The organism is Enterovibrio calviensis DSM 14347 (genome assembly GCF_000621165.1).
GTDB classification, from domain to species: domain Bacteria; phylum Pseudomonadota; class Gammaproteobacteria; order Enterobacterales; family Vibrionaceae; genus Enterovibrio; species Enterovibrio calviensis.
Genome location: NZ_KK211218.1, coordinates 57,672 through 115,342 on the forward strand (window position 1 = coordinate 57,672; position 57,671 = coordinate 115,342).

Below are 57,671 nucleotides of genomic sequence, written 5' to 3' on the forward strand. Positions count from 1 at the left end.
TCATTTAATCAAGTTGAGGTAATACAGGTGGAAGTACGCCATAACTGGACTGTCGAGGAAGTACAGGCCCTTTTTGAAAAACCTTTTATGGATCTGATGTTTGAAGCGCAACAGGTACACAGACAGTATCAAGCGCTCAATCATGTTCAGGTCAGCACCTTGCTGTCGATTAAAACCGGCGCTTGCCCAGAAGATTGTAAGTATTGCCCTCAGAGTGCTCACTATCGTACCGATGTGGAAAAAGAGCGCCTGCTAGAAGTTGAGCGTGTGCTCGACGCGGCAGAAAAGGCCAAACACTCCGGCGCGACACGATTTTGCATGGGCGCGGCTTGGAAAAACCCTAAAGCCAGAGACATGCCGTATTTGAAAGAAATGATTCAAGGCGTGAAGGGTATGGGCCTTGAAACCTGTATGACACTCGGCATGCTCACGCCTGATCAAGCGGATGAGTTGGCGGTTGCGGGTCTTGACTACTACAACCATAACCTTGATACCTCGCCAGAATACTATGGCAATGTCATTACCACGCGCACCTACCAAGACCGTTTAGATACCCTTTCCCATGTTCGCGATGCGGGCATGAAAGTGTGTTCAGGCGGGATCATTGGGTTGGGCGAAAATGCGCGTGACCGTGCAGGCCTGCTGGTCGAATTGGCAAACTTGCCGCATCACCCAGAAAGCGTACCGATTAACATGCTAGTGAAGGTGAAAGGCACACCACTAGAAGAAGTGGAAGATGTTGACCCGTTCGATTTCGTCCGCATTATTGCCGTTGCGCGCATCATCATGCCGGAATCAGCCGTTCGCCTGTCTGCTGGGCGCGAGAATATGAATGAGCAAATGCAAACGTTGTGCTTTATGGCGGGCGCTAACTCAATCTTCTATGGCTGTAAGCTGCTGACAACACCAAACCCCGATGAAGATGCAGATATGCAGTTGTTCAAGAAACTGGGTATAAACCGAGAGCAAGCCGTTCAAAAGCCAGACGAGATTCAAGAAGAGGCGTTATTGACCCAAGTGGCGGAGCGTGTGGCTTCTCGTCCAAGCAAAGACGACCTTTTCTACGAAGCTAACGTCTAAGAGCGCTTAATCCATTATGCGTCAAGACGACCATCTTCAGCGACGTATCGAGCAAAAGCTCGATACACGTCGCCAGCAACAATTGCTCCGAAGCGTCAGCGCTTTTCATCATCAAGATGGAAAGCTCTTTGACACTGATAACCAACCGTACTTGAATTTTTCTGGCAATGATTATTTAGGTTTGGCGCACGATGCTTCATTGATCACGGCGTGGCAAGAGGGGCTGGATACATTTGGAGCAGGGAGTACGGCATCACCGCTAGTGACGGGCTTTTCGAGTGCTCATCAGACCCTAGAGCGTGCTTTGTGCGACTGGTTGGGTTTTGAGCGTGCCTTGTTGTTCAATAGTGGTTTTTCTGCCAATCAAGCAGTGATTTTTTCATTGCTAGAGAAGCACGACACTCTGTTGCAAGACAAACTGAATCACGCTTCGTTGATGGAAGCGGGGATGCTGTGTGACGCAAAAATGCAGCGCTTTCCTCACAACAACGTCCACAAACTCGAATCTATGCTCCACGCGACTGCGCAAACATCCGCACGCTTTGTGGTGACTGAAGGTGTGTTTAGCATGGATGGCGATTTGTCCCCGCTCGCGGATATCCGGTCTGTGTGTGATCAGCATGACGCATGGCTCATGGTGGATGATGCCCATGGTATTGGCGTGTTAGGAGAGCAGGGCCAAGGCAGTGCTCATGCAGCGAATATTCAACCTGACATTCTTATCGTCACCTTTGGTAAAGCGTTTGGGATGATGGGGGCAGCGGTAATGTGCAGTGAACATGTACATGATTACTTGACGCAATTTGCCCGTCACTATGTCTATTCAACGGCAATGCCGCCCGCTCAAGCACATGCTTTATCTCATACGCTCTCTATGATTCGTACGCAATCTTGGCGACGTGAAAAGCTATCTGCCTTATCGGCGGTTTTTCACGAAGAATTGCAAGGGTGCGATGAGGTAATTGAAACCATCACCCCAATCAAACCTGTGGTTCTTGGGAGCGTTGAGAAAATGCAGGTGATCGCTTCTAAGTTAAAAGCCAATGGATTTCTAACAGGGGCGATTCGCCCACCCACAGTGCCCGTGAATACGGCACGTCTTCGCATTACCTTATCGGTAAATCAATCTGAAACGCAGGTGAAAGACCTCGCCGTTTTGCTCCGACGTTGTATTGAGGAGGGCAAATGAGCCAAGCAGTATCATTTCATCTCGAGGCCTCTTTATTAGAGAGTGAAGAGAAGTCAGCGATCAAGGACGCGTTCAGCCGCGCCGCGACCACTTATGATAAAAGTGCCGCATTCCAGCGCCGCGTTGGACATGAACTCATGGGGCAGATATCAGAGTGGGAAAATAAAACCGTACTCGACTTGGGTTGTGGAACCGGCTACTTCAGCGAAAAAATGGCACTCAACGGTGCTCATGTCATCGCATTAGATCTCTCCGAGAAAATGTTAGAGCAAGCCAGGTTAAGGTGTGGCAGCGCGTTGCAGTATCTCTCTGGTGACGCTGAATCACTCCCATTGGCTGATAATAGTGTCGACGTGGTGTTCTCATCGTTGGCTTTGCAGTGGTGCAATGATCTTTCTGTTCCATTACGTGAAATGAGACGGGTAGTGAAGCCTGGTGGGACTATATTGTTTTCGACTTTGCTTGATGGCTCATTATACGAGCTCAAGCAAGCATGGCATGAAGTTGATGCACGTCAACACGTGAATACTTTTCTTACGCCAAAGCAGGTAAACATTGCGCTCGCGCAAGCTGGCATCGTAAATCACCACATAGAATGCCACACGTTAACAGAAACATATCCATCTGCACTGGCACTAATGAAAGATCTCAAAGGTATTGGCGCAACCCATTTATCAGAAGGTAGAGAGGCGGGATTAGTTGGCAAGCGAACTTTTTTGGCGCTAGAAAATGCGTACAGACATTTTCAGTCACATGAAGGGCTCGTGCCCGCAACCTATCAAGTTTGCTATGGAGCGATAAAGAATGACTAAAAGCTATTTCGTGACAGGCACAGACACAGAAGTTGGAAAGACTGTGGCTTCAATGGCCATCATGCAAGCTGTCGCGAAAGCCGGCTATAGTGTGGTGGGTTACAAACCCGTTGCAGCGGGCAGCAAAGACACTGAAGACGGGCCGATGAATTCTGATGCCATTCGCCTTCGTGAATGCACCACCGTTGATGTGGACTATGAAGAAGTTAACCCATGCCTACTGCACGCTGCCTGTTCACCGCACATTGCTGCTGAACTTGAAAATGCCAGTGTGGACTTTTCGCAGTTGAGTCAGGGGCTGAAAAATATCCAAACCAAAGCGGATTTTACGTTAGTGGAAGGAGCGGGTGGTTGGCGTGTACCTGTGAGTTATGACAGCACGTTAGCTGACTGGGTAGGGCAAGAGAAGCTGCCTGTGATTTTGGTGGTCGGCATAAAACTTGGGTGTTTGAATCACGCCTATTTGACCGCTGAAGCTGTTCGCCATGACGGATTAGAAATTGTGGGATGGGTAGCTAACAGGGTGAACCCAGGCACTGAGCACTACAGTGATATTGTTAAAACACTAGAGCATCACTTAGGGGTTCCTAAGCTCGGCGAAATACCGTACATGCCTGCGATTAAGTCGAGAGACTTAAGTGGCTATATCGACATTAGCCCACTAGGGTTGAAATAATCGCAAGAATGAAAAAAGCCAGCAGCTGCTGGCTTTTTAACGTTTTTATCAACAAATACCAAGACATCACACCCAAATGGCGGATGTCATCCTACGGCTTATTTGTCTTCTGACAGCAGTCCCATTAAAGACTCCTGCACATCTGAAATCTGTTTGATCTTTTGATTCTCGTCGTCGGCAAGTCCGAGCTCTGCACAAGCCTCGTCAAAGCTCATCCCTAAGTGACAGCAAAGGATATCGATTGCGACGCGATAATTTTCTTTGTCAGCCATTGTTTTTCTCTCCTTAGAAACGCACTCCTTGATGGAGCACCTAAGCGCATCAAATGAGGCGCTCACCTTTTACACACACATTATTCGTGATTGGTTATTAATTCAACTCGACCAAAGTCTAATTCGTCTTGAAAACTAGACCGCTCATCATCCAAATTAAAAATAGCATACGCGGACCGTTACAATAATTTACGTTTGAATTTGCTACACAGGCTTGTTTTTCGACAGTTTGACCCTACTATCACACCAATAGCGCTTCAATCATTCGGAGACAAAGTCAGTAATGAAACGCATATCTTTATTTTTGTTAACCAACCTAGCGGTTCTATTCGTGTTCAGCATCGTGCTGAACATTGTTTACGCCGTGACTGGCATGCAACCAGGAAGTCTTTCGGGCTTGCTCGTGATGGCTGCATTGTTCGGTTTTGGTGGGTCGCTGGTTTCGCTATTCATGTCGAAATCAATGGCACTGCGCTCTGTGGGCGGTCAGGTCATCGAACATCCACGTAACGAGACAGAGCATTGGTTGATGAATACAGTGAGTCGCCAAGCACAGACTGTCGGTATTGGCATGCCGACAGTGGCGATTTATCACTCCAATGACATCAACGCATTTGCGACAGGCGCAAAACGTGATGATTCTTTGGTTGCTGTATCTAGTGGCTTGTTGGAAAACATGACGCGCGACGAAGCAGAAGCGGTTCTCGCTCATGAAATCAGTCATATCGCGAATGGTGACATGATCACCATGACGCTGATGCAAGGCGTGGTAAATACCTTCGTTATCTTTATCTCTCGTTTGATTGCAGGTGCGATCAGCGGTGTGAATAACAGTGATGAAGAGGGCGAAGGTGGTGGTAGCTTTATCACTTACTTCATCGTGTCTTCAGTGCTCGAAATTGTTTTTGGCATGTTGGCAAGCGTTCTGACCATGTGGTTTAGCCGCCATCGCGAATTCAAAGCAGACGCAGGATCTGCGCATCTTGTCGGTAAAGAGAAGATGATCGCTGCACTCGAAAGGTTAAAAGTGAGCCATGAAAGTCGATTGGAAGGCTCCATGATGGCGTTTGGTATCAACGGTAAAAAGTCACTGAGCGAATTTTTCATGACTCACCCGCCGCTTGATAAGCGTATCGATGCACTTCGCCGCGGTGAGCACCTCTAATTGCATTGTCTCAATGTTTAAAAAACGCCTCCATATATTGGGGGCGTTTTTATTTTTGCCCCGTCAAAATCCTTCTTGGACTAGTGTTACTGATAACGTAGCAGAAACGTTTTATGTCCAAACAACAAGAAGGCCTCTGAAATCTGGCAGATTCTGATTGTTTGGATATTCAACACATCAACACATCAACACTTCAAGAGGTGAGCATGAACCCAGTCGGGTGGTTTGAAATTACGGTCAGTGATTTGGATCGGGCAACGGCATTTTATGAGAAAACGCTTGGGATAACACTGACTCGGCATGAAATGGACGGTATACAAATGGCATGGTTTCCTGTTGAACAGGGCAACAACTATGGTGCAACAGGAACACTCATCTTGAGTGATAACTATATCGCGGGAACATCATCTACTATGGTCTATTTTAACGTTGACAGTATCGATGAGGTGTTAGCGAGAGTGGATGCTAGTGCAATCCTACAGCCAAAAACGAATATTGGTGACGCAGGGAAGTACGCGCATATCGAAGATAGTGAAGGGAACCGAGTGGGTATTCACTGTCACTAACTATGTCGTGTCGACAACGGATTTTAGTGAGACGTAAAGAGAAAGCGCTGTCTTTTGTCGATCTCCTTATCAAATGATCCCAAATATTGAACAGTTTCTTTTTAATTCAGGTTAGCATTATCAGATAACATTCAGTGTATGGATTTGCACGTTTGTGCTTTTGCATATGGTGCACCGTTAAATAGCCAAGGAGGGGCATGTTAAAAGTTATTAAGTTTCTTTTTACCGCTGCGATTTTGCTCGCCTTGCTCGCGACCGCATTGGTTTATGGCGCACTAGCTCTCAGCCTTCCTGCATTAACCGGCGTCTCGGCGGTTGATAGACTCTCTGACACCACCTATTTACAACGCGATGATTTGGGTACTGCAATCATCGTCGCCCAGAATCGAACGGATGCGTCGTATGCGCTAGGTTATGCGCATGGACAAGATCGCTTTTTCCAAATGGATTTGCTCAGACGAAATGCGGCAGGGGAGCTATCTGAACTCTTTGGTAATGCTGCTCTTCCGCGCGACGAACTGACACGTTTTCATCTGTTCAGAAAACGCAGTCGAGACATCGTTAATCATTTGCCAGCTTTGCACCAACAGCAGCTCGCCGCCTATGCGAAAGGTGTCAATGATGCTGTATCTCACTCTACGATCCCCACGTTTGAATACTTGGTGACCCGAACCGAACGTCAACCTTGGTTACCTGAAGATTCCGTGCTGGTGATATTTAGCATGTATCTTGATCTACAAGGGCGAAGCTTGAATCGAGACCTCACCTTTGGTGCGATTGAAGATGAATTTGGCGCAGAGATGGTGGCTTTCCTGTCACAACCCAGTAAGTATCAAGCGGCCTTAGACGGTAGTCGCTTTCCGTTAGAAAAAGTGACGATTCCCTCGCTATCAGTTGATACGGTTAATGCAGCGCTCTCGCACAATATTGATGACTCCCCACTCGTTGGCAGCAACAACTGGGCGGTTGGGGGTTCCCTGACTCGAAATGGACTCGCGATGTTGTCTGATGACATGCACCTTGGCATTAATGTTCCCGTCATTTGGTATCGTGCTCAACTCAACTTTCAACAAGATGGTCAAGCTCGCCAGATCACCGGCGTCACTCTACCTGGAGCGCCCGCTGTGGTGGTCGGAGCGAATGGTCATATCGCGTGGGGATTCACTAACGGTTACATGGATACCGCTGATTGGTATGAGTTGGGAACCAAAGATGAAACAACCTTTGTCTCAGAAGATATTCCGATCAAGGAAGGTGACCACAAGTACCTTCTTGAAATGAGTGAAATTGGACCTGTGGCAACCATGGGAGGCAAAAAATATGCGCTTTCATGGGTTGCCTATCAACGCTATGCCGTTAATTTGAATCTGCTGAACTTAGAAACCTCACAAACGGTTGATGCTGCCTTATCTGCAAGTAAAGAAACGGGCATACCTGTTCAAAATATGGTGGTTGCAGATAAAGAAGGCAATGTTGGATGGCAAGCAACAGGCGCCATCCCCGACAGACGTAAGCCAGCGCAAAAACCATTGTCTTCGTCTCAATATGATCAGGCGTGGCAAAACCAAGCCCAAGATATCCCGTTTGTCGTGAACCCCAAGCGCTCTATGGTTTGGACAGCCAATAGCCGTGTTGTAAGCACAAAACAAGATGAGCGATTTGGTAACGGAGGATATGCATTGGGTGCTCGCAGCACGCAAATCAAGCAGCGCCTGTTTGAAAAGGATGTCTTTGATCCTGAGGATTTCTATCGTCTTCAATTGGATAACGAAGCCTATTTTTTAGATCGCTGGCATGCGGTGCTATTGGCAGTGTTAGAAACTGACCGCGATCGTTTTGCCGAAGACATTCAGGCAATTGAAAATTGGCAACGTTGTGCATGTGCAGACTCAGTAGGGTATACCCTCGTTAGGAAATATCGCGATGCCCTAATAGATGTGTTGTTTGCCCCTATAGAGACACAACTGATAAAGAATCGCCTCAGCTTAGGGGTGCTAGAAAGGCAATTGGAACCGGCGCTTTGGCAGTTGGTCTCAGAGAAACCTGAAAGCTGGCTCCCCAATGGATACAGTGCGTGGGACGAGTTCTTTGCTGATACCTACGAGAAAACGCGCGACGGTCTCATGCTGAAAACAACGGGTCACGTTGATGGGTCTCTTCAGGCGCTTCGATGGGGGGATGTTAATCAGCTAAAGGTTCAACATCCATTTAGCCGCCAAATTCCAATGTTGAGCACATTATTGGATATGCCTAACGTGGCAGGATTTGGTGATAGGTACATGCCTGCTGTTCAAGGCCATGCTTTTGGTGCGTCACAGCGGTTGATTGTTCAACCGGGAGACGAAATTAATGGCATTTTGACGTTGCCAGGGGGGCAGAGTGGCCATCCGTTGTCGCCGTTTTATCGCAAGGGGTTTGATGAATATGTAGAACAAGCATCGACGCCATTATTGCCTGATCAACCGATTTACCAAATTGTATTCACACGTCCAGAACCCACTGAAGCCCCATTAGTTATCAAGCCATGATGGCTGTGAATCTTCACTCCGCCTCTCACTCATCTTCAGGTCGCTTGGGTATATATAAAGCCCCTAGGCGATGAAGCGAAAACAAACCAAGTCGAGTAGAATGAGATATACCCAAGTTACCTGAAGATGCTCGATTTCAGAGGTCATCTGAGTGTTCAATTCGAGGCGAATTATTGTCGGAATAGTTATTCTATTTCACGGAAATTTAACGATGAAGTGGACGCTCTGAGGGCCTCCCTTCGGGCGAGTTTACTGACGCCATGCTCGGTGTTGTTCCTTGTTGATGGAGCTCAGCTTTTTGTTGGAGCTCACTACATCGGCAAAGGGACGCCTTGATCATCACGTCAGTCAAGCTCGCTGAATCCTGCATCTTCAGGTTGTTTGGGTATAAATAGCTCGCAACTGTCTGATTATTTAACACTAAGTATGATTATTATTTAATTGGCTAATCATTGTGATGCGTTATTTCCTGGCGAGGCTGTTTTGTTAATGAAACAAAATAAAGCTAGGATCATATTTGGCTGTAAATAATCAATATACGGAAACTATCAATATTGAGACTACCTCTAATTTTTAGAGCGGTGACCAATAATTCAGTCATTTCAATATCTAAGAGTCTAAAGTATGAATATTCTTGTTTGCGATTCGGGTGATTCAAAATTGAAACTTAGTAAAAATACTAAGTCTCATGAGTGCCCAAGCAAACTTCGGGTATTTGATATGAAATTTGATTCTTTTAACCATGCTTCTCGTTGGCTAGATCTTTCGACATTTGGTCCAAAGCCATCACAAGCTGAAGCGCTTAACAATACATTCGCTAAGGCCTGGTTTGATGAGCAAATTGCTTTTCCTGCCAGCTCGCATATGTCCCAATGCGAGAAGCAGTTCAATGCGCAAGGCTTTGGGAAAAAGCCGTCCCGCTCTACACGTATTCGAGCTTGGTTGGATATCGCACTGTATGCGGATGATCAACTCAGACAACGCGTTGGCTATGCGTTAAGCCAGATCTTTGTCGCATCGGATCAAGACGCCACCTTGATCAACCAATCAACCGCGATGGCAAATTATAATGATTTATTGTGCCAGCACGCGTTTGGCAATTATCGCGATTTGCTTACCGCCGTCTCTTTGTCACCCGTCATGGGGCAATACCTGACCATGGTTGGGAATAAAAAGGGCGACCCTGCGACAGGTCGACGACCTGATGAAAACTACGCACGTGAAATCTTACAACTATTTTCCGTAGGGCTTTACCAACGCGAACTTGATGGTAGCTATGTTTTAGATAGCAGTGGTTCACCGACACCGTGTTACGACGAGAAAGATATTCAGGAGTTAGCTCGCGTGATGACGGGCTGGAACTTCTCTGATTCTGAATTTATATCACCGATGATCAGTCATGAAAACGACCATGATCGCGGTGAGAAACACATCCTTGGCCATGCTTTCGCAAAGAATGTGTCGGCAGTACAGGAAATGGACAAGGTGATGGATATACTGCTTCATCACCCATCTACAGCGCCAAATATTTGCAAGAATATCATCCAGAGATTAACCACTTCCAACCCCTCATCTGATTATGTTCGCCGAGTTGCAGACGTTTTTGTCGACAATGGTGCGGGTGAAACCGGCGATTTAAAATCGGTGATTTGGGCAGTGCTAACAGATGATGAAGTCTACACAGCACCCTCACATTCAATGAGTAAAGTCAGAGAGCCTTGGTTGTCACTGGTTGCGGTATATCGTGCTCTCGATGCGCAACCTGGCGGTGGCAGCGAGGTGGTAGAAACAGATTTGGTGTATTTGAAAACCTGCAACCAATATCCACTTGGGTCACCTTCAGTCTTTAATTTCTATTTGCCAGACTATGCGCCAAAGGGTGTGGTTTCTAATAACAACCTGGTCGCTCCTGAACTGCAAATCATTGATTGGGCACATATTATAAATGTCCATAATTTCATATACGGAATACTAAGATTAAGCCTTCAGGATATTAAAAAATCTTCAAATAAGCAGTTATATATCAATGTTGAGTTATTTAAGGACCTTATTTCTAAAAAAGACATTGATGGCTTCGTAGAAGAAACGTCACTTCGATTTTTTAATGGAAATATGCCAGAACCACTCAAGCACGTTATCCGAGAGCAATATGACGGGATGAACCTTAATCCAGGTAAATGGGTACAACGCCTGTTATTCCTTGCATTGTCTTCGCCATATTTTCATGTACAGGAGAATCGCGCATGAACCTGACTCGACGCCACTTTATCAAAACGGTTGGTGCTGCTAGCGCCGTTGCTTCTGCTCCATTCAGTTTCAGTACTTATGCTGAAGATGCCGAAGACTACAAAGCCCTAGTTTGCGTATTCTTAAACGGAGGCAATGATTTTTTCCACCAAGTTTTGCCCTTAGATAGTGCCAACTACAACAAATACGCTTCTTCGCGCAAAGGGATTGCCGTGCCTCAACAAGCGGTATTGCCAACACATATTGTTGATAGCCATGGCGTTAGATACGGTGTTCACAAAGGGCTGAAACCACTGGTTCCGTTGCTTGAAAAAGGGAAAGCAACGTTTGCCCTCAATGTTGGGCCGTTACTAGAACCTACGAGCAAAGATGACATTCTGAGTGGGCAGGCTTCACTGCCGCCATATCTGTTTGCACACAATAAACAGCAAGAGGTGTGGCAACACAGTTGGTTCGGGGATCATTACGGTGAGCATGGTTGGCTAGGTATGTCGATGGATGTGATTGCAGAAGAAATGTCCAGCATGCCAAACTGTTTTTACTCAGGGCCAAACACCTTGCTAAACGGCTTCAGCAACGACACGATGTTTCTGAATAGAAATGGTTTTGAAGAACTGAATGCGCTGACGAGTGCCGTTGTTCGACCAAGTTATGAATCCATGGCCACGCAACATTATGATTCTCCATTGGTTGCTGGTTATGCAGAAATGGTTAAGCAAGCCATGAATGCGCAAGAGCAAATGGCACCGGTTGTTGATTCGATTCCACAAGACACACGCATTCCAGCTTCTGGCCTTGGTTCGCAATTACGTGCTGTTAAGCAAATGGTCGAAGCGGCACAAATGCTTGGGCACAACCGCCAAGTGTTCTATGTCTCTATTGGTGGCTTCGATACACACGATAATCAAGTGAATCGACAAGATGAGTTGATGAAGGAGTTTTCGGAAGCCATCGCAGGTTTCTACGAAGCGCTAGACGCAGAAAAACTTACGGACAACGTAATGACATTTACTATGTCAGAGTTCGGTCGAAGCATGCACGATAATGCGAGACAAGGTACCGACCATGGTTGGGGTGGAGGGCAGTTTATATTTGGTGGTAACACGAAAGCTGGGCATTGTTTCGGTCACTACCCAGATTTCACCCGCAATGGTCAAGACGATAATGGGCACGGTCGCCTGATACCAGCCATTGCGCATGAACAATATGCGGCTTATATGGTGCAATGGTTAGGGTTAAGAAACGGTGCGCTGAGTACCGTATTCCCATCATTATCAACGCTTGGTGGACCAATGAGAGCGGACGGATTGTCTTAGCATCTTTTGTTGCCAATCGCCCCAAAAACCAGAGCCTCCGTGCTCTGGTTTTTTGTGCCTTTTGATCAAACTCATCAACCTGAAAACGGCATGTAATGGTCATTGGATGAATTTCCAAGGCGTAAAAAGTTAAGTTGATTGGGTAAAATTAACCAAGATGGCGGCAATGGCTAGAAGTTAGAAAAGAATTGCCCTAGTATTTTGTCCTCTTCACCAAGTTGTAAGGATAATGGCATGAGTCAAAGCTGGGATGACATGGCGTCAGGATGGGATAGTAACGAAGCGGTTATCGCCTATTCCGATAAAGCCATCCACTCCTTAGGTGATGTTTTAAAGACAGAAGGTCTTACGATTCTGGATTTTGGCTGTGGTACGGGGTTGATGACTGAAAAGTTGTCGACAGATGCAGCATCTATTATCGCTATCGATCCCGCAGCGAAAATGATCAGCGTACTTGATGAGAAAGACTTGTCGAACGTCAAGACTGTGGTTGGCGTGGTTGATGAAGCCTTCGTGCGTGAGTGTCGTCAGGCGGGAAAACGATTTGATTTGATTGTCGCATCTTCTTCGTTGGCATTTGTGCCTGACTATCACGAAACCATCGCTCTATTGGCGATGTTGCTAGCAGACAAAGGGCTGTTAGTGCAGTGGGATTGGGAAAAGAGTGAAGATGAGGGCGCTGGCTTCACCACCGATGATGTTCAACAAGCTTACAATGAAGCAGGTTTGAACCTGATTTCTACGTCCAACCCTTTCAGTATGGGTGACATGCGGGTGCTGATGGCGATTGGTCAGCGTAACGACTAAACAAAAAACCGCCTCGAAAGGCGGTTTTTTATTGGCTTCGCGCTTTGATACCACGCGGAAGCAAAGTACTAGGCTGCTTGCGCGTTATCTTCAAACGGCACGCGGTTGCCATTCCAGCTTAGTGCAAGACCTAAACCCACACTCGCCGCCGCTCCCATCATTACCGCAGATACGGTCAGCAAACCACTTACTGCTAACGCCGACACAATACCGCTCGCCACAAAACAAATCATCGTTTGCAGGAAGTTCAGCAAACCTGCTGCCGTTGCGCTGCAATGTTTGAACTCTTCAAGAGCCTTGTTCACAACGATAGGGTAAATCGCACCATTTGCTGCGGCTAAGAAGCAGAATGGGATCAACACAGGCCAAATGTTTGTTACATCCGTCTGCCAAGACACCACAAAAATCACTGCAACACTGGCGATGAATAGCGCAACGAACCAAGGCAAAAGCGTAGAGCCATCAAACTTATTCAATAGAGCACGGCAGCTGTAGCCACCCACGATAAACGCGATAGTCTGTGGTACATAGCTCATACCAATGTCAGCGCCGCTGTAACCCATTTCTGTCATAACAAACGGTGAACCCGTTAACCATGCAAAGAACGCCGCTGAACAGCCTGCAAATACCAGCATGTTACCGATAAACTTGCGTGAGCTGACAATGTGCTTGTAGTCGCTGACGAGTTTTGTCGTGATCTTCTCGTCGCTGTTGATCACTGGCGCACTTTCTTTTTGGCGTAGAGTCGCAATCACCAATAACGCACCCAAACCAACCAGTGCGATAAAGATACTGCGCCAGCCAAATTGTGCTTCTAGGCCTGCACCCAACAAAGGCGCGAGCGCTGGTGATAGCGCGACCAATGGCATGATGGTTGCGAATACACGCTGTGACGTTTTACTGTCATAGCGGTCGATCACTACGGCCTGCCAAATCACAGATGCACTGCACGCGCCCAGAGCTTGGACAAAACGCGCAGCAAGGAATACTTCAATACTGTCAGCCATAAAGCAGGCAATGGTTGCTGCACTGAACAACGCCATACCGCCGACCAACACCTTGATGCGACCAACGCGATCAGACAATGGACCGTAAACGATTTGCCCCAATGCCATACCTAGCAGGAACACGGTTAGGGAAAGGCCGATCATAGATTGTGATGTACCCATCTCAAGACGGATGTTTTCAAAAGCGGGTAGGTACATATCGGTCGCTAAAAAGCCGAGCATGCTCAACGCAGCGAACCAAATCATAGTTGTCATTGGAACAGAATTTTTCATTTCATTTGTCCGTAGATGTTTCTTGGATTTACTTAGTTTCAAAGTGTAGCGGTAGCGAAAAGCGCTGTGAAACGCTAATATTTCTCTAATGCTTTCAAAAAATTTGATTCAATAAGCTGGGGCGAGTTTTCAGCAAGAGCACTAGTTAGTCGGAGAAGCGGAGTTTATGTTTTCTTATCAAGATCTTCAGGTGGTAGATGCGGTGGCACGTCGCGGCAGTTTTTCCGCTGCGGCTGAAGAATTGCACAAAGTCCCCAGTGCAGTGAGCTATACCATTCGCCAAATGGAAGACAAGCTTGCTGTGAATTTATTTGAGCGATTGCACCGCGCCGTGCGCTTAACGCCCGCTGGCGAGTTCTTTGTGATTGAAGCGCGTGATTTGATGAAGCGTATGCAAGAGGTAAGGGAACAGACTCAGCGTGTCGCCAATGGCTGGACGCGCAGTGTGTCGTTGGCGCTCGATAACGTAGTCCGTGAAGACCGCGTCGATTCGCTGGTACGTGATTTCTACGATGCGTTTCCAGACGTCGAATTGCTCCTCACCATGGAAGTGTTCAATGGCGTGTGGGATGCCTTGGCTTATGACAGGGCAGACATTGCCATTGGCGCCACGGCAGCCGTGCCTGTTAGCGGTAACCTAAGCTACCGTGATATGGGGATTTTATCGTGGCGTTTTGTGGTGTCTAAACATCACCCTCTGGCGGATGCGCAAGAACCTCTCAGGAACGATCAGCTTCTCTCATACCCCGCAATTTGTTTGGAAGATACCTCTCGTATTCTCCCCAAGCGAGCGACATGGCTGTTGGACAACCAGCGCCGTCTCACTGTGCCCAATTGGCACAGCGCAGCACAGTGTTTTCGAAGTGGCTTAGGTATTGGTGCCATGCCTTCGCACATGGCACAGCCGTATTTGGAGTCAGGCGAGTTGGTGGAGAAAATATTGGTTGAACCGCCAGCGAAAAGCCCATGCTGTATTGCGTGGCGAACAGACAAGGAAAACCCAGCAGTAAATTGGATTTTGGATTACTTGGGCGACGCTGAAAAAGCGCATCGAGAGTGGTTGGAATAGCAGTTCTTGCCGTGGTGACTTACTGACAAGCACAGCTCTGCTTATCAATCATTGCAGAAATCTTGATGTTTCTTTGCGTGTTATCTATTCAATCGAAAGCTAGCATCAAGTGGTTGGCGCTTTATTTCGCCTGCGACGAAAAGGAATATGATTCATGCTGGACATTAGACCCAACTGCGAATGCTGTGACAAAGATCTGCCACCATCATCAACAGACGCCATGATTTGCACTTATGAGTGCACCTTTTGTGTGACCTGCGTGGAAGACGTGTTATCGAACGTGTGTCCGAATTGCGGCGGAGGGTTTATGTCGCGTCCAATTCGACCCAGCACAGCAAGACGCGAAGGCTTGAGCATTCAAGACCAACCCGCGTCGACAAAAAGGGTTTATACGCCCTATAGCAAAGCAGAACTAATGGCATTTACTGCGCAGTTTAAACACATTCAACCAGAAGATAGGTAACGACGATTCTTTCCGCTTATGCCAAAAAACATAGTGCCGAGATGAGGCTCCATCTCGACGCTTCGTCTTTGGTACTCGAAAAATATTGGCTCTATGACAACACGTAATGTAACCCCTTATATTGGCGACGTAGGGTTTCGGTAGAATCCGCTATCTCCTTGTGTTCGCGTCTGTCCAAAAGGCAGTCGGCAATCAAACTAGCCACCGCTGGCATGTCTTGCGCGGTGAATCCGGCTCTTACGATTTCGGGAGTGCCAAATCGAAGCCCATTCATGTCACCTGATACAGGGTCAATGGGAAGGCCAATGCCGCAGGTCAGAATGTTTGCCTTTCTGAGCTTCTTCGCCATGGCTTGTCCTCCGCCAAATGGCGCGGCGATAATGGCAAACTGATGGGAGAGAGTTGGTAGTTTGCCGTTTGGCGTGTCCACTTGAAATACAGGGAGCCCTTGGTTTTGACAGGCCACCGCTAAGGCTTGGTTAGTGCTGATCATCGCTTCAGAATAGGCCTTGCCATGCGCCTTCCAATCGAGCAGAGACACGGAGAGCGCGGCGGATTTTGCTGCATCAAAGTTAGCGGTCAAACCGGGAAAAGCGATAGCGTCGATTTTCTCCATCAGCGTCGCATCATTGGAAACGATTAAACCACCTGGCGGTCCGCCAAGGCTTTTGTAGGTGCTCATGGTCATCACATGTGCGCCTTCATTGAGTGGGTTTGGCCAACTTTTACCCGCAATGATCCCGCATTGGTGCGCAGCATCAAAGAGTACGAAAGCACCGACTTCATCGGCAATCGCACGAATGTCTGCAATGGGGTGGGGTAGCAAATTCAAGCTGCCACCAATAGTGATGAGCTTAGGTTTCAGTGCGTGAGCTTGTTTTCGTAACGCGTTCAAATCGACCGTGTAGTGTGTCGCGTCTGAGGCCATTTCGACAACGTTTAAGCCGTATAAACCCGCTGCGCCCGCATTGTGATGCGTAACATGCCCACCAATCGATGCGGGCGGCACCAACACGGTATCACCCGCTTTGCAGGTCGCCATGAAGGCATACAAGTTAGCCATCGCACCCGATGCGACGCGAATTTCTGCATATTTTGCGTCAAACACCTCGCAGGCTAATTGAGCAGCAACTAGCTCAATTTGTTCGATGGCTTCAAGCCCCATTTCATATTTGTCTCCGGGATGACCTAGAGAAGGGCGCGATCCCATACCAGACGCTAATAGTGCTTCTGCTTTCGGGTTCATGATGTTGGTGGCGGGATTGAGGTTGATGCATTGCTTCTCATGAATGGTGCGGTTTTCCTCCGCCAGCGTATAGATAGAAGTGATCATCGCCTGATGCTCGCTCATGTCGAATTGGCTAAGAGATTGCTCTGCGAACTGATTTAGGGTGTCGTTGACCCAAGGCTTGGTATGAAATGGCATCTGGCTCGCTCCTTGTCCTTCACTATTTTGATGCTTCTATCAAAACGCGACAGCAGGGTTATCTCAAATGCATTATTTTTTGTGTAAGACATAATTTAATTTGGGCTAGATATTCATGCGGTCACAGCGCTTTCCTCACCTTCCGCCACTTGACGCGTTGATCGCATTTGAATCAGCCGCCGAACATGAAAGCTTCGCCAGAGCAGGTGAAGAGCTTTTTTTAACTGCGTCTGCGATTGCTTATCAAATCAAAAAACTCGAGCGCACCTTAGGTGTGCCTCTGTTTGCTCGCCACGGAAAAGGTGTGTCGTTGACGGCAAAAGGGCAAGATTTTTTACTGCTTGTCCGTGAGTCATTCACTGCAATGGAAAACCATGTTGATAGGATCAGGCATGGTCGATTAGCGCCCGTGAAACTGAAAACACAGCATGCTTTTGCTCAGCTTTGGTTACAAAAACGTCTGGGAGATTATCAACACAATTTCCCTGATCATGATTTGGAAATTACGGCGGTTTCGACCATTTCGGGAAGCCCCAAAGATACCGATATTGCGATTGGCTATTTTCACCACGATCCTGGCGAGCACTGGCAATGCCTATGGAAAGAAACCTTGATTCCGGTTGCGTCTAAGGGCTATGAATCAAAGACACCTGTTCTTTATCAGGATATGAATTGGCACGATGACTGGCGCTTCTGGCAGGACCCAAAACACATCAATAATGGGGCTGCAAAAATGCGCCGTTCTAGCTTGTATGCGTTGATTTTACAGTCTGTGCTCGATGGGCATGGCGTGATGGTTGGGCGTGTATCTTTGATTCAAGAGCATTTAGAGAGCGGTGCATTAACGCCATGGCCAACAGCACATATTCAAGCCGTTGAGAGTGGCGGTTACTACCTCTATCAATCACCTTCTTGCGGCGAGCATGTGGTCGCGCAGCATTTTTGTCAGTGGTTGGTTACGGTGTGTTCAGACAAAATGAATGGCCAACAATAAAGCCTCCCGCAAAGCCACCCAGCAAGGATGGCTTTTATCGATGAAACGTTACCTTGCTTCTCTAACGTATTAATTATCTGTTAAAAGTGAGCAGTTGCGTCCCGCGCTTCTTTTTCCATGGGGGCATTATCGTAGCCGTAAACATACATCTGCATGAGGTACTGTCGTGTTTGCTCGGTTAGGCCTAACTCTTCGGCTTGCTTTACATGAACCAGCTCATGGGGAAGAAGGTCACGCTGTGTTTTGTATTGGTTTTTTATCCATACACCATAGCCATAGGTGTAACCTGCCATATTGGGGTTGGTGTACCCCACGCTTTTCGCGACTTTGAGCAGTTCGGGGTCTGTTGGCGCAGGCAATTTATCGACGTAATAGACTCTTACCTTCTCGGGCTGCTGAACACCCATCTCTTTGGCAACCATAATCTGCGCATCTGTTAGTGGAATGCCATTTAGTAGCGCTTCTTTCTGCGCTTCGTGTACAAACTCACTGGCGGAAGGCATGAGCTGCTCAACGCCGTCAATCAGTTGTTGTGGTGGGTTTGCATAGATTTCATCTCGGTTGACACATCCGGCCAATGCCAGCAAGCCAATTGAAAGACAAAACATTTTCCTAAACATATCGATACTCCAATTTCCTTCGCAATACAGTTTTTGTATTTGGTGAAATTAACATCAAACAGAACAAGAACTTGGTTGCGTTAGGTTTTCTTAGAGGCAAGACTCAGCACAAAGAAATCACGATGTAACGATCTAAACGGTGTGGGTAACTTAATGAATGGTGAATGGTGAATGGTGAGCGGCTGTGTGGGTGTGCTGCAGCTAGGCATTGGGTTAATCACCATGGCAAACATTACGAGAAGATAGGTACTGCAAGCGGGGTTCGCTAGTTTGTCACATTCTGTGATGCTCGGTTACTTGGATGGCAGGAGTCAATTCACTTAGCATGTTGTGTGTGGATGAGAACGCCTTTTCCACTAAGACGAAAAGTGCCATTAAACAAGCTGGGAAAGGGCTACGAATGATGGTCATGGTTGAGTTGTTCTGGCGTTTTTATACGAACAGCCACTGATTCGACATGGTTAAATCGTCAAACAGTGGCTGATGTTTTAGAGGTTAGAATTTATTTTGTCGCAGACAAATCTCTGTAAGCGGCTGGTACATTCAATGAAGGATGCACCCAATCACGTAGCGCGTAGCCTCGAAATTCTGGCATTTGCACTTTCGCGACGGTTTCTTCTAGAGTAAGTCCTTCATCAATGGCTGCCTGTACTTGGGTCTTTATGGTGTCGAGATAATCAATGTGCCATTGAATATCATCTGGTGTCATCGGCGAGCCATGACCGGGTACCACCGTGGCATCGTCTGGCAAAAAGGCGCGAACTTTCTGTAATGAGGCCAGCGTTTCTAACAAATGCCCATCTAACAGCCAAGGCAGTGACGGTTTAACGGTAATGATTGGGTTACCTGACCACATGGTTTTTGATTCTGGTTCCCAGACAAACAAGTCTCCACCTGTTTGTGCGAAACCAAAGTCGATAATCTCAACACGCTTACCGCCAAGATCTAGCGTGATGTCACCACCTGTACCTACCAGAATATCCGCGTCAGTCGGCTTGATTTCTTCGATGCCACGGCCTTTGCCGAAGTTGTGCATCATAAATTCAGTATCATGCGCGAAGTGGTTATCGATGTAGTCTTTCGCCACTTCATGCTGGATGATTTTGGTTTCCTTTGGTAAATACATGTTTCCGTAGGAGTGGTCACCATGGAAACTGGTATTCACGGCGTAAATGATAGGCTTGTTGGCTTCTGTCGCGACCATTCCTTGAACTTGTTTGTTCAATCGCTCGTTGAGCATGGTGTCGATGATCAACACGCCTTTCTCACCCACAATGAATCCGCCACTTGTGGCAACCGGTAGCCCTTTAGCTTCCAGTTCTTTTGCATCAGACGGGTAGTAAGCGTAAACGCCGTTATCAAGTTTTTCGGCGATAAGTTGTACTTTATTGGCATCCCATACCGGCTCATTGGCAGTGGCTGCAAAACTTAAGAGCGAGGTTGTCGCGACAATCGAAGCCGCAATTATTGTTCTTTTCATGATGTGATCCTATCTCGTTTATTGCTTCCGTGAAATTCGCATTCACTCTACGAATGCTGGGGTGGATAATAAACTGCATCTGGAGTAATTTAGTGTTCTCTGATTGAGAACAATCTAAATAACAATCGCGAATTCGGTAGGATAAATGGATAAGTTTGCAAACATGGAAACGTTTGTACGTGTGGTGGATGTGGGCAGCATTAGCGGTGCTGCCGATCGCATGAACTTGGCGAAATCAGCGGTGAGTCGCCGCTTGAAAGAGCTTGAAAATCACCTCAATGCGCAACTTTTTCATCGCTCGACTCGCAGTATGAAACCAACAGAAACCGGGCTTGCGTTCTATGAGCACTGCTTGCGTATTTTGGAAGATATTCGCGAAGCGGAAGCGGCGACATCACATGCTCACTGTGTGTTGCAGGGGCCTTTGAAAGTCGCCATGCCTTCCACGTTTGGCGTGCTTCATATGGGGGCGGCGGTGAATGACTTTCTCAAACTTCACCCTAACGTAGAATTTGAACTCGACTTCAATGATCGACAGGTCGCCCTGATTGATGATGGCTATGATCTCGCTATTCGCATTGCTGAGTTGCCGGATTCCGCGTTGCTTGCGCGAAAGCTGACAACCATTAAACATGTCTTGTGTGCCAGCCCGGATTATTTAGCCGAGCACGGTACGCCAACGAAAGTGTCGGACTTATCCGCTCATCAATGTCTTATCTATAGTTTGAGCAAAGATGTGAGCCATTGGCATATTGAAACGCCTGATGGATCATCTCAAAAAGTGAAAATCAACCCGGTGCTCAAATCCAGTAGTGGCGAGTATTTAATATCTGCTGCTGAAAATGGGCTTGGAATCGCTCATCTCCCTACCTTTGTCGCGCAAGAGAAAATCAACAATGGCTCGGTAGTTGAAGTGTTGCCCGGTTGTAGCTTTCGAGCGATCAATGCCTATGCGGTATATCCTCAAACACGCCACCTATCTCGACGAGTGAGAACCTTTATTGATTTCCTCGTAGAGCGCTTTGAAGGCACACCCTATTGGGATAACGCTTAGTTGCAGTTGCAGTTGCAGTTGCAGTTGCAGTTGCAGGTATAGCTATTGACGCCGTTGGGTGAGTATTGGCAATCATCGATTGGTCACGGCATATAGGATAAATCCGGTTCAATATAAATATGCACGGTGTCGCTGTATCTGCCGCCCGCTTTTCGTTCTGTATTGCCAATGATAATTTGAATGGGAAGGGGCGTCCCATCGGTGGAATAGTCACTTTTCCATTCACTGTTTGAATCATCCAGCGCGATTCGCTCGTTAGCGATGCGCATGGTGTAGTCGAGATCCCACTTGGCGTTTTGAGATTGGTGCCTGAGCTTACCGTTAAATTGCGATTCGGCGGAGAGGGAATACGGGGCGGTACTCTCTACCCAAAGGCGCGGCGCGGAATTGATGATTTTGTTCGTTTTCAAAGAACCCAAGTCAAGATTGTAGTGACGTTGTGTTAGGCCATAGAACTGTATTCTGGCACTGGGGGGCACATTAGCGGTGATTGGCAGAGTGACTTGGTCAAGCTCCATAATGCTGTTTACCGGATAAAGCGTCGCTTTCAAGATACCGCCATACTCACCGGCTTCTAACCATTGCGCATCAGGGTAACGTAGCTCAAATTCTGCGTCTGCCATGCTAGCGTCTAACTTCATTCGCCATTTCCCTGCTAGCAAATTGCCTGTTTCAGCAAAGTATTCGAAGCGCATCTCTGCGTTTTTTCGGCTTTTAAGTGATTCTGCTCCATCATCCACTTCGATAACGACCTCAACAATACACCCGTGAGGAATATCGGACTGTAACTGGTATTTTTTTATCAACGGATAGCTGGTGGAAGAAAACACATCATAGGTGTTAGCGCTGAGCATGGGCTTCAAGTTCTGCACAGAGGCATTACAGGTTTCAGCGAGTGTATTGGCGCTGAATAGCGATATGACAACTGCAGATAAACACTTAATCCACATAGAGTTCTCCTAGGCGAACAAATGTCTCATCACTGCTTGGGATAGTGATTGACAACGTTTGTTCCGGATTGGTTTTTAGCACGACGTGATAGTCTCCGGGGCGTAAACCAGAAATCGCGAAGCGTCCTTGTCGATTGGTGAAGAATTCAACTGGGGCGACATCTTCATCATTAAGCCATTGAGCGACACCCACCACCAACGCGATGGGCTCTGAGCGGCTTTGTGTTAGCAAGGTGCCGATGGCCGTGATCACGGCATCTGAACCGATTTCCAATGCGTAACCTTGGCCGTAGCCGGGATAGAGGGCAAAGCCGCCCTCACCGAGATCATAGCCAGGTGGAAGGTTATCGACTTCATAACTGATTTGTTGATCGTTATATGCTGCGAGATCGGACACCAACACATTGTATGGGCTGTCGAAAAATACCCTCGCAAATTGATCATTTGTAGAGGGGTCGATGGCGATGTTGTTCTCACTAAGATTCGCGTGCTTGCTGACCACCGCAAACGCTTCACCGACTTTTCGTCCGACTGCGAACTCTGAACCGGAAAAAGCGAGAGCGCTGGAGACTTCGACACGCGTATTGTGTGTTCTCTCATCACTATTGAAATTAGCCACTCGGGTGACGTGATCAGCGCTCACCTGATAGCGATTGGCGGCGTAGTCGATCGCTGCGTTAAGATTGGCATCTTGTTCATCTGCTGTTTCTACTGAGGCGAAGGCCGAAATTCCCCCCGTGTTACCAACACCATTTTGATATGACAGATCGAGCGCTGCTTGATGGTTTGCCGATTGGACGCGGCTGATTAATCGTGTTGTGGTCCCTAGCGGCCAACTGAGCGTTAACGCGCCGGAGAGCTCGGTATCAAGCGTCTCGAAGTGTTGATAATCCGCACGGACGCTCCACGTGGCTTTCGTATCAAACAGACGGCCAGATAAACTCGGGCTCGCGGACCAGTAATTACTGGTTTCTTCCGTACCTTGGCTGTAGCTGGCAGAGAACGAGGCTTTATACCCAGAAATGGTCGGAAAAGAGGCAAACAATGACCAAAATTCTTCAACGCTATTGAGAGGGGCTTGCTGGTTATCCAGATCATCGACAGCGGAAAAGTTGGGACTGATCTGGTCATACAATAAGCTGAACTGTGCGAGCCATGGGTTAGTGTCAGAAATGTTGGCGTCAAAGGCGACACGAAACGCATTCCCCGTCCCCAGAGTAGGGTGCTCGCTTTGGCTCGCTTGAACTTCTGTGACACCCAGCGATGAGGCGAACAGAATGTTCCCACCGTACTGATAAAGCGCCTCTTGCTTTTGGCCATTGATACCAAGCGTTAGCCAAGGAAACACGCCGACTTGTGCGTCACCCATAACAAGGCGTTGATCGGTTTCATAGCGAAACGTATCAATGTCAAAGACACGAGGCGCACCCAGCAAAAGGGTGTATTCATATTCTCCGCTGGCGAGCAATTCGTTACCCGTAGCAACTGAAAAATTGATCTCCTCTTGTTGGCCATTGGCATCAGTAATGATCAGAGAAATGTTATTTAGGCCCTGCGCGATGGGGATGTCATTGAGGCTGTAAGTCCCCGCGTTTAAGGTAAAGCGTTGAACGATAGCACCATCAATCATAACGTCCACGCTCGACGTGCGCGTTAACGTGAAGGATTGTGCGGCTTTTGGTCTGACGTTTTTTGTCGGAATGAGCGAAAAATCTCGCGTTATCCCCACACCAACCACATCGACCCCATCTTGAAAAAGCGTGCCGTTGTTGAACATATCGCCCAACACTAAGCGTGATCCCATATCGGGGAGATCAAGATTAAGGCGAGTGCCTTCGCGCAGATAGTTAGGTGCTAACCCATCTATGTCGCTGTACGAAGACTCGTATTCTAACGACAGTCTTTCATAATTTAAGCCAGCGTCGAAACGGTGGTTGAAATGACTGAGGTTGGTTGAGTTCTCGTCAACCGATTGCACCAGCGTGTTCGACAGTGTCACGTTGAGAAAGCCACTGAAGGGCTCTGGCTTTAAGTAGTCGGTAAAAGTGGCACGTTGTGCAATGGAGATTTGCTGAGTGACCATTTTATCTGGGGGAATGGTAAGCACGCATTCTAGGCTCGAAAACTCAAACGCGAAGCCAAGGCCGATATGTTCAAAGTCTGCTTTCGATAAGGTATCGCCTTTGCCGCGATTGGCTAACGATTCAAGAGCGTCGTCACTGATCAGCCCCTTCAATATCGCGAGGGTGGATGGTTTATCCAAGAGTATGTCGTCGTCGGCCGTGATGGTGATGTCGGTTTCGCCGATGATGCTATCACTGACACGAAGCAAAGAGGTTAGGGTGATATCGCGTCCCGTCGGATTAATTTTAGGGTCAGCGAAAGCAACGGTTCCAATGAAAAACGAGAGGAACAAAAAGGCTTGAAACAAGCGGCGAAACACAAAGTTCATCGTGCCTCGCCGTCATAGAGGCCCGATTGAATCTCATTAGGTGTGGTTAGTTCAATCGTGCTAAACGGAGGGATAAAGTGCTCGCCGAAGATCTGGTCAGGCTTATCTATACCTACGTTTGTGTCTTTTATGAACCGCATTCGGCTCAGAAAAGTGTAGCGATTACCGCTGTTTGATAACCTCGCGACGCCATTATCACTCACCTCCAGAGACAAACGTGCGCTTTGGGTACGAGAGGAAAGATGCACCAAGGCATTGTAGTGAATTTCAATAGCGACGCCGGAAGGGGCGTCGCTCATGTCCCCTTGAATGGGAGGTTGCGTGAATCGGACAAAAAAGCTCTGCGAAGAAGGAAGTGTGTCGCTGCCTAACCATTGGATACGGAAAATCTGAATGCCTCCTGCGGGCAACACAGTTGCTGGCGGGAACACCATTAACTCCGAGTCTTCAGCTTCCACAGCGTCATAACTTCCATCGTGACTAAACACTAACTGCCTCAACGATGCCTCAATGGGAATGCTAAATGTGTTGTGATTCTCAAGACGAATTTGGGCTGACCTCCCTGAGGTGGCAGACATCTCAAGTACGGTAGGAGAAATCGTTAGCCCTTTCGACACGCCGATTGAGCCAACACACAGGAAGACTAGCAACAGCCATGTCAGTATTTTCGGGTTAATTGGTTGCGCTAAGTTCAATCTGTGTATTGCTGGCATTGAAACCCTCAACTGGCTTCATGGTAAAAATACGCTTCGATTTAGGTAGCACTAATGTCGATCGGATATAGTCACCAATATTGGAACCTTCAATGACCTGCGTTTTGCCACCACTCTTAAGCGTCCACTTCACTTCGTTGATACGTCCATAACTCGTGCCAGTGTTTTCGACTTCAACCAGCCAATCATTTGTACTTTTTGTTAACTGAGCGATTTTCAGTTTGGGTTCGGATTTCTTGGGCTTAACGTTCATCAGCGTATCAAAACGCATCAATAAGCCGACATCCATAGAGTCGTTCTCATTTCTCAATACGTTTTGCTGTCTCACTGAAATTCGGTAAGCCTGTGATTCTTTAATATCTGGCTCGCCGAGGTATCGAACGGTCACGGATTGCGATTTACCCGGTGCAATAATGGCGGTCACGGGAATGACAAGCAGATCATTGTCTGCGGGTGTCAGCGTTTCTTTGCCTTGTTTGTTCATTTCAAGCTTGAGTGGGAGAACTTCAACAGTGAGGGGGAAATCATTGGTGTTATCGATACGCATCGACATTTGCGCGCCTCTCCCTGTTGGCGTCATTTCAGCAATCATGGGTTGCACTTTGTAGGCATAGGAGGGAATAACAACCACCAAACCCATAACGAATAAAGCCAAACGAATCAAAATCTGCATAGACAAAAACCTCCTTTTAAAAAGGAATGGGAGGTAGAAATACCTCCCATTTTATGAGGATGCGTTCTTGGAATTATTGCTGCGCGATGGTCACCGTTAATGTGTCGGTGTAATCACCGGCATACGTTGCACCATCTAGAATTTCAATTTGCAGTGAAGAAGCGAGGCCTGAAGCAAGCGCTGGACCGCTAAACAAACCAGATGCAGAGCCACCTGCGGCTAAACCATCAGTGTTCAGGAAAAAGGCGCCTAACGCGCCCGCGGTGAGGGTTGCTTTGTAGTCAACTACTTCGCCAACCGCTTCACCACTCGTCAGGCCGCCATTAAGGGTCTCTAAAGTGATTACGGCACCGTCTTTGTAGTTGCACTTAACGTTGATTCCTAAAGGTGAACTTGTAAGGGATAAGCCTTGATCTAGCGGGCCTGCGTTATAGGAAACGGTAGTTAGACCGCCGATTTCACAAACAGGGTCTACGTTACCTGTGATAAGCAGTGAAGTTGGGTCTGCGGAGACTGAGGCTGCAAATGACGCTGCGAACAGTGCTGATAATGTGATTGAACCGATACCTGACTTTGTCATAATAATGTCTTCCTTTATATGGTTTAGAACCATTTATTTGAGGCTATGAGAAATGTTGCAACGCTATTAACTGCATTTCGTTTGCAACTTTGGCGGTTTAACAATGTTGGTTGCTCGTTAAATCCCACCGTTGATTGATGGTGATACATCAATGGTTATTACATCTTTGTATTCTCCAGAGAATACGAATTTTTCCTCCATAGTGATGCGGATTGAACCTTTTGTATTGAAAGGTATTTCATTGTTTCCAGATACTCTTTGAACGGAAGATAAATCTTTGCTAGTAAACGTTCGATTTATTCCAATGCTCGAAACCAGTAACTGAAGCAAATAACTGTTGGGGCGATGATGACTGCTGTTTTCGAGTGCTAACCCACCAGAAGATGACCAAAGAGAAATCGTTAGTGGTTGATTGCAATCGATTCTAAAAGGAATACTTTCGCTCTCTTGATGTGAGAGATCCACCGTACGTCCCGCACTAAAATCTATAAGACAATGAGAATCAATCTCACCAAACATAGTCATAGATAAAGAGTCCGTCGCAAAGCAATTCAGCGAAAAAAAACCAGCAAGAATACCTGTTGTAAAGACGCTGCGAGTGCTTAAGTTCAAATCGAATTCCTGCTTAGTGTTTTGGATTGTCACCCCTTGTTAGTGATAATAAATATAGACATTCGAGTGTGTTGATTAATTTTGAACTAAAAGCAATTTGTGATACTTATTTAAATCTAAAGTATTATTGAATAAAATTCATTTAGAGTATTCTTTTTTTTGAAACATCAATGTGAGAATTGACCAAATAACAGTGCATGATGTCTTGTTATTTTATCACGCAAGATAACTTATTATTTTTTTGGTGAAATGTTAGTTTCCGTATGGTTTGAATTACAGTCTAGTTAATTAATTGAGACACTAAATTATTTTAGTGAAATAACGTTGATTCTATCTGCGAGTTAAAATTGGTATATAAGCAGGACTAAATGTAATGATTATGTTATGGAGTATATGATTAATTTTTTGAGTGTTCGATTTTGAGAAAATGAAAATAATTTTCCGAAATTAATATTTATACAAAAATTTCAATAACTTATGTCCGTGTTTTTCATTTTTGGTGTTGATTTCAAATATTTCCCACTATTTAATTAAGTGTATTTATTGGCTGTTTATTGTTCGCTTTTTCGCAATATTTCTTGGGTTCTATTTTTCACTTAAAGAATAAGGTTCAATTTCCCTTTTTGAGAGGTACTTTTCTGCGCCAGATACTGCCCTTTGGTGATGGGGGTTGATAGTCGTGACCGACAGAAGATGAAAGTTCTTCTGGGTGGTTAATAGTTCCTGCCTTGTATTTAAGGGACGTCATGACATGAGATAGGGTAGGTTGAATATGACGGTCGAATGTCATGGTTTTGTCACGATGTTTAGTTTTTGAACATTAAAGAACATGTTCATATGTGAGGAGTGATCACGGCCAGATAGTGGGTCAAATCATGATGATAAGATTCGTTCCTCCCACTTTAACCATAAATCTTAATTCATTTATCTTTCATTTAGTGATTTCTTAGGGACGATGTTTTACATACACAGGGTGATCTTTATCTTCAGTTAGGTGCGGAAATTCTAGATTGGCCAGTCGTATATTGTTCCAACGCGACAAAAATTGCTTAGGCCTGAATCATCAGTTTCAGGAGCCATCTCTGCGTGTGGAAAAAAGGGATGAATAAGAACAGTAAAATATATTTTCTCATAACAGGCTTCTTTCGTGATGAGATTCACTCTTTGCACGTTATAATTATACGTAAATGAATGTTAGATGAATTTCAACATCTAGTCAGCCATAGAGAATAAGTTCAATGTGAAGGGGAAGCCGACAACTAACGTTGATTATTTTGGATTAAGTCTGGGTTTTTTAGCTTGTTTTTATTTTATCCGAACTTAAGTCCCATCACATGCTTACGAGTGACACCTGAAGATTAGCCAACTGACAGGTTTGTAATATAGACCCAAGTAATCTGAATCTTACATCTTCAATTTATTTGGGGATTTATCTCTTTAAAAGTTCGTCGATTTTCGTGCTGCTGCTTGGAGTACGTTATAGGTTTCAAACCGACGTTGATGTGTGGTTTCAATTTCACCCACCTGAGGGGTGAATTGCGCTGTGAAGTGAGACATTTTAGCCATGGCTGTTTGAATGTCGTCATGATAGCCGCCGGCGACGCTGCCGAGAATGGCTGAGCCGAGTAAGACCGGTTCTTCTGTGCTGGGCGCTGTCACTTCGCGTCTCGTTGTATCTGCCAATAATTGACGGACAAACGCACTTTTTCCTGCTCCGCCACTGATCACGATGCGATCAACCTTAGCGCCAGCGTTGTCTTGTGCCTCGATAATTTGTCGCAAGCCATAACCAATGCCACAAAGTCCAGCAACGTAGAGCGCGATCAAGCTTTGAAGACCACTTTCCATGCTCAAACCAGCAATCACAGCGCGAGTGTGGGGGTCGGCATAAGGGGCTCGATTACCGAGAAACTCCGGAACAACGTGGAGTCCTTGAGCCAAAGTCGCAGCATTTGGGTCACCGTCTAATAGCTGCTCGGCTTGTAAAATGAGCCACTCAACAAGTGGCTGCCCATTTTGCAGGGCTTCCTGCTCAGCGGCGGATTTATAAGGATGTAAATCCAACAAGGCATCAATGGCTGCGCCTGCGGCGGATTGCCCACCTTCGTTTAGCCATAACGCGGGTACCATGGCGGAATAGTAAGGCCCCCATACCCCCGGCACAAAAACAGGCTCTTGTGTGGATGTCATGGTGCAGGATGACGTTCCGAATACATACGCGAGGTTAGCAGTTGCGCCGCCACCATTGGCAACGCCTATTGAACCAATGCCGCCCGCATGCGCATCAATCAACCCTGCTGCAACAGGGGTTCCTTCAACTAACCCTAGCTCTTTCGCTGCCAAGGTGGTGAGGCCAGTGCCAAGTGGCGTTCCGGCAGGAACCACCTTGGTGCCAATGCGTGTAAAGCCTTGGTCAGACAGTGCATTTAGCCCAATGGCTTCAAAGTAGCTTTTGTCCCAAGCATTCTCATGGGCTAAGTATGTCCATTTACACGTCAATGTGCAGACAGATCGGGCTAGGTCGTTGGTCGCACGCCATGTCAGAAAATCGGTAAGATCCATAAACTGCCAAGCGCTATCAAACACGTCAGGTCGATGTTCTTTTAGCCAGAGTAGTTTGGGCGTTTCCATTTCCGGAGAAATACGACCACCCACGTAATCGAGAACTCTGTGCCCAATATCGTTGATTCGTTCGGCTTGTTCGATTGCGCGATGATCCATCCATACGATGATGTTTCGGTCAGGCTGCATGGGGTCGCCAACGGGCAGGGGATTACCGTTCTCTCCAAGCACCACCAAAGAACAAGTAGCGTCCACGCCAATGCCAACCACGTGCTCAGCGGCAATACCTGCTTGGAGAACCGCGCCACGCACGGCGCGTACCACTGCTTGCCAAATATCGTTACTGGACTGTTCGACGATATTGCCTTCATCTTTGAAGATCTGAATATCGCATTTGTCCGTGCCTATAAGTTTTCCATCCGTTGAAAATACGCCTGCGCGAGCGCTTCCAGTACCTACATCGATTCCCAATACATATTGCGATGTGTGACTTGATTCTGTCATGGCTATTACCTCTGTTATTGCTAAAGATCGACTCTCGCTATAAATCGACGCTATTGGGTAAAATCACCATGTCTCGAACCACGACGCCAGCCGGGCGCGTCAACATGAATAGGACGGCTTCGGCCACTTCGCGAGGCTGCATTAATGAACCGTTCGCTAGCGCTTCTTCCATTTTTTCTCTTGGCCAATCATCCAGCAATGCCGTCACCACAGGCCCCGGTAAAACAGCGCCCATGCGAACGCCGTGTTCAGAAACCTGTCGGCGTGTGGAGTGAACAAAGGCTTGGACGGCAAACTTTGATGCCGTGTAGATAGGTTCCCAAACCACTGGCACCACCCCAGCAACGGAGCTTGTAAATATGATGTCACCTGATTTACGAGCGATCATCCCTGGTAAGACAGAGCGAACACTGCGAAACGCCGCATTCACATTAAGATTGAGCACACGATCCCATTCGTCGGGGTCGCCTTCGGCAGCAGCGCCGCCAACATAAGCCCCCGCGTTGGCGTGGAAAATATCCAGATCACCAACCAAAGCGTGAATGTTATCGGCCAATCCGGAGACTTGAGCGGTATCGAACAAATCCACCACAAGCGGAATTGCGTTGTCGCCCAATTCTTCACAAAGTGCTGCCAGTCGGTCTTCGGCGCGATCAATTAAGACCACCTTTGCGCCTTGCTCAATCATTATCCTTGCGCACGCTAAACCAATCCCTGACGCAGCGCCGGTCACCGCAGCGGTTTTGTTTGCTAATTGATTATTCATAGTTATTGCTTCCTCATCATTGTGTTTTAGGCTCGGCCGTGGCTTGCGCGTGATTTACGCGCTAACGAATCCACAATAACGGCAATGGCAAGCACCGCCCCCGTGATCATGTAACGAAGAGACGAGCTGAGGTTAAGTAGCGTCAACCCGTTAGAAATCGCCATGATCACCAGCACGCCCAGAAGGGCAGACCATGCTGAGCCACGACCGCCAAAAAGCGAGGTTCCGCCGATCACTGCCGCCGCGATGGCGTTGAGGTTTACATCGCCAGTCCCAGCTTGTTGGCTGGCAGAGGCGAGTCGAGAAGCAGCAAACACACCGCCAAGGGCAGCAAAGGTCGAACACACAATAAAGGCCGACATTCTGATTTGTTGCACATTAATGCCGGAGCGCCTTGCAGCCTCGGCATTTCCACCGACAGCAAACATGGAGCGTCCCCATTTGGTGCGGGTGAGCGCGTAGTCAAGGATCACCACAAACAGCACGAATACGCCAAACATCCAAGGCACGCCACGCCCGAGTTCCAGATAGAACACGGCAAAAACCAAACACACAGTCAGTACGGCCGCTTTTAGCAACGGAACGCTCATGCCTTCTGAAGAAAGATTGGCAGCCACTCGGCTTTTGTTGCTGCGCAGCGCGCTGGTAATAATGACAATGCCCGGTGTTATGGCGAGAAGATAGGAGAGCCAAATCGGCATGATCATGATTTGACCAAAGCGCACCAACGGAGAGGTAAATGGCAGGTTGATAGAACCTGTTGGGCCAAGAATATATAGCTGGAAACCCAATAACGCCAACAGTCCCGCTAGTGTGGCGACGAAGCTTGGCATGTCGAAACGGTTTCGAAGAAAACTGTAAATGGCACCCACTGCAGCACCGGTTAATAGCGCAGCGAAGATTGCGATAGGCAACGCCAACCCAGCGTTAACCCAAAGCACACCAATCAGTGCGGAAGACAAACCGCTCATCGAGCCAATCGAGAGGTCAATTTCACCCAACAGTAAGACACAAATGACACCTAAAGATATAAGGCCAACCGCGGCGGCATCAAACAGCAAGTTAACCAAGTTGTTCGGTGCAATGAACACTGGATTGAGTGTGGTGAAGACGGCGGAAATCAACACAAGGCCGATCACCACGGGCAGCATACCTAAATCGCCAGAGCGAACACGGTCGATGAAACTGCGAAAAGCGCCGGACAACCCCGTGTCATGACGGACGCGTGAATCTGCTCTGTCTATTTTTGGTAGCGGCGTATTGGACTGTTCATTATTGGTCATTCTTCATCCTCCCCAGCGGCGGCAATCTTGGCTTCGCGGCGAGACACGGAGTTTTCGCTTGCGCCAGTGATCGCTGCGACCAGTTCTTGGTGTGATGTTTCTGCGGTAAACACACCGTTATTTTTGCCTAGCCGTAATACCACGATGCGATCGGCAACAGCACGGACATCATCCATGTTGTGGGAAATTAATATCACCCCATGCCCGCGGTCGCGAACACGTTCAATCAGGTTCAGGACTTCTGCCGTTTGGGCGACACCCAACGCGGCGGTAGGCTCATCGAGCATGATAATTTGAGGGTCGAGTAACAAGGATCGGGCGATCGCGACGGTTTGTCGTTGTCCACCAGACAAAGACGCCACGGGTTCACGAACAGAAGGGATTCTGGCAGCCAATTCTTGTAACAGCGTCCATGCCCTTACTTCCATTTGCACTTCGTCCATGCACCATGGTGAGACTTCATGCCCGAGAAATAAGTTGGATACCACATCAAGGTTTTCACACAGCGCTAAGTCTTGAAAAACCGTGGCAATGCCAAGTTCTAGCGCTTTCCCTGGTGTGTCTAACGAAACCTCTTTACCGAGATATTTGATGGTGCCTGACGTGGGCTGATGCACGCCTGCTAACACTTTGACTAACGTTGATTTACCTGCGCCGTTGTCACCCACTAAGGCAACGACTTCGCCAGCATGAATATCAAGGTCAATGTCTTCAAGGGCGGTGACGGCCCCAAATTGTTTACATACCCCGTTGAGCGTAAGGATTAATTCTCCGCGATTCACGGCTGAATGTGACTGCTCCATGCTCTTCTCCAACTAGGTTTTGAGAGCGCGCCGCCATGCTGATGGCGGCGGCATATTTTTGAATCGACGCTGTTTGTTGAACGGTGCTTAAGCTATGGCGTAATGCCTAACTTGGCGCAGGCAGCAGCGTATTCGGCGGTGCAGACTTCGCTTGGAGATTGTATTCCCGCGTCGAAGATCTCCGCTTTGATGTTGGCTTGCGTAACCACGGCAGGAACAAATAGCTGAGAAGGGGTGTTGTACAGAGACATTTCAGCTTTAGGTGTTTCGCCACTTAGCAAAGTCACAGCGACTTCAGCCGCAGCAGCAGCCACGATTTCAGAGGGTTTTGATATCGTGTTGTATTGGTCACCCGCGATGATCAGTTGCAGTGCAGCAATGGTCGCATCGTTGCCAGTGACAGGAGGAAGTGGGTTAACCCCTCCGGCTTTCAGTGCCGCAATAGCACCGCCGCCCGTACCATCATTGGCCGCGACAATACCGGTGATTTTGTCGCCAAAGCGCGTGATTTGACCCGCAGCCCACTCTTGGGCTTTCGGTGGCGCCCAATCTGGCGTATCAAATTCTGAGAGCGTAATGTAAGGCGATGCATCTAACGCACGGTCGATACCATCACGAATCAAACCGGCAGCGGCATCGGTTGGCGATCCGTTGATTTGCAATACGCCCGAGCCTTCGGGAACGCCAGATTGCTTGAGCTGTTCAACCAAAGATTGTGCAATGGCATAACCAATCCCTTCATTGTCGAATGACACATAGAAGTCGGCTGGCGAATCAGGGATAGGGCGATCATAAGCAATCACTTTTACGCCCTGAGATTGTGCGATTTGTACCAGCGCCGCGGCGGCGGAAGAATCAACTGGGTCAAGTACGATGACTTCTGCACCTTGGGCGATAACAGAGTTGAACTGTTGTTGTTGCAGCGCAACATCCGCGTTGCCGTTTTGGTAGATAAGTTTGCAATCAGGGCAGAGCTTATCCATGGCGGTTTTAAACCCCGGCCAATCGTGTTCTTCATATCGGGTGGATGCTTGATCGGGCATCAGGAAAGCCACAGTTTGAGCGATGGCGGCAGATGCAAACAGGCTTGCAGCGATACTAGAAAGTGCGGCTATCTTGGTTAACTTGGTCATTTTATCCTCCGTAATGCTGAGTATGCGCAGACGATTTGTGGCGATGGTTGTTAGAACAAACGCCGATGATTTTGAAATATCTAAATCGATAGGTGAGCCAAGTGACTGATTCTCCAACGAAGAGGTCTATTCCAAATAAAATCGTCTGCACTGTCGATTAAGAACGGCTTCTCAACGGATATTGAATTACTGCTCAATCGATTGTGCAAATTTGCACCAAGGTATAAATTGCGTCAACATCCCATTAACAAATGGGTGTGAAATTTAGCCACTATTACTCGTTATTCTCGTTACTGAGCCAATTTCTTCTTCTAGCGTGGTGAAAAAATACAGAATGAAAAAAGAAATGAAACGCACCACTATTTATGACTTAGCAACTCGGATCGGCGCGTCACCGAGTTCAGTCAGCGCCGTGCTCAATGGGACGTGGAAGAAGCGAAGGATCAGCGCGAAGCTTGCCGAACGTGTACTGAAACTGGCCGAAGAAGAAGGGTATACAGTGAATACTCAAGCCAGCTTATTGCGTCGTGAGCGCTCGAATATCATTGGTATGATCGTGCCAAAATATGACAACCGATACTTCGGCGATATCGCAGAAAAGTTTGAGTCGATGGCGCGTTTACGTGGGCTTGTTCCCATCGTGACCTGTACGCAACGAAATCCAGATTTAGAATTTGATGGCGCAAAAGAGTTGGTGTCGTACCAAGTAGAATGCTTGATTTCAACAGGGGCTACCGATCCTGACCGTATTTCAGACTTTTGCCAAGCTGTTGGCGTTCAGTCGATCAACATGGACTTGCCGGGCAGCAAAGCAGCCTCTGTCATTTCCGATAACTTTACCGGCGCATTTGAACTCACCGAACTGATTTTAAGTCGGTGTGAAAAAGAACTCGGGTGGGTTGGTCCGCTACGTTTTGTCGGCGGCAGGTTGTCTGATCATAATACCGCAGCCCGCCTCGACGGATTTCTCGCCGCGCAGCGTGAGCGTGGTATTGAGGTGCCCGAAGAGTACATTTTGGTGGAAGGGTATTCCGCTAAGAAAGCCGAGCAGTTACTGGCGGGTTTTGAACCCAATGGCCCAACGGGGCTGTTCGTGAACTCGACCATTTCATTAGAAGGCGTGGTGAGTTGGCAAAGCGGTCTGCCAGATGGCGGTAAGATGATTCGATACGGCTGCTTTGACTGGGATCCTTTTGGGTCATTTCTTCCAGGCAATGTGGGCATGGTCGAGCAGGACGTCGAAACCATGTTAGACAATGTGTTCGATTTGATTGGCAGCGGGGAATCAACAGCAGAGCTGATTAAGATCCCCTGTAAGATGCGCGTGTTCGATTGACTACGCGCTTTATGCTATTGGCTTGAAACTGGAAGAGCTGTTTTGCCCTGCTACATCAATCTTTTTGACATTGGGTGATCGGCATTTAGCTGCAATAAATCCCAACGGTTGCCGTATAAATCTTCGAACACTGCCACCGTGCCATAGTCTTGCTCCGCGGGTGGTCGAACGAATTGGATGCCAATAGACACCATACGCTCGTAATCGCGCCAAAAGTCATCAGTGTTTAAGAAAAGAAAGACGCGCCCGCCTGCTTGATTACCAATGAAATCTAATTGCTCCGGCTTGGAAGCTTTAGCCAGCAACAACGCCACGCCTTGTGAATTGGGCGGAGCAACGACAACCCAACGTTTGTCTTCTTCTGGCTGATACGTATCTTCGATTAGCTCAAACTTCAGCTTGTTGACGTAAAAGTCTAACGCTTCATCGTAGTCTTTAACGACTAACGCAATATGAACAATATTTTGCTTCATTGATTGACCTGCCATGGGAAATGCGGGTGATTGAAAGAGGTTTTATCATTGCGTCTATGCTCCGCAAAGACAACCTTTTTGCCCTACCACTTATGCAAATGGACCATCGCGAGTAGGAACCATCAAGGCACTCCTCGTTTTTCGGTTTTAGGGCTAGGGGGCTGTATAAATTGGTAAAAGATGCAGACGCAGCGATTTTTGCAGAGGAACTTTAGCAGTTAACTGAGAATCTTCCTACGGTTTCGCCGAAGGTCATCTTTTCGAAAGAAAGGTGCACTGCGCTCGATCGACAATTACTCAGATGACACATCGACCGTTAGGCCATGCTTAAGCTCTTCGGCGTCGGGCACTTCAAACCTTGGTTCCATAAAGTTGAACATCATGTCGGTCACTTCAAACGAATAAACCGCAGGGTCTTTTTCCATATTGCGCTTATCGACGCGAGTTTTGCGCACGTCCGTTGGCGCATGCAAATAATGCACTTCAGCGTTGATATTCAGTGCTTGGGCTTTAGTGACGAAAATCTCTCTTTGTGATTTGGTTGTAAAACCCAAATCCAACAGTACATTTCCGTCCAGTGCCAATATTTGTTCACTGACTTCCCAAATCTGGTCGTAGCAGCGGTTAACTCGCTCAATCATCCATGCGTAATCCAGCGAGGTCATGTCTTTGGAGAACAACGTTTGCATCCACGGATCAATCGAAAACTTCACGGCACCGATGTCTTTGCAAAGGCCAATTGAGTACGTTGTTTTCCCCGCTCCGGTGGGGCCGCACACTAAAATGAGTCTTGCCATTTACGTTATTCCTTTTTGTTTGTCGTCGCTGCTAGCCGATGGTCAGAACTGTTTTTCCATCAGCACATCAATGATGGTTTCACCATTGAATTCTTCTGAAAGGTAACCCGAACCAAAGGTGAACCCGTGCTTAGTGTAGAAGGTTTTTGCTGCGTCATTTTTGTCCAGAACGTAAAGCGTAATTCTTTGAATATCAGAGGCCTTCGCCACGTCTTCAAGAGTCGCCATTAACAAAGAACCGACGCGTTTGCCGTAGATGCTAGGACAAAGGTAGAGCTTGCTCAGGTCTAAAGTGCGCTTGTCCTTTTTACTCTCGCCGTATGACAAGAAACCCACGACTTGATCATTGGCTTCCGCAACGAAGACGCATTCCTTCTGGCTTTCCAGTATATGTCGCCATTCATCGGTTCTTGTTTCTTCGGTATAGCCGCCGATATATGCCTCAGGCATCAAGCCCGAGAACGCAGCTTTCCATGAGTTAACATGTATACAAGCAATGGCTTTAGCGTCTGTTAACTGCGCTTGTCGTACTCTGATTTCCATTCATTCCTCTTTGACACTGCGCCACATCTTCAGTCACTGCATAAGGCTATTTGGGCAAGGCTGCTTGAACAAGGCTACTTGGACAATACAACTTGATTAAGGCTACTAGGGTTAAGGTTTATCCGTGTCGCAGATCACTAGCAGTGCTTCAGCATTTTTGTATGTGGAACCCCAGTGCTGGCGGCGATGAAGGTGTCGCCAACTGTTTCGAACCCGTATTTCTCGTACATCGGCACTGCATGTAATCGAGCGTTGAGGCTGATTGCTGTGGCGTTATGTTTCGTCGCGATCTGTATGAGTTCACTCAGCACCGCAGAACCCAGCCCTTTGCCTTGCCTGTCAGGGCGAACCACCATTTGGGATATCTTAAATTCATTCGGTTGCACTTCACTCAATCGACCGTAGGCAAGCAAACCGTCTTCATTCGCCATCGCCAAGTGAAAGCTCTGCGCTTCGAGCGAATCGAAGAGGATGCTGGGAGGCAGTTTCGGCTCACGGAAGAAAAGGTCATAACGCAATTCGAGAGCCTCTTTGTATAGATCATCCGTGGTTTGTAATTGAATCAGTTCCATTTGACTTGCTCTTGATGTGATTTGCCGTAATTAAGCATGTTTAGTCTCTTCGACAATGTTTTGGAAACGGATGAAGTGCATTTCTAGGTCGATATCAATATCTAGCGTTGCTTCATACCGGTTTCCAACGCTGTGATTGACTGCGGACTGCCAAAAACGCAGTGCTGCTTTGTTTTCCTTTAACACTCGGATTTGCCATTGCCCCGAGTGATTTTCTAATAGTGCTTGAAACGCTTTTTTCCCAACGCCTTGCCCTTTGAATTTTCGCAACACGAAGAACTGGTCGATATCAAAAAACTCTCTGTTCGCGGGATACTTTCGAACCAAAGCAAAGCCTGCGAGTTCAGATCCAACATTTATGAAATACGGCACATGATCAGAGTGAGTCCAATATGGATTAAGCGTGTCCGAGTCGAACGAATACAAACCATTTTGGTTAGGGCTTAAATGCATACATTCAGACATGTCATACACATAGTAGGGGAACAAATTCTCCAATATATACCTAGATTTCGACTCAATACGCCGCAGAGATACTTCCATTTAACTTTCCTACCATGAAATTCGAATGCGCTAACCCGCTGGGTATAGAGCAACCCTACGATTTTTACTTTACGTCCTGTTTTTATCGCATTACGTTTGCCTATCTAATTTGCAAACGAAAAAATGCGATCAAATGGGCCTTTTTGCGATTGCTGGGGCTGCTGTTTGGTTAACACTGAGTGTTAGGAGTTGATACCCGCGACAACAGTAAGACGAATGAACTCACAGAACGCTGCTTCGGCGGAACTCAGTTCTTTTTTCTTGTTCCACGCTATTCCCACATCCATACCGGGAACGGAATCCTCGAGTGTGTGCACTTCAACACGTCGACCTTCAAGCGACCAAGGTCGGTAAACCATGTCTGAAAGAATGGAAACCCCATAGCCATTGGCAACCATGCTTCGCACTGCCTCTACGGAAGAAGTGCGAAACACGACATTGGGTCGATATGACGTCTGATTCCAATAGCGTTGCGCCGTGTTGCTGGCTTCATCGACAGCCAACATGATGTAGGGTTCTTCCGCCACATCCTGCAAGGAGATGTGTTTTTTTTGGCGCAAAGGGTGATTGGTTCCAAGCCAGAGGCGTCGCCTTGAGCTGAGCAACACTTCAAACGCAATGTCCTCCTGATTGACCAGATTTGACGTTAGCATCATAGCTAAATCGTATTGCCCCGATGCCAGTCCTTCTTCTATTTGCTCTCGCTGCGCTTCAAACAGTTGAATTTCAACTTGGGGAAAACTTCGTTGAAACCTGACAAGGTAAGGTGGTGCGAAATATCCCGCCACGGTGTAAGACATCGCAATGCGTATTTTCCCCACGATTTTTTCGTGGCTGCGACTAGGTATCCTCATTGCCTCTTCTACAGCAGACATGATGTAGAGCGCATGTTGAAGGAACTGATTCCCCTCATAAGTGAGTGCCATACCTTGGGAGTGCCGAGTGAATAATGAGGTATCTAGCATTTCTTCTAGGGATTTGAGCGATGTTGTTATGGCGGACTGAGAAACGTTCAAATCCATCGCAGCTTGTGACACCTGACCGGTGTTAGCAGTGGCAATAAAATATCGAATTTGGCGTAGTGTGGGCATCATTTCTGAAAAATCCTCTTAATAATTCCAAAAATTTAATATCTCATTTTTTAATAGATCGAATGATTGACGTCCAATATTCCATTTAATCATTGATATTTATGATAATAACTTGAAAGTCTAATTTTTCATTCGTGATGTATAGGTATCTAAAAAAACAATAAAGCTTTTCAATTCTTAGAATTATACATATCAATATCGAAATAATAACATCTATTTAACGTTTGATGCGAGTCTCACGAGAAATGACAAGCTGAACTTTTTCGTTAATAAATGGATGGATGTTATGAACAGGAAATCTCTCTTTCGTATAGTAAGTGGCACGTGTTTATCAGCGGGTCTGTTGTTTACCCATGTCGGAATTGCCAACGCAGATAATTGGTTTCCATACCCTGTTGAAGTCTGGAAGCCCGCGTTTGATATGGAAAGTCCAAGGCTTGCCGAAAACTATGCACCGCTTGAATCTGCCGCTACCGCATGGGATATCTGTGTCTCTTTTCCTCACTTGAAGGACGCCTATTGGACATCTGTTAATTACGGCGTGATTGACGAAGCGCGTCGTCTGGGTGTGAAGGTGCAATTGGTTGAAGCGGGTGGTTATACCAAGCTAAATAATCAAATTTCACAAATTGAAGATTGTGTTTCCTCTGGTGCTGAAGCGGTGGTTATTGGGGCAATTTCTTTTGATGGTCTGAATAACCTTGTTGGTACGCTCGCGGAAAAGAATATTCCTGTTATCGACATTGTTAACGGAATGTCTTCATCCGATATACACGCTAAGTCCCTAGTTTCTTTCGGTGAAATGGGATTCAAAGCAGGAGAGTACATTGCAGCACGCCACCCCGCAGGATCAGCCCCTGTCAAAGTGGCGTGGTTTCCGGGGCCTCCTGGCGCTGGCTGGGTAGAAGCGGGCAACTCGGGTTTTCAAAAAGCCATTCTGGGCAGTGCTATCGAGCTGGTTGAGACCAAATATGGCGATACGGGTAAAGAGGTTCAACTCAAGCTAGTTGAAGATACACTTGAAGCCCATCCCGATCTTAAATATATCGTCGGCACTGCGGTCACCGCGGAAGCCGCTACGGGCTTGCTTCGTGCTCGTGGTCTTTCTGATGACATTAATATCGTTTCTTACTACTTCACACCCGGTGTTTACCAAGGTATTCGTCGCGGTCAAATCCTCGCTGCACCGACAGACTCCTCCGTTATCCAAGGCCGAATCGCTATCGATCAGGCTGTTCGCATTCTCGAAGGTAAACCCTACCTAAAACATGTTGGTCCCAAGTTGTATGTCATCGACGACAGCAACATCCATGACTTCGAAAAAACGACATCGCTTGCGCCTGATGGCTATAGACCGACGTTCTCCGTCGATCAGTAAAAGGAGTTCTGATCATGGGTGAGTTGCTTCGGCTGGAGCATGTCTCTAAGCAATACCCAGGTGTGCTGGCATTGGATGATGTCAGCCTAACCCTGGAGCCTGGCGAGGTACACGTGCTGTTCGGCGAGAACGGCGCGGGTAAATCCACACTGATTTCCATGGTGGCGGGTGTAATGCCTCCTTCCAGTGGACAACTGATATTTAACGGTGAGCCAGTGCGTTTCAACTCGGTGTACGACGCTCGCTTGAACGGGATCAGTGCCGTATTTCAGGAGTTCTCTTTGGTTGAATCGCTGACAGTAGGGGAAAACTTATTGTTAGGCGATGAGCCTGTTAAATGGCGATTGATCGACCAAGCGACCAGTCAGCAGCAAGTCGAGAAAGAGCTGGAGAAATTTGATTTTGATTTGTCGCCAACACAAATCGTCGGACAGCTTTCGCGTGCAGGTCAGCAAATGGTCGAGATTGCCAAAGCGTTGCGCAGTGACGTGTCGGCATTGATTCTGGATGAGCCGACGGCGTCATTGACGGAAAAGGAAACCGAACAACTCTTTGAACTTGTCGATGAACTCAAAGCGAAAGGCGTCGGCATTTTCTATATCACGCACCGAATGGCGGAAATTCACCGCATTGCTGACCGTATCTCTGTATTGCGCGATGGAAAACACATTGGGACGGTTAATGCCGAGGAAGTGACGGACGACGAGCTGGTGGAAATGATGACAGGGAGAGTCATTTCCCAGCTCTACCCAAACATTCCGTGCAACCGAAGGGACACCGTTTTGCAGGTGTCAGACCTTCGCACATCCGATGGCGTGGTTCAAAAAGCCACGTTTAGTGTCGCGGAAGGTGAAGTGGTTGGATTCGCTGGGTTAGTCGGGTGTGGAAAATCTGAAGCCCTGAGAGCGTGCTTTGGTATCGAAACGATCGAGTCGGGTCAAATCACTTTTTACGGTGAAAACGTCACGGGGTTTTCGCCTCGGGAAATGCTGGAAATGGGCATGTTTTATAACTCTCGAGACCGTAAGGAAGAAGGCTTGATGATGGTGCGCAGCGGCAGGGAAAACATTGGCCTTGCGTCGCTGGATACCACGCCGTTTAAAGCGTCGGGTCACTTGGTGAATCGTCGCCATGAGAAAAATATCGCCGAACACTTGGCATCACGCTTACGCCTCTACCCGATGGATACCGAGAGGGATGTCTCGCAGTTCAGTGGTGGTAATCAACAGAAAGTGCTGCTGGCGAAATGCCTTACTCGTGGCGTGTCGCTGTATATCTTCGATGAGCCAACGGTGGGTGTTGATGTCTCCACGCGTTCAGAGATCTACGCCTTTATTGGCGAGTTATGTGAGCAAGGCGCAGCGGTTGTGATTATCTCTTCCGACTTGCCTGAAATCCTTAACTTAACCCATCGCGCATATGTGATGCATGAAGGCGAAATCAAAGCGCATTTTACGGGTAATGACATCACTGAGCAGAATATTTTGGGTCATTTCTTTCATCGAGAAGAGGCCGAAGGTGCGGCGAGTGAGCACTCTATACGTTGAGCCCGAGATAGACAGATTGGCAGACAGGAAGTGAAGAGCATGAACATAGAAAACAACGCATCGGCGGGAAATGAACGCGTCGAGATAGGGCAAGGAAAACCAATGAACAACATGAAGTATTTTGCAAAGAAATGGTTTGTCACCCTTGGGGTTTTACCTTTTCTCCTAATCGCTGCGGTGGCCATTTTTGCCTCGGTGTCAGACAACTTTCTCACGGTACGCAATCTACTTAACGTTGTGCGCCAGTCTTCCTATCTCACCTTGGTGGCGGTAGGACAAATGGTGGTGTTACTGACGGGCGGGTTTGATTTGTCCGTGGGCACCATGATCGCCCTGTCATCCGTGGTGGGGGCTACAGCGATGGCCGCCAGTTATGCCGCTATGCCTGACATGGTTTGGCTGTGTATCGCGATAGGGCTGATGGCCGGCATGTTGGCAGGCATGACTATTGGCGTAGTGAATGGTGTGGGCGTGGCTGTGTTGGGAGTATCACCATTCATGATGACGTTAGGCATGGCGTCTGTCGGCTTTGGTGCGGCGTTATACCTCACAGGAGGCACACCGGTTTACGGCATGCCGCAGGCGTTTGGTGATTTATTCGGCTTTGGCAGTTTCTGGGGTATTCCCGCACCAGTATGCGTGGCGGCTGTTGCGATTTCTCTCGCCGCTATCTTGGTTAATCGAACTCGACTGGGGCGTTATTTCTATGCCGTTGGCGGCAATATCAAAGCGGCGCGTTTGTCGGGTATTAACACAAAGAGAACTTTGTTTTTTGCGTACACCATTTGCGCGGGTTTCGCGGCACTGTCTGGCATGTTGTTGACGGCGCGCCTTGATACTGGCGAAGCGAATATTGGTTCAGCGATGCCGCTGGAATCGATCGCTGCGTGTGTCATTGCTGGGGTGAGTTTGCGTGGTGGCGTAGGCCGCCTAGGGAATGTGGTGTTAGGGGCGATTTTTATTGGGCTTGTGCAAAACGGCATGAATCTGGCGCGTGTTGAATCTTATCTTCAAACGGTTGTGATTGGGGGTCTATTGATATTTGCCGTGGTAGTTGAACAGGTACGTTTACGCATGATGCAAAGCCTTCACAAAGATTAATCGTGTCGGTATGAGCAGCAAAGTGGCAATGCATTTTTTGCGAGCAGGAGATAGAGAGTCAATGATTAACATTAATAGCGACATGGGTGAAAGCTACGGCATTTGGAAGTTGGGTGATGATGAGGCGCTAATGCCCTACATCACGGAAGCGAACATCGCCTGCGGTTTCCACGCATCCGATCCGAATCATATGCAGGCGACGGTGGCGTTGGCGAAAAAATACAACATTCGTGTCGGCGCACATTTCTCTTTACCGGACTTACAAGGGTTTGGGCGACGTGAAATGAAAATGGAAAGGGATGAGCTTTTTAACGTGATTGTGTATCAGGTCGGTGCGCTGAAAAGTTTCCTCGATATGGCGGGCGTTCCCTTGAATCACCTTAAACCACATGGCGCACTTTATGGCATGGCGGCAAGACAGTCAGACATTGCGAATGCCATTGCAGATGTGGCGCTTCACTATCAAGTCCCTGTGTTTGGATTGGCGGGAACGTGCCATGAGCAGGTGTATACCGACAGAGGGGTCACCTTCGTGCCTGAGTTTTATGCTGACCTTGATTATGACGAAAACGGTGGATTGATCATTACGCGAAATCACCCTCACACAGACCCAGATGAAGCCGCGGAGAAATGTCTTCGGGCGGTGGATGAAGGCAAGGTTAAAACCGTTAACGGCAATTGGGTAAACGCCACCGTGAATACGATTTGCGTTCACTCAGACACACCTAATGCCGCGGACGTTGCACGGGCGGTAAGAGCGAAATTGGGCGATCGCGTGGTATCGCCTTCTCAGGAACATACGCAGTAAAAACTATTAAGACATCAACCCAAACAAGGAGTTGTTTATGGACAAATCAGTGATTGTTTCTCCACTACCAGGCATTTTTTACCGTACCCCTTCGCCTGACCAACCGAACTACTGCGAGGTTGGGGACACTATCAAAGCAGGAAGTGTGATTGGCGTCGTGGAGGTGATGAAGTCATTCCACGAAGTACGTGCTGAGGTGGGGGGAAAGATTGACGCTTTTCTTATCGAGAACGAAGACCCAGTGATGGCTGGGCAGCCTCTGGTCAAACTTGAGCGTTAGACGCGTTGAGTTTGCCAATAAACCATCAATTGAAAAGACACATGAATGAAGTAAGGAGGCCAGCGTGGCTATTAAAAGGATGCTTGTTGCAAACCGAGGCGAAATTGCCGTTCGGATCATTCGGGCAGCACGAGAATTAGGCATCGAATCTGTGCAGGTCTATAGCGAGGCCGATGTGGATTCTCTTGCCGTAAAATTGGCGGATAAAGCGGTGTGTATTGGTCCACCTAAAGCGGCAAAGTCGTACCTGAACATTGACGCCATTATGACGGTTGCGAAAAAAGAGAAAGTGGATGCGATTCATCCCGGTTACGGTTTTCTATCCGAAAACGCAGAGTTTGCTGATGCGGTAGTGAAAGCTGGCATGATTTTCGTGGGACCCTCTGGCCTCATCATGCGAAAAATGGGTGACAAAGCCACCGCGAAGCAAACAGCTAAACAGGCGGGCGTCCCCACCGTTCCGGGTAGCGATGGACGAGTCGAATCACTCGATGTCGCCACTGCTGTGGCTGCAGAAATTGGCTATCCCGTGATGATCAAGGCATCGGCAGGCGGCGGCGGTCGTGGCATTCGTATTGCAAAATCTCTAGATGAATTAGCAGAACAATTCCACCCCGCTCAAGCAGAAGCGGCAGCAGCATTTGGCGATGGCGGTTTATATGTTGAAAAGTTGATCACAGGCTCCCGTCATATTGAGTTCCAACTGTTGGCTGACGGAAAGCGCGCGGTGCATTTGTTCGAGCGAGAGTGCTCCCTTCAGCGCCGTCGACAGAAAGTGTGGGAAGAAGCGCCGAGCGCCGTGCTGTCACCCTCTGTTCGCGCTGAGATGGGTAAGGCAGCTGCGGCATTGGCAGAGTCAGTTGGCTACTGTGGTGCAGGAACGGTCGAGTACTTGTACAACGAAAAGAACGGCGAATTCTATTTCATTGAAATGAATACGCGTATTCAAGTTGAACACCCTGCAACAGAGTGGATCACTGGCGTTGATCTTGTCAGAGAAATGATTCTTGTGGCGGATGGGAACCCTTTACCGTTCACGCAAGATGAGCTGGCGATTAAAGGTCATGCCATTGAAGTTCGCATCAATGCGGAAGATCCGACGAAAGACTTTATGCCGTTTCCAGGCAAGGTTGAAAACCTCTCAATTCCTCAAGGCCCCGGTGTGCGTTTCGATAGCTTGCTCTATCCCGGCTATGCGATTTCACCGTTTTATGATTCCTTGCTAGGAAAGCTCATTGTTTGGGACACGGACAGAGATAAAGCGATTGCGCGTCTTGACCGTGCTCTGACTGAGTTATCCATTGGTGGCGTAAAAACCACGAAGCCTTTGTTTGTTGCATTGTCACGAGACCCAGATGTTCAAGCTGGGCGATTTGATACCAAATGGTTGGAAGGTTGGTTGAGCAACTACGGTGAAATGCTAGACGACAGCGATATTCTTGACGATGCAGTGACAGACGACGCAACGACTGATGATGAGCAAGACGCATTGCCTGCGCATACGATGAGGGCTTAGGAATGAAGAATCGTTATTCCTTTGGTGGTGATGAACATCTCTTTGTTGAGGTGGATGAGGAAATGTCGCTGGCGGCGTTCTTTAAAGCCTTATCGATGACAGAGACGTTGAAGAAAATGTCGTTGAATGGTGTGGTTGAAATATGTCCGGCGAACGCCTCATTCCAAATCAAGTTTAACCCTGATGTCATTTCTCCGGACGAAATACTCGCAGTGATGAAAGACATCGAGCAAGCGGCGGGTGAAGACGAAAAGGCCATTGATACGCGCATTATCGAAGTGCCTGTTTTCTACCAAGACCCTTGGACGCAAGAAACCCTCATGCGTTTTAGAGAACGTCACCAAACACCGGACAAAACCGATTTGGAGTTTGCCGCGCAAATCAATGGGTACGAATCTGTGGATGCATTTATAGATGCGCACTGCGGGTCGCCTTGGTTTGTCACCATGGTGGGGTTTGTCTCTGGTCTTCCATTTATGTATCAGATGGTTGAAAGAGAGAAACAGATCCAAGTGCCGAAGTATCTGCGTCCCCGCACTGACACGCCAAAACACACCGTAGGGTATGGCGGTTGCTTCAGTTGTATCTATTCAGTGCGAGGCGCGGGTGGTTATCAAATGTTTGGCGTGACGCCATTGACCATCTTCGACCCTAGCCAACAGATCAGCTACCTGAATGACTTCATGGTGTTCTTTAAGCCGGGTGACATCATTAAATTCGTCCCCGTTGATCATGCGGAATTCGACAGAATAACAGCAGCGGTTGAAGGCGGTACTTACCAGCCAAATATCCACTCTGTACGTTTTTCTCTCGATGAATTCGAAGCGGATATGCCCGCTTACAACCGTTCTTTGTTGGAGGTGTGTCATGGCGGTTAATGTGCTCAACCCAGGTCTGGCGACCTCGGTACAAGATTTAGGTCGACCCGGGTATTTCCATTTGGGTATTCCGGTCTCTGGTGCCATGGATCACCTGTCTCTTCGCTGTGCGAATTTGTTGGTGGGTAACCCTGAAGATGCAGCGTGTTTGGAAGCAGTTTTCGTTGGACCAACACTCCAATTTGAAAAAAACAGTGTTGTTGCCGTGACAGGCGGCGATATGACGCCATTGGTTGATGGTGTGGCGCAGGAAACATGGGCGAGCTTTGATGTTTTGGCAGGGCAAACGCTGTCCTTTAGCCACCTTAAATCCGGCGCGCGTATCTATATCGCCATCTCAGGAGGCATTGATGTTCCCGTGGTTCTGGGCAGCCGTTCGACTTACACCTTGGGGGCGCTTGGCGGATTTCAGGGAAGACTTCTTGCAAAAGATGACTCTCTGCCTGTCGGTGATAGCACGTCTTTCAGCCAAACCGCGGGTGCTCAACTCCCTGAACATTTGCGTCGACAAATTCCAAGTGAGCAAACGTTAAGAGTCTTGCCGGGCTTGTATTGGCATCGAATTACTGAGGCCTCTGGTGAGCAGTTTTTTAATGACTCTTGGACGGTGGCGCCTGAAGCTGATCGCATTGGATATCGTTTCAAAGGGGGAACTCCGCTAGCGTTCGTGGAGCGTGAGCAGTCCTTTGGTGCAGGCTCTGACCCGTCCAACATTGTTGATGGGTGCTACCCCTATGGGTCGATTCAAGTACCGGGTGGGACTGAGCCCATTATCTTGCATCGAGACGCCGTCTCAGGCGGCGGTTACTTCATGGTCGGGACAGTCATTTCTTCCGATCTGGATTTGATTGGGCAAATGCAGCCGAACACCAAAGCCCGTTTTGAATCTGTGTCGATGGAACAAGCGCTTTCTGCCCGACGAGACTATCAACTGAACTTTCAAAAAATCCGCGAAATACTTATCTGACAGGAGTCATCATGACCACAAATCAACAATTGCTACAGCGGCGTGAAGCGGCTGTGGCACGGGGAGTTGCGTCTGCGCATCCAGTATTTGCCGCTCGCGCAGAGAATGCGGAGCTGTGGGATGTGGAAGGAAAACACTTCATTGATTTCACGGCTGGCATTGCTGTGACCAATACAGGGCACTGTAACGTTGCCTTAAATCAGGCGGTTGCCGACCAAATGATGCGCTTCAGTCACACGGCATTTCAGGTGTCGCCGTATGAAACTTATATCTCGTTGTGTGAAAGGCTAAATCAGGCTGCGCCCACGCAAGATGCCAAATCAGTATTGTTTAGTACGGGTGCGGAGGCGGTAGAAAATGCCGTGAAAATCGCGCGTCATTACACTGGAAGAAGTGGCGTGATTTCGTTCACAGGCGGATTTCATGGTCGCTCTTTACTGACCATGGGGCTGACAGGAAAAATCCTCCCATATAAATCAGGTTTTGGCCCGTTCCCTAACGATATTTATCACGTTCCATTTCCGGTAGAAGTGCATGGTGTCACCGTAGAAGAGAGTCTGACAGCACTCAACAAACTCTTTAAAACCGACATTGAAGCTACCAAAGTCGCGGCAATTATTCTCGAGCCGGTTCAGGGTGAAGGTGGCTTTTATCAAGCCCCAGAAGCTCTGATGACAGCGCTTCGCGACATCTGTGACCTGCACGGTATTGTGCTTATTTTTGATGAAATACAGACAGGGTTTGGTCGAACAGGAAAACTGTTTGCCAGCGACCATTTTAGCGTGAAGCCAGATTTGATCACGGTAGCGAAAGCGTTGGCGGGTGGTTTTCCACTGTCAGGGGTTGTTGGTAAACGCGAGATCATGGACAGCCCAGGACCTGGTGGTTTAGGCGGTACTTATGGTGGCAGTCCAATTGGTTGTGCAGCAGCACATGCGGTGTTAGATGAGATTGAACGACTGGACCTATGTAAACGCAGTGAACACATTGGCGAGATCATCAGGCAACGACTGACCAAGCTAAAAACAACTTGCCCTTCATTGCCGATAGGTGATGTTCGAGGTTTGGGCGCGATGTCCGCGTTTGAGCTGGTTGAGGCGGATGGTCAAACGTCTGCACCGGAGCTAATTGGACGTTTGGTGGTACAAGCGCGAGAGCAAGGTTTGTTGCTACTGTCTTGTGGATATTGGGGTAACACGATTCGATTGCTTCCTCCGCTCACCATTGAAGACACCAAGTTAATGAAAGGCCTCGACATCCTTGAATCTGCGCTTTTGGCGGAGTTCGTGGAAAAGGAGGAAGTATGAAGTTAACGGATCACCGATTGCTCAAACAGCGAGCTTACATTGACGGTGATTGGTGCGATTCAATCAGTGGCCTCACGTTTCCTGTCTTGAATCCAGCGACAGGTGAAGTACTGGTGAATGTGCCGCGCATGGGGCGACAAGAAACACAACAAGCCATTCGCGCCGCAGAAAAAGCCTTGGTAATTTGGCAAAACAAAACCGCCAAAGAGCGCTCAATGGTATTGCGACGTTGGTTTGATTTGATGTTGGAACATCAAGACGATCTTGCTGAGATACTCACTGCTGAACAGGGCAAGCCGCTTGCTGAAGCGAAAGGTGAAATTGCGTATGCCGCGTCCTACATAGAGTGGTTTGCCGAAGAGGGAAAGCGTATTTATGGCGATACCATTCCGGGACACCAAAGCGATAAGCGTCTAACCGTGATTAAGCAGCCAATAGGGGTGACGGCTGCCATTACGCCATGGAATTTTCCTGCGGCAATGATAGCGCGAAAAGTCGCACCAGCCTTGGCAGCGGGTTGCTCAATGGTGGTGAAACCCGCAGAGCAAACACCGCTATCTGCGTTTGCCTTGGCACAACTTGCGGAATGGGCGGGCGTACCTGCTGGTGTGTTTAACGTTGTTACAGGCGATCCGCGAGAAATAGGGGCGGAAATTTGCGAAAGCCCAGTTGTGCGAAAGTTATCGTTCACTGGCTCAACCGCAACAGGGGTTACCTTGATGTCGCAGAGTGCGCCAACGGTGAAAAAACTCTCCATGGAGCTGGGAGGCAATGCGCCGTTTATCGTGTTTGATGATGCGGATCTTGACGCGGCGGTAGAAGGAGCGATGTTATCCAAGTTTCGTAATGCGGGACAAACCTGTGTCTGTGCGAACCGAATTTATGTTCAGCTCGGTGTCTACGACGCGTTTGCTGAGAAACTGACGGCAGCCGTGAAAAAGCTGCAGGTTGGAAAGGGCACCGATGACGGTGTCACCACAGGGCCTCTCATCAATGAAAATGCAGTTTTGAAAGTAGAGAAGCATATTGAGAACGCAGTGAGCCAAGGGGCGGTGATTGCCACGGGTGGTCAACGGCATGTGCTTGGCGGTACGTTCTTTGAGCCGACAGTGTTGACCAACGTGCAATCCTGTATGGACGTGGCGCGAGAGGAAACGTTTGGTCCGCTCGCCCCGCTTTTTTGCTTTGATGACGATGATGATGTGGTCGCCATGGCAAACGATACTGAATTTGGCCTTGCGGCGTATTTTTATGCCAAAGACGTTTCCCGTATTTGGCGTGTAGCGGAAAAACTTGAGTATGGGATGGTCGGCATCAATACCGGCATGATCTCAACAGAGGTTGCGCCGTTTGGGGGCATCAAAGCCTCGGGGTTTGGTCGCGAAGGTTCACGCTACGGCATCGAAGATTATCTGGAAATTAAATATCTCTGTTTATCTGTGTAACTCCAAATATCTATTGATGTGACAAGTCTGGGTTTTACTTTTTCATTCTGAATAATTAATTCTCACTCTATATTTTTAGAATGAAATTGTTTGAGTGATCATATTCAAGGCTTACACCTGCCTGATTTCTATCAAATCGGTATTTGTCGAGTAGGTATTTGTTGGTTATATATGTATATTTTAGCGGGTAGCTTCCTTTGTTAATATAAGGAAGGCGGCTACCTATGTGTAAATGTCAGTGAAAAACAAATGGAATTAACAATGAAGTTTATTAAGTTTACTCTTGGTTCATGTGGTCTTTTTCTATTTACTTCCCACGCATCGGCAGTGGAAATTGAAACAGATTCTTGGATCTTCAGTGTTAACGGTAATGTGAATGGATTTTATAGTCATATTCAATGCGACGACAGTAATAGTGTCGTGAATGGCAATCCATTGCTTTGCAGTGGTGATGATGCCTCGGCAGTGACCAATGGCTACTTACCTGCGGCATTGGATATCGGGGTCGCCAGAGAGGTGTCGGGCTATCACATCAGTGCTCATATCATTTATGAAGGCGGCACGGTGAGCAACGAGGCTTTTAACAATGGCAGTTCCCAAGAAGCTTTTCGTGCGTACATGAACGTGGGAAATGACACGATTGGTAGCGTCAAAATTGGTAAAGACTTTGGGCTATTTGGCAATGATTCTGTGTTCAATGATATGTCAGTGTTCGGCGTGGGTGCGCACGCAGTGGTGATAAGTCCGCTTAATACTAGCCTGGGCGCTGCTGGCTATGGTTACATTTTTGCTGATCGCTTGAGCATGATTAATTACACCTTACCAATCCCTGGTGCTTTCTCCGCTACCGTGGGCGTTTTTCAACCTCTCGATCTTCTCACTTTAGGCGCGCAGAATTCTACGACAGGCGAGAGCGGTTCAACGGCACCGGGCTACCACGGGAAGCTCAAATATGCATTTGATGGTGGCTTTGTTTCTACGTCGTTACTGACGCAAAAAGTCAAAAACCAGAATGTGAATGACAATGCGCTGGGTTGGGATGTGGCGGCGAAAATTACGCTGTTAGAGAACCTTAGCGTGTTTGGTTCTTATACCTCATCAGAAGGTGTTGGTAATGCGGGATTATTCTTTGATGCTTATGACGCACAAGGTGAAGCCAGAGAATCAAGCGGCTACTTTTTACAATCCATGTATGACTTTGGCGGAACACGTTTAGGCGTGAATTATGGTTTGACGGATATTAAACGTACTGCAAGCGACCCGGTTGATAACGTGAATGAGAACAGTAAGGTGACTTTGGGGTTATATCACGATCTATTTGAAGGCTTTATTGTGAGTGGCGAAGTGTCTCGATATGAATCTGAAAGCTTTGCTGGCAATGAAATTGAAAATACAGGGCTGAGCTTAGGTGCTGTTTATTTCTTCTAGTTTACTTAAATATTGTTATTGAATCCTACATCTTAGGGGTTGTGTTGATGTATTAATCTCTTGGATGCTTGGAGTAAAGGGCACTTAATGTGTGTTTGGTTGATATCATTCTGTGCCTGTTTTTATGTTTCATTCCGCTTTTTTGTGATGTTGATTCTGGTGAAATGAGTCCCTTAACCACGAAACCAGAGAATCACATTGATACCTATAGCTTCGTGTCATTTGGGTATATGAAAAACCTCTGTGGTGATCAGAGGTTTCTTTTTAGCGCACTGAGTTTGCTCAACCGATTTTCAGGGCTAAAAATGCGACGAAGTGAGTGTTTTGTTTCTCGGGATATGGCATGGGTTATTGGGAGAGTGATGTCGCCAGTTGACACTTGTAAAACGTAACGCGCTTACCCGAAGGTCATAATGGAACGTTCCCATTCAGTATCTGGCTTCGGATACTTGCTAAGGCCTCTAAAACTTCGGCTCTTCCTCCGTGAGCTGCTTGGATGAGTTGTTCATTTACCCATCGAATATGCCTCGCCGTGTGAATTTTTGAATGAATTTGTCCTGTATTGATGTTGACTGTTTCAAAGAGATCAGAGAGCCAAACTCCGTTTCTCTCAGAGTTAATACTAATATTAAATCGTTCTAGAATGTCCCTTGCAGGTTGTGCTTGCTGCATTCTCTTCGGAATAATGTGGTGGGCATGATGCCCTGGTGGCCTTGCTCCCATGGTCCGCTCTAGGTTTCTAGCAAGCATATTTGCATCACCTCTTACCGCAGTCCTCGGGATCGTTGTTCGACCTTGACCTACAGCATTCGTGCCTTCAGGTACAACGTCGGGGCGGCGATGACCAGACTGCGCGTCGGCAAATTCTTCCAATATTTCAAGACGCCTTGCCTCATCGCGAGTGAGATCGGGCGGTGTTTCTGGTTCAGCACTCGGTCTTCTTCGTGTTGATGACGATGATGATCCTGATGCGCTGGATGAGGATCCCGCTTCATCCGCCGCTTCACGTAACGAGCGCGATTCGCTGCCAAGTTGCGCGGTGTGAGCCGCCATTTGTGCACTTTGCTGTGCGAATGGCCCAAGTCTTCCGAGGTCCATGGCCATGGCTCCGCCGCCGCTCATTGCTGCTGCTCCTCGGCTCGAAGCAACCACTGCACGTGCAGGAAGAGGGGCTAACACGCTCGATGCTCTTGCAGGAGCCGCCGCGCCGCCTGCGCCCATGGTGGCGAGAAAAATCTCAGCTTCCCCAAACAATCTTCCGATATATCTTGCTTGTTCTTCCGGTGATGCGGCCATGAAGGTGTTTAGTATTTGTTGTCGATTACGCCAAAAGGTCGCAATGGTTTGCGGTAATTCCCCGATGCCACGAAGAAAACCTACGGGATCTCTCACGAGGTCGAGCATAGATCGAGCCATCGCTACGCCCGCTTGTCCCATGCCGTGGAAGTAAGCAAAAATCTGGTCTCTGATTTGGCCATCAGATAAATCCGTCCAGAAACTTTGTCCGAAAGTTAATTCTTCTGGTGCTTCAAAATCACGGTAACGTCGGGTGCGGTTGTTAAGAAGATAACGGAATCGTCGACCGCGCGAATCTTCTAGCTCATGGATCACGGCGGTAATGCCACTGCGGAAGTGGTATCCGCCAAATGCACCTGCGAAGTAGTGCCGATTGTCTAGCGCACGGAGAAACAGTTCGAATCGATAACGCGACGTGGCGTAGCGCTCTATGATGGCCAAAATGAGGGCTTCTTCTGAATCGCTGACGTGAGTTTCCTGCACCAAATTCATGATGCGCTGAATATCTCGTCGCATGGTTTCTGGATTAGGGGTTTCTAATCGTCGCCTTCTTGCTCGACGTTCTTGTGGCGTGGGTTCTGGCTCAGGCTCTGAGGTTGTCATTCTGGCCAACGCTTCCGATGCCGTGTCCAGGTTTTCTTGCAACGCATCGCGATCGACCGAGCCCTCTGGAAAGTTCTCTATGTATACAACCAGTGCTTCTACTAATCGCTCAACGATATCGACGCTCAGCCCTTCAAAATCGGACGGCAAGAGTTGCTGCGTGAGTGATCTATCGAAAATATCCGCACGAAGGGTGGACGGAGCGCCTGCTTGCCATTGCATGACATGAGAAAGTTCATGGGCGAGGGTGATATTCGGTTGGGTATTCACTCGCGAGCTTAGCCAAATGTGGTTTTCAATCGCAAACGCCTGTGCGCCGACTGCACGAGTGGTGAGTTCAGACGCGTGATCACGATGAATTTTCACACCGCTCAGGTCTTTCCCCATACGAGGCTCATAGAAACTTCTTGTTGTTGTGGGAATATCAATGCCACCAGACGTTAATGACCCCAAAGACGTTTGACGACGCTTTGGTTCCGGTGAATTTGGCATATTGCCGTCGTTTGGCTTGAGGCTGGGTGCAGTTTGATGAGTGGTTTTTGCAATCTGATTGGCTTGGTTTTCATAGTTGGATTTAGCGTTTCCCTGACCCAGAAAGCGAGGTGCCAAGGCAATGGAACTTGGTGAAGGCGTCAGCGATCTGCTTTGAATAATGGGGCGTTGTTTCGGCGTTAGCGGACGAAGATCTTGTGTTTGATCAGAGAGTGAGCGTGAAGAATGATTCCCCGCGGTTGGCGCAGGTTTCGTTGTCTCATGACCGTGTAGCGCAGATTGTGGTTTGGGTTGAAAGGCTAACACCTCGAAAGTCCTAAGCGGCGGGCGTTATATTAAGAATATGCCATACGCTAAATTTTCTTGTCTTCTTTATGCGGAACTCGCAAGCATCGGGCGATAGCGCGCCCGATGCTGGCCAATGACTTAGGAATGACGTTCCGCTGTAATCTTGATCACCTCTACCACCACGGCACTGGCGGCTTGCAGCGATTTCACTGGCAAGTATTCGTAGATGGAGTGGAAGTTGTGTGCGCCAGTGAAGATGTTAGGGCATGGCAAACCTTTCTGAGAAAGGACGGCACCGTCATAACCGCCGCGCATTGGGATCGCGTTCATTTGAATGTCGTTACGGGCATAGGCTTCTTTGGCGATCTCGATTGGAAAGCTTGCATCACCTTCTAAGCTGTTTGCCACGTTTTCGTAGCGGTCTGCCAAGTGAATGGATACCGTTCCTTCGCCCCATAGGCCTGCGCAGCTGTCAGACAGGTTCTGCAAAAACGCCATGCGGTTTTGGTAGCCTTGTTTGGTGAAATCACGGATATCCATCTTCAGCACGGTTTTCGCACTGTTGCCCGTCATCTCTTTCACCCAGTAATAGCCTTCACGGCCTTCTGTGTATTGTGGTGCTTCACCTGCTGGCAACATGCTGATGAATTGGTGTGCCATCAGTAGCGAGTTTTTCAGTTTTCCTTTGGCTGACATTGGGTGCGCAGATTGACCTGTAAATGTGATCACAGCGTCGCCCGCATTCCAGTTTTCATACACGAATTCGCCAATGCCACAGCAATCCAAGGTGTAACCAAAGTCTGCGCCAAAGCTCTCTACATCGAAGGCCTTCGCGCCGCGCAGACCTTGTTCTTCGTCGGGTACGAAGGCCACTTTCACGTCACCGTGGAGAATATCTGGGTTAGCTTTCAGTGTTTGTAACGCGTGCATGATGGCAGCAATGGCCGCCTTGTCATCCGCGCCCAGCAAGCTGGTGCCGTCGGTCACGATGATGTCGTCACCCACATACTGAGCAAGCTCTGGGAATTCGGCGTGTTTTAGGATGATATCCAACTCTGCGTTTAAGCAAATATCACCGCCGTTGTAAGGCACAATTTGCGCCTTGGTGTCGTTAGATTGCTCTGCACTGGTATCAAGGTGAGCAAAAAACGACACGGTCGGAATGGAAGCGCTTTGCGCAGAAACAGGCATATTGGATGGCAAGGTCGCGGTTAGGATGGCGGTATCGCGTAACACGATGTCTTCCATGCCTAAGGCTTCAAGTTCTTTGGCGATCAATTGCGCCAGCACCATTTGCCCATCAGAAGACGGCATGATGCCAGCAGCGCCTTTTTCTCGGCTGGTGGTGGTGTTTATGCGGGTATATTGCAGGAAGCGATCGACGATATTCATTGTGTTCTCCGACACGCGCTTCTCGGTGAATCGCGTGGAATAAATACAAAAACAGGTTGGGTGTTTCGTCCACACGCTGCCCAGACATTGCCTAGACGTTGTTTAGGAGACACACCTCAACCTATAAAAATTCACGTGTTCATGTGATGGTTGTTCTAGGGAATTAGATCAGCACTTGTGAACACACGAGCACGGACAGAAGGCCGCCTAGCATTGGGATCATGGTGCGTTTTGCCAGCTCGATAGGCGAAACGTTTGCCACGCCTGCACAGGCGATAACCACACCGGCCACTGGTGATGCAGAGCGCATCAAGCCCGCTGCAAGTTGCATTGGCATCGCTACGTGCGCAGCAGTTGTACCCACTTGCGCTGCCACTTCTGGTGCGAGGTTTGAGAAGCTAAAGAATGACGCGTTGCCTGAACCCGACAGCATGGTAACCAGCACGATGATGGCAACCAGCATGATCACCATGGCTAGGTAACCCAAACCAAGGTTTGCAGCACTGCCAAGCAGCATGTCGATAAAGCCGATAGCGGTTAGACCCACAACGAACACCTGCGCTGAAATGATCAAGCTCACTACGCTTGAGAACACGGCACCCATGCCTTCCAAATACACCTTCAAAGAGGCAGCAACGGTTTTACCGTCACGGGTGTAAATGAAGTCACACACCATGGAAACAAACAGGGCGATGAACATGGCTGTTACCACGTCCATGCGAATGGTCGTGATGGCAAACTTACTGAAGGTCAAAAGAAGCATCAAAGGCAGCACAGGCAGAATCGCAAACCATTTTGGCGCTTCGCGTTGCTCTTTCGCTTCAATGTTGAATTCGTGCGTGACGCCTTTTTCTGCGTCTTTCTTGTCGAAGTAACGCTGGCTGAAGTAGTGAAGGGCAGCGATAACAATCATTGATACCATGGCTACAGGGAACTGGTAGCTGGCGAAGTAGGTAGCAACATCAATGCCTGATACTTCCGCGGCTTTGTTTGCCGCAGAAGACGCTGGGCCTAAGTCCAAACAGCCCGTGGTTGCAACAACCGCTGCGGCTGCCGCTGGGTTACAGCCCACGCCGACCAAGACCGGATACATGGCAACCAGCAACAAGAGTGCAAGGCCGGTGGCACTAGGAATGAAGATGTTGATCAACTGGCCAATGATGTAAGCCAGTGCCAATACCATGTAGGGATTTTTGATGTGGGAAAGCGGTTTGGTGGCGATGCTGACCATCGCGTTTGCCGCACCAATGTGCCCCATGTATTTTGAGAAACCGCCCACGGCCATGATGATCAAGCCAAGCTTCGATAAGGTGGACGATGAAATGACTTTAATCACTTCAAAGAAATCGACAATGATTGAGCCCGTTGGCTTACCGCCTTTCGGCAAAAAGTCGGTGGTGCCATCGATGACAGCCAATGCAATCATGAATAAACCCGCAAGGAACAGCACGGCTTGTGTATTGTATTTTTTAACGATGAAGTAACCGACACCAAAGATTATCGGTAAGGCTAATA

General features: G+C 48.0%; 51 protein-coding genes (1 of these 51 only partly in view). 26 read left to right on the forward strand and 25 right to left on the reverse strand.

Annotation, left to right across the window (positions count from 1 at the left end):
• Positions 1–27: 27 nt before the first annotated feature.
• The 4 genes from bioB to bioD are packed head-to-tail and all read left to right on the forward strand — an operon-like array spanning position 28 to position 3,757.
• Positions 28–1,080, forward strand: coding sequence for a biotin synthase BioB (gene bioB, locus Q365_RS0121490; protein ID WP_028025293.1), 1,053 nt, complete (start codon positions 28–30; stop codon positions 1,078–1,080).
• A 16-nt stretch (positions 1,081–1,096) separates the two neighbouring features.
• Entirely contained in the window at positions 1,097–2,269 is a 1,173-nt protein-coding gene (gene bioF / locus Q365_RS0121495; RefSeq protein WP_028025294.1) for an 8-amino-7-oxononanoate synthase, read from the forward strand.
• Positions 2,266–3,081 (forward strand): malonyl-ACP O-methyltransferase BioC, encoded by an 816-nt coding sequence (gene bioC / locus Q365_RS0121500; protein ID WP_028025295.1) that lies wholly within the window; start codon positions 2,266–2,268, stop codon positions 3,079–3,081. Before bioF ends, bioC begins: the two co-directional genes overlap by 4 nt.
• Positions 3,074–3,757 (forward strand): dethiobiotin synthase, encoded by a 684-nt coding sequence (bioD, locus tag Q365_RS0121505; protein ID WP_028025296.1) that lies wholly within the window; start codon positions 3,074–3,076, stop codon positions 3,755–3,757. Before bioC ends, bioD begins: the two co-directional genes overlap by 8 nt.
• Before the next feature lie 98 nt (positions 3,758–3,855).
• Here the strand turns inward: bioD and Q365_RS27030 are convergent, their stop codons facing one another.
• Positions 3,856–4,029 carry a hypothetical protein gene (locus tag Q365_RS27030; protein ID WP_028025297.1) on the reverse strand — a complete coding sequence of 58 codons (174 nt, stop codon included), beginning with the start codon at positions 4,027–4,029 and terminating at the stop codon, positions 3,856–3,858.
• Positions 4,030–4,312: 283 nt separating this feature from the next.
• Here Q365_RS27030 and htpX point away from each other — a divergent pair, with 283 nt between their 5' ends.
• From htpX to Q365_RS0121540, 6 genes are all read left to right on the forward strand, one after another.
• Positions 4,313–5,194, forward strand: coding sequence for a protease HtpX (htpX, locus tag Q365_RS0121515; protein WP_028025298.1), 882 nt, complete (start codon positions 4,313–4,315; stop codon positions 5,192–5,194).
• A gap of 206 nt (positions 5,195–5,400) precedes the next feature.
• Positions 5,401–5,760, forward strand: coding sequence for a VOC family protein (locus Q365_RS0121520; protein WP_028025299.1), 360 nt, complete (start codon positions 5,401–5,403; stop codon positions 5,758–5,760).
• 197 nt (positions 5,761–5,957) lie between these two features.
• Positions 5,958–8,288: a penicillin acylase family protein gene (locus Q365_RS0121525; protein ID WP_028025300.1), complete on the forward strand. Its 2,331-nt coding sequence runs from the start codon at positions 5,958–5,960 to the stop codon at positions 8,286–8,288.
• Between the two features lie 720 nt (positions 8,289–9,008).
• Entirely contained in the window at positions 9,009–10,535 is a 1,527-nt protein-coding gene (locus tag Q365_RS0121530) for a DUF1800 domain-containing protein (protein ID WP_028025301.1), read from the forward strand.
• On the forward strand, positions 10,532–11,851 hold the full coding sequence (locus Q365_RS0121535) for a DUF1501 domain-containing protein (protein ID WP_028025302.1): 1,320 nt from the start codon (positions 10,532–10,534) through the stop codon (positions 11,849–11,851). The genes Q365_RS0121530 and Q365_RS0121535 overlap by 4 nt, the downstream gene beginning before the upstream one ends.
• Positions 11,852–12,085: 234 nt before the next feature.
• Entirely contained in the window at positions 12,086–12,658 is a 573-nt protein-coding gene (locus tag Q365_RS0121540; protein ID WP_028025303.1) for a class I SAM-dependent DNA methyltransferase, read from the forward strand.
• Between the two features lie 68 nt (positions 12,659–12,726).
• Here the strand turns inward: Q365_RS0121540 and punC are convergent, their stop codons facing one another.
• A complete protein-coding gene (gene punC / locus Q365_RS0121545) occupies positions 12,727–13,938 on the reverse strand; it encodes a purine nucleoside transporter PunC (RefSeq protein ID WP_028025304.1) in 1,212 nt (403 codons plus the stop codon).
• A gap of 166 nt (positions 13,939–14,104) precedes the next feature.
• Between punC and punR the strand changes: the two genes are divergently transcribed.
• Entirely contained in the window at positions 14,105–15,007 is a 903-nt protein-coding gene (gene punR / locus Q365_RS0121550; protein WP_028025305.1) for a DNA-binding transcriptional activator PunR, read from the forward strand.
• A 154-nt stretch (positions 15,008–15,161) separates the two neighbouring features.
• On the forward strand, positions 15,162–15,470 hold the full coding sequence (locus Q365_RS26555) for a DUF1272 domain-containing protein (protein ID WP_081796354.1): 309 nt from the start codon (positions 15,162–15,164) through the stop codon (positions 15,468–15,470).
• A 91-nt stretch (positions 15,471–15,561) separates the two neighbouring features.
• Here the strand turns inward: Q365_RS26555 and Q365_RS0121555 are convergent, their stop codons facing one another.
• Positions 15,562–16,896 (reverse strand): serine hydroxymethyltransferase, encoded by a 1,335-nt coding sequence (locus Q365_RS0121555; RefSeq protein WP_028025306.1) that lies wholly within the window; start codon positions 16,894–16,896, stop codon positions 15,562–15,564.
• Positions 16,897–17,011: 115 nt separating this feature from the next.
• Here Q365_RS0121555 and Q365_RS0121560 point away from each other — a divergent pair, with 115 nt between their 5' ends.
• A complete protein-coding gene (locus Q365_RS0121560) occupies positions 17,012–17,890 on the forward strand; it encodes a LysR family transcriptional regulator (protein ID WP_028025307.1) in 879 nt (292 codons plus the stop codon).
• Between the two features lie 80 nt (positions 17,891–17,970).
• Here the strand turns inward: Q365_RS0121560 and Q365_RS0121565 are convergent, their stop codons facing one another.
• Both Q365_RS0121565 and Q365_RS0121575 read right to left on the reverse strand, forming a co-directional pair.
• Positions 17,971–18,510: a hypothetical protein gene (locus Q365_RS0121565; protein ID WP_028025308.1), complete on the reverse strand. Its 540-nt coding sequence runs from the start codon at positions 18,508–18,510 to the stop codon at positions 17,971–17,973.
• Between the two features lie 502 nt (positions 18,511–19,012).
• Complete coding sequence (locus tag Q365_RS0121575) at positions 19,013–19,990, reverse strand: MBL fold metallo-hydrolase (RefSeq protein WP_028025309.1); 978 nt, start codon at positions 19,988–19,990, stop codon at positions 19,013–19,015.
• 145 nt (positions 19,991–20,135) lie between these two features.
• Between Q365_RS0121575 and Q365_RS0121580 the strand changes: the two genes are divergently transcribed.
• Positions 20,136–21,044, forward strand: a complete 909-nt coding sequence (locus Q365_RS0121580; RefSeq protein WP_028025310.1) for a LysR family transcriptional regulator — start codon at positions 20,136–20,138, stop codon at positions 21,042–21,044.
• Positions 21,045–21,127: 83 nt separating this feature from the next.
• Here Q365_RS0121580 and Q365_RS0121585 read toward each other — a convergent pair whose 3' ends face one another.
• From Q365_RS0121585 to Q365_RS0121630, 11 genes are all read right to left on the reverse strand, one after another.
• A complete protein-coding gene (locus Q365_RS0121585) occupies positions 21,128–21,994 on the reverse strand; it encodes a hypothetical protein (RefSeq protein WP_028025311.1) in 867 nt (288 codons plus the stop codon).
• Positions 21,984–24,446, reverse strand: coding sequence for a fimbria/pilus outer membrane usher protein (locus Q365_RS0121590; protein ID WP_081796356.1), 2,463 nt, complete (start codon positions 24,444–24,446; stop codon positions 21,984–21,986). Before Q365_RS0121590 ends, Q365_RS0121585 begins: the two co-directional genes overlap by 11 nt.
• On the reverse strand, positions 24,443–25,159 hold the full coding sequence (locus Q365_RS26780; RefSeq protein WP_155859034.1) for a fimbrial biogenesis chaperone: 717 nt from the start codon (positions 25,157–25,159) through the stop codon (positions 24,443–24,445). The genes Q365_RS0121590 and Q365_RS26780 overlap by 4 nt, the downstream gene beginning before the upstream one ends.
• Complete coding sequence (locus Q365_RS0121600; RefSeq protein ID WP_245621595.1) at positions 25,119–25,832, reverse strand: fimbrial biogenesis chaperone; 714 nt, start codon at positions 25,830–25,832, stop codon at positions 25,119–25,121. The genes Q365_RS26780 and Q365_RS0121600 overlap by 41 nt, the downstream gene beginning before the upstream one ends.
• Positions 25,833–25,905: 73 nt before the next feature.
• Entirely contained in the window at positions 25,906–26,412 is a 507-nt protein-coding gene (locus Q365_RS0121605; protein ID WP_028025315.1) for a hypothetical protein, read from the reverse strand.
• 117 nt (positions 26,413–26,529) lie between these two features.
• On the reverse strand, positions 26,530–27,024 hold the full coding sequence (locus tag Q365_RS26785) for a hypothetical protein (RefSeq protein WP_155859035.1): 495 nt from the start codon (positions 27,022–27,024) through the stop codon (positions 26,530–26,532).
• Between the two features lie 1,437 nt (positions 27,025–28,461).
• Positions 28,462–30,090 (reverse strand): FGGY-family carbohydrate kinase, encoded by a 1,629-nt coding sequence (locus tag Q365_RS0121610; protein ID WP_028025316.1) that lies wholly within the window; start codon positions 30,088–30,090, stop codon positions 28,462–28,464.
• 37 nt (positions 30,091–30,127) lie between these two features.
• Positions 30,128–30,856 (reverse strand): SDR family oxidoreductase, encoded by a 729-nt coding sequence (locus Q365_RS0121615; protein WP_028025317.1) that lies wholly within the window; start codon positions 30,854–30,856, stop codon positions 30,128–30,130.
• Positions 30,857–30,882: 26 nt separating this feature from the next.
• A complete protein-coding gene (locus tag Q365_RS0121620; protein WP_028025318.1) occupies positions 30,883–32,139 on the reverse strand; it encodes a sugar ABC transporter permease in 1,257 nt (418 codons plus the stop codon).
• Positions 32,136–32,942, reverse strand: coding sequence for an ATP-binding cassette domain-containing protein (locus tag Q365_RS0121625; protein ID WP_028025319.1), 807 nt, complete (start codon positions 32,940–32,942; stop codon positions 32,136–32,138). Before Q365_RS0121625 ends, Q365_RS0121620 begins: the two co-directional genes overlap by 4 nt.
• A gap of 92 nt (positions 32,943–33,034) precedes the next feature.
• Positions 33,035–34,075 carry an ABC transporter substrate-binding protein gene (locus Q365_RS0121630; RefSeq protein ID WP_028025320.1) on the reverse strand — a complete coding sequence of 347 codons (1,041 nt, stop codon included), beginning with the start codon at positions 34,073–34,075 and terminating at the stop codon, positions 33,035–33,037.
• 346 nt (positions 34,076–34,421) lie between these two features.
• Here Q365_RS0121630 and Q365_RS0121635 point away from each other — a divergent pair, with 346 nt between their 5' ends.
• Entirely contained in the window at positions 34,422–35,411 is a 990-nt protein-coding gene (locus Q365_RS0121635) for a helix-turn-helix transcriptional regulator (RefSeq protein ID WP_245621596.1), read from the forward strand.
• A gap of 50 nt (positions 35,412–35,461) precedes the next feature.
• Here Q365_RS0121635 and Q365_RS0121640 read toward each other — a convergent pair whose 3' ends face one another.
• The 6 genes from Q365_RS0121640 to Q365_RS0121665 all read right to left on the reverse strand — a co-directional run bounded on the left by Q365_RS0121640 (position 35,462) and on the right by Q365_RS0121665 (position 39,433).
• Complete coding sequence (locus Q365_RS0121640; protein ID WP_028025322.1) at positions 35,462–35,884, reverse strand: VOC family protein; 423 nt, start codon at positions 35,882–35,884, stop codon at positions 35,462–35,464.
• Positions 35,885–36,177: 293 nt separating this feature from the next.
• A complete protein-coding gene (locus Q365_RS0121645; RefSeq protein ID WP_028025323.1) occupies positions 36,178–36,681 on the reverse strand; it encodes an AAA family ATPase in 504 nt (167 codons plus the stop codon).
• A 42-nt stretch (positions 36,682–36,723) separates the two neighbouring features.
• A complete protein-coding gene (locus Q365_RS0121650; RefSeq protein ID WP_028025324.1) occupies positions 36,724–37,224 on the reverse strand; it encodes a GNAT family N-acetyltransferase in 501 nt (166 codons plus the stop codon).
• Positions 37,225–37,361: 137 nt separating this feature from the next.
• Complete coding sequence (locus Q365_RS0121655) at positions 37,362–37,796, reverse strand: GNAT family N-acetyltransferase (RefSeq protein WP_028025325.1); 435 nt, start codon at positions 37,794–37,796, stop codon at positions 37,362–37,364.
• A 30-nt stretch (positions 37,797–37,826) separates the two neighbouring features.
• Entirely contained in the window at positions 37,827–38,339 is a 513-nt protein-coding gene (locus Q365_RS0121660) for a GNAT family N-acetyltransferase (protein WP_028025326.1), read from the reverse strand.
• A 182-nt stretch (positions 38,340–38,521) separates the two neighbouring features.
• Positions 38,522–39,433 (reverse strand): LysR family transcriptional regulator, encoded by a 912-nt coding sequence (locus tag Q365_RS0121665; RefSeq protein WP_028025327.1) that lies wholly within the window; start codon positions 39,431–39,433, stop codon positions 38,522–38,524.
• Positions 39,434–39,716: 283 nt separating this feature from the next.
• Between Q365_RS0121665 and torT the strand changes: the two genes are divergently transcribed.
• The 11 genes from torT to Q365_RS0121720 all read left to right on the forward strand — a co-directional run bounded on the left by torT (position 39,717) and on the right by Q365_RS0121720 (position 52,085).
• Positions 39,717–40,808: a TMAO reductase system periplasmic protein TorT gene (gene torT / locus Q365_RS0121670; protein ID WP_155859036.1), complete on the forward strand. Its 1,092-nt coding sequence runs from the start codon at positions 39,717–39,719 to the stop codon at positions 40,806–40,808.
• A gap of 14 nt (positions 40,809–40,822) precedes the next feature.
• Entirely contained in the window at positions 40,823–42,355 is a 1,533-nt protein-coding gene (locus Q365_RS25955; protein WP_035025559.1) for a sugar ABC transporter ATP-binding protein, read from the forward strand.
• A 39-nt stretch (positions 42,356–42,394) separates the two neighbouring features.
• On the forward strand, positions 42,395–43,456 hold the full coding sequence (locus Q365_RS0121680) for an ABC transporter permease (protein WP_028025329.1): 1,062 nt from the start codon (positions 42,395–42,397) through the stop codon (positions 43,454–43,456).
• A 61-nt stretch (positions 43,457–43,517) separates the two neighbouring features.
• Positions 43,518–44,264 carry a 5-oxoprolinase subunit PxpA gene (gene pxpA, locus Q365_RS0121685; protein ID WP_028025330.1) on the forward strand — a complete coding sequence of 249 codons (747 nt, stop codon included), beginning with the start codon at positions 43,518–43,520 and terminating at the stop codon, positions 44,262–44,264.
• A gap of 37 nt (positions 44,265–44,301) precedes the next feature.
• On the forward strand, positions 44,302–44,544 hold the full coding sequence (locus Q365_RS0121690; protein WP_028025331.1) for an acetyl-CoA carboxylase: 243 nt from the start codon (positions 44,302–44,304) through the stop codon (positions 44,542–44,544).
• 79 nt (positions 44,545–44,623) lie between these two features.
• Positions 44,624–46,060, forward strand: coding sequence for an acetyl-CoA carboxylase biotin carboxylase subunit (locus Q365_RS25960; RefSeq protein WP_081796358.1), 1,437 nt, complete (start codon positions 44,624–44,626; stop codon positions 46,058–46,060).
• A 2-nt stretch (positions 46,061–46,062) separates the two neighbouring features.
• A complete protein-coding gene (locus Q365_RS0121700) occupies positions 46,063–46,938 on the forward strand; it encodes a 5-oxoprolinase subunit B family protein (protein WP_028025332.1) in 876 nt (291 codons plus the stop codon).
• Positions 46,928–47,905, forward strand: a complete 978-nt coding sequence (locus tag Q365_RS0121705) for a 5-oxoprolinase subunit C family protein (RefSeq protein WP_028025333.1) — start codon at positions 46,928–46,930, stop codon at positions 47,903–47,905. Before Q365_RS0121700 ends, Q365_RS0121705 begins: the two co-directional genes overlap by 11 nt.
• A gap of 11 nt (positions 47,906–47,916) precedes the next feature.
• Entirely contained in the window at positions 47,917–49,212 is a 1,296-nt protein-coding gene (gabT, locus tag Q365_RS0121710) for a 4-aminobutyrate--2-oxoglutarate transaminase (RefSeq protein WP_028025334.1), read from the forward strand.
• Positions 49,209–50,657 (forward strand): NADP-dependent succinate-semialdehyde dehydrogenase, encoded by a 1,449-nt coding sequence (gabD, locus tag Q365_RS0121715; RefSeq protein ID WP_028025335.1) that lies wholly within the window; start codon positions 49,209–49,211, stop codon positions 50,655–50,657. The genes gabT and gabD overlap by 4 nt, the downstream gene beginning before the upstream one ends.
• A gap of 261 nt (positions 50,658–50,918) precedes the next feature.
• A complete protein-coding gene (locus tag Q365_RS0121720) occupies positions 50,919–52,085 on the forward strand; it encodes a porin family protein (protein ID WP_035025563.1) in 1,167 nt (388 codons plus the stop codon).
• Positions 52,086–52,493: 408 nt separating this feature from the next.
• On the opposite strand, the gene Q365_RS0121725 is transcribed toward Q365_RS0121720, so the two are convergent.
• The 3 genes from Q365_RS0121725 to dcuC form a co-directional block, all read right to left on the reverse strand.
• Positions 52,494–54,782, reverse strand: a complete 2,289-nt coding sequence (locus Q365_RS0121725) for an eCIS core domain-containing protein (protein ID WP_245621597.1) — start codon at positions 54,780–54,782, stop codon at positions 52,494–52,496.
• A gap of 120 nt (positions 54,783–54,902) precedes the next feature.
• Positions 54,903–56,156: a peptidase T gene (gene pepT, locus Q365_RS0121730; protein ID WP_028025338.1), complete on the reverse strand. Its 1,254-nt coding sequence runs from the start codon at positions 56,154–56,156 to the stop codon at positions 54,903–54,905.
• Between the two features lie 163 nt (positions 56,157–56,319).
• Positions 56,320–57,671, reverse strand: the 3' portion of a protein-coding gene (gene dcuC / locus Q365_RS0121735; protein ID WP_028025339.1) for a C4-dicarboxylate transporter DcuC. The gene runs 10 nt beyond the window's last position; 1,352 of the gene's 1,362 nt are visible here — the last part of the coding sequence; the start codon falls outside the window, past its right edge; its stop codon occupies positions 56,320–56,322.

What these genes read in the sequence shown, in the direction of transcription:
- Q365_RS0121700 (WP_028025332.1), top strand. Translation starts at nt 46,063, where the DNA reads ATGAAGAATCGTTATTCCTTTGGTGGTGATGAACATCTCTTTGTTGAG.
- Q365_RS25955 (WP_035025559.1), top strand. Translation starts at nt 40,823, where the DNA reads ATGGGTGAGTTGCTTCGGCTGGAGCATGTCTCTAAGCAATACCCAGGT.
- Q365_RS0121600 (WP_245621595.1), bottom strand. Translation starts at nt 25,832, where the DNA reads ATGCAGATTTTGATTCGTTTGGCTTTATTCGTTATGGGTTTGGTGGTT.
- Q365_RS0121630 (WP_028025320.1), bottom strand. Translation starts at nt 34,075, where the DNA reads ATGACCAAGTTAACCAAGATAGCCGCACTTTCTAGTATCGCTGCAAGC.
- Q365_RS0121585 (WP_028025311.1), bottom strand. Translation starts at nt 21,994, where the DNA reads ATGTGGATTAAGTGTTTATCTGCAGTTGTCATATCGCTATTCAGCGCC.
- punR (WP_028025305.1), top strand. Translation starts at nt 14,105, where the DNA reads ATGTTTTCTTATCAAGATCTTCAGGTGGTAGATGCGGTGGCACGTCGC.
- Q365_RS27030 (WP_028025297.1), bottom strand. Translation starts at nt 4,029, where the DNA reads ATGGCTGACAAAGAAAATTATCGCGTCGCAATCGATATCCTTTGCTGT.
- Q365_RS0121540 (WP_028025303.1), top strand. Translation starts at nt 12,086, where the DNA reads ATGAGTCAAAGCTGGGATGACATGGCGTCAGGATGGGATAGTAACGAA.
- Q365_RS0121530 (WP_028025301.1), top strand. Translation starts at nt 9,009, where the DNA reads ATGAAATTTGATTCTTTTAACCATGCTTCTCGTTGGCTAGATCTTTCG.
- Q365_RS0121620 (WP_028025318.1), bottom strand. Translation starts at nt 32,139, where the DNA reads ATGACCAATAATGAACAGTCCAATACGCCGCTACCAAAAATAGACAGA.
- Q365_RS0121525 (WP_028025300.1), top strand. Translation starts at nt 5,958, where the DNA reads ATGTTAAAAGTTATTAAGTTTCTTTTTACCGCTGCGATTTTGCTCGCC.
- Q365_RS0121635 (WP_245621596.1), top strand. Translation starts at nt 34,422, where the DNA reads ATGAAACGCACCACTATTTATGACTTAGCAACTCGGATCGGCGCGTCA.
- Q365_RS0121690 (WP_028025331.1), top strand. Translation starts at nt 44,302, where the DNA reads ATGGACAAATCAGTGATTGTTTCTCCACTACCAGGCATTTTTTACCGT.
- Q365_RS0121590 (WP_081796356.1), bottom strand. Translation starts at nt 24,446, where the DNA reads ATGAACTTTGTGTTTCGCCGCTTGTTTCAAGCCTTTTTGTTCCTCTCG.
- Q365_RS0121625 (WP_028025319.1), bottom strand. Translation starts at nt 32,942, where the DNA reads ATGGAGCAGTCACATTCAGCCGTGAATCGCGGAGAATTAATCCTTACG.
- Q365_RS0121705 (WP_028025333.1), top strand. Translation starts at nt 46,928, where the DNA reads ATGGCGGTTAATGTGCTCAACCCAGGTCTGGCGACCTCGGTACAAGAT.
- bioC (WP_028025295.1), top strand. Translation starts at nt 2,266, where the DNA reads ATGAGCCAAGCAGTATCATTTCATCTCGAGGCCTCTTTATTAGAGAGT.
- Q365_RS0121665 (WP_028025327.1), bottom strand. Translation starts at nt 39,433, where the DNA reads ATGATGCCCACACTACGCCAAATTCGATATTTTATTGCCACTGCTAAC.
- Q365_RS0121520 (WP_028025299.1), top strand. Translation starts at nt 5,401, where the DNA reads ATGAACCCAGTCGGGTGGTTTGAAATTACGGTCAGTGATTTGGATCGG.
- Q365_RS0121720 (WP_035025563.1), top strand. Translation starts at nt 50,919, where the DNA reads ATGAAGTTTATTAAGTTTACTCTTGGTTCATGTGGTCTTTTTCTATTT.
- gabT (WP_028025334.1), top strand. Translation starts at nt 47,917, where the DNA reads ATGACCACAAATCAACAATTGCTACAGCGGCGTGAAGCGGCTGTGGCA.
- Q365_RS0121535 (WP_028025302.1), top strand. Translation starts at nt 10,532, where the DNA reads ATGAACCTGACTCGACGCCACTTTATCAAAACGGTTGGTGCTGCTAGC.
- Q365_RS0121610 (WP_028025316.1), bottom strand. Translation starts at nt 30,090, where the DNA reads ATGACAGAATCAAGTCACACATCGCAATATGTATTGGGAATCGATGTA.
- Q365_RS0121615 (WP_028025317.1), bottom strand. Translation starts at nt 30,856, where the DNA reads ATGAATAATCAATTAGCAAACAAAACCGCTGCGGTGACCGGCGCTGCG.
- Q365_RS0121605 (WP_028025315.1), bottom strand. Translation starts at nt 26,412, where the DNA reads ATGACAAAGTCAGGTATCGGTTCAATCACATTATCAGCACTGTTCGCA.
- Q365_RS0121645 (WP_028025323.1), bottom strand. Translation starts at nt 36,681, where the DNA reads ATGGCAAGACTCATTTTAGTGTGCGGCCCCACCGGAGCGGGGAAAACA.
- htpX (WP_028025298.1), top strand. Translation starts at nt 4,313, where the DNA reads ATGAAACGCATATCTTTATTTTTGTTAACCAACCTAGCGGTTCTATTC.
- punC (WP_028025304.1), bottom strand. Translation starts at nt 13,938, where the DNA reads ATGAAAAATTCTGTTCCAATGACAACTATGATTTGGTTCGCTGCGTTG.
- Q365_RS0121680 (WP_028025329.1), top strand. Translation starts at nt 42,395, where the DNA reads ATGAACATAGAAAACAACGCATCGGCGGGAAATGAACGCGTCGAGATA.
- bioF (WP_028025294.1), top strand. Translation starts at nt 1,097, where the DNA reads ATGCGTCAAGACGACCATCTTCAGCGACGTATCGAGCAAAAGCTCGAT.
- Q365_RS0121555 (WP_028025306.1), bottom strand. Translation starts at nt 16,896, where the DNA reads ATGCCATTTCATACCAAGCCTTGGGTCAACGACACCCTAAATCAGTTC.
- Q365_RS0121660 (WP_028025326.1), bottom strand. Translation starts at nt 38,339, where the DNA reads ATGGAAGTATCTCTGCGGCGTATTGAGTCGAAATCTAGGTATATATTG.
- torT (WP_155859036.1), top strand. Translation starts at nt 39,717, where the DNA reads ATGAACAGGAAATCTCTCTTTCGTATAGTAAGTGGCACGTGTTTATCA.
- gabD (WP_028025335.1), top strand. Translation starts at nt 49,209, where the DNA reads ATGAAGTTAACGGATCACCGATTGCTCAAACAGCGAGCTTACATTGAC.
- pxpA (WP_028025330.1), top strand. Translation starts at nt 43,518, where the DNA reads ATGATTAACATTAATAGCGACATGGGTGAAAGCTACGGCATTTGGAAG.
- Q365_RS26780 (WP_155859034.1), bottom strand. Translation starts at nt 25,159, where the DNA reads ATGCCAGCAATACACAGATTGAACTTAGCGCAACCAATTAACCCGAAA.
- Q365_RS0121580 (WP_028025310.1), top strand. Translation starts at nt 20,136, where the DNA reads ATGGATAAGTTTGCAAACATGGAAACGTTTGTACGTGTGGTGGATGTG.
- Q365_RS25960 (WP_081796358.1), top strand. Translation starts at nt 44,624, where the DNA reads ATGCTTGTTGCAAACCGAGGCGAAATTGCCGTTCGGATCATTCGGGCA.
- Q365_RS26555 (WP_081796354.1), top strand. Translation starts at nt 15,162, where the DNA reads ATGCTGGACATTAGACCCAACTGCGAATGCTGTGACAAAGATCTGCCA.
- Q365_RS0121565 (WP_028025308.1), bottom strand. Translation starts at nt 18,510, where the DNA reads ATGTTTAGGAAAATGTTTTGTCTTTCAATTGGCTTGCTGGCATTGGCC.
- Q365_RS0121560 (WP_028025307.1), top strand. Translation starts at nt 17,012, where the DNA reads ATGCGGTCACAGCGCTTTCCTCACCTTCCGCCACTTGACGCGTTGATC.
- Q365_RS0121575 (WP_028025309.1), bottom strand. Translation starts at nt 19,990, where the DNA reads ATGAAAAGAACAATAATTGCGGCTTCGATTGTCGCGACAACCTCGCTC.
- Q365_RS0121650 (WP_028025324.1), bottom strand. Translation starts at nt 37,224, where the DNA reads ATGGAAATCAGAGTACGACAAGCGCAGTTAACAGACGCTAAAGCCATT.
- bioD (WP_028025296.1), top strand. Translation starts at nt 3,074, where the DNA reads ATGACTAAAAGCTATTTCGTGACAGGCACAGACACAGAAGTTGGAAAG.
- pepT (WP_028025338.1), bottom strand. Translation starts at nt 56,156, where the DNA reads ATGAATATCGTCGATCGCTTCCTGCAATATACCCGCATAAACACCACC.
- Q365_RS0121655 (WP_028025325.1), bottom strand. Translation starts at nt 37,796, where the DNA reads ATGGAACTGATTCAATTACAAACCACGGATGATCTATACAAAGAGGCT.
- Q365_RS0121640 (WP_028025322.1), bottom strand. Translation starts at nt 35,884, where the DNA reads ATGAAGCAAAATATTGTTCATATTGCGTTAGTCGTTAAAGACTACGAT.